The sequence below is a fragment of the Streptomyces sp. NPDC043726 genome, from assembly GCF_056436565.1.
Genome location: NZ_JBWKCI010000022.1, coordinates 1 through 57,671, shown reverse-complemented (window position 1 = coordinate 57,671; position 57,671 = coordinate 1). Strand labels below are relative to the sequence as shown.

38 protein-coding genes, 5 pseudogenes and 3 CRISPR repeat arrays (1 of these 46 running past the window's edge) are annotated in these 57,671 nt (G+C 70.2%); of the genes and pseudogenes, 22 read left to right on the top strand and 21 right to left on the bottom strand.

Annotation, left to right across the window (positions count from 1 at the left end):
* The 4 genes from dcd to AC068Z_RS40080 form a co-directional block, all read right to left on the bottom strand.
* Positions 1–70, bottom strand: the beginning of a protein-coding gene (gene dcd, locus AC068Z_RS40095) for a dCTP deaminase (protein ID WP_478567945.1). Its footprint begins 470 nt before the window's first position; the window shows 70 of its 540 coding nt (coding positions 1–70); its start codon is at positions 68–70; its stop codon lies off the left edge, out of view.
* Positions 67–1,299 (bottom strand): metallophosphoesterase, encoded by a 1,233-nt coding sequence (locus tag AC068Z_RS40090; protein ID WP_478567942.1) that lies wholly within the window; start codon positions 1,297–1,299, stop codon positions 67–69. Before AC068Z_RS40090 ends, dcd begins: the two co-directional genes overlap by 4 nt.
* Positions 1,296–2,612 (bottom strand): UDP-N-acetylglucosamine 1-carboxyvinyltransferase, encoded by a 1,317-nt coding sequence (locus tag AC068Z_RS40085; protein ID WP_478567940.1) that lies wholly within the window; start codon positions 2,610–2,612, stop codon positions 1,296–1,298. The genes AC068Z_RS40090 and AC068Z_RS40085 overlap by 4 nt, the downstream gene beginning before the upstream one ends.
* A 241-nt stretch (positions 2,613–2,853) precedes the next feature.
* Positions 2,854–3,339: an ATP-binding protein gene (locus AC068Z_RS40080; RefSeq protein WP_478567937.1), complete on the bottom strand. Its 486-nt coding sequence runs from the start codon at positions 3,337–3,339 to the stop codon at positions 2,854–2,856.
* 265 nt (positions 3,340–3,604) lie between these two features.
* Between AC068Z_RS40080 and AC068Z_RS40075 the strand changes: the two genes are divergently transcribed.
* Together AC068Z_RS40075 and AC068Z_RS40070 are read left to right on the top strand one after the other, a co-directional pair.
* Positions 3,605–4,477 (top strand): helix-turn-helix domain-containing protein, encoded by an 873-nt coding sequence (locus AC068Z_RS40075; protein WP_478567934.1) that lies wholly within the window; start codon positions 3,605–3,607, stop codon positions 4,475–4,477.
* A complete protein-coding gene (locus AC068Z_RS40070; protein WP_478567931.1) occupies positions 4,478–4,708 on the top strand; it encodes a DUF397 domain-containing protein in 231 nt (76 codons plus the stop codon). It abuts the gene before it with no gap.
* A gap of 705 nt (positions 4,709–5,413) precedes the next feature.
* On the opposite strand, the gene AC068Z_RS40065 is transcribed toward AC068Z_RS40070, so the two are convergent.
* The 9 genes from AC068Z_RS40065 to cas3 form a co-directional block, all read right to left on the bottom strand.
* Positions 5,414–5,947: an NUDIX hydrolase gene (locus tag AC068Z_RS40065; RefSeq protein ID WP_478567928.1), complete on the bottom strand. Its 534-nt coding sequence runs from the start codon at positions 5,945–5,947 to the stop codon at positions 5,414–5,416.
* 240 nt (positions 5,948–6,187) lie between these two features.
* A CRISPR array of direct repeats spans positions 6,188–7,619; the repeat unit is 29 nt; unit sequence GGGACCATCCCCGCGGGTGCGGGGAGCAC.
* Between the two features lie 89 nt (positions 7,620–7,708).
* On the bottom strand, positions 7,709–8,077 hold the full coding sequence (gene cas2e / locus AC068Z_RS40060) for a type I-E CRISPR-associated endoribonuclease Cas2e (protein ID WP_478567925.1): 369 nt from the start codon (positions 8,075–8,077) through the stop codon (positions 7,709–7,711).
* Positions 8,074–9,051, bottom strand: coding sequence for a type I-E CRISPR-associated endonuclease Cas1e (gene cas1e / locus AC068Z_RS40055; RefSeq protein ID WP_478567922.1), 978 nt, complete (start codon positions 9,049–9,051; stop codon positions 8,074–8,076). Before cas1e ends, cas2e begins: the two co-directional genes overlap by 4 nt.
* Positions 9,048–9,818, bottom strand: coding sequence for a type I-E CRISPR-associated protein Cas6/Cse3/CasE (gene cas6e / locus AC068Z_RS40050; protein WP_478567919.1), 771 nt, complete (start codon positions 9,816–9,818; stop codon positions 9,048–9,050). The genes cas1e and cas6e overlap by 4 nt, the downstream gene beginning before the upstream one ends.
* Positions 9,818–10,537, bottom strand: a complete 720-nt coding sequence (cas5e, locus tag AC068Z_RS40045) for a type I-E CRISPR-associated protein Cas5/CasD (RefSeq protein WP_478567916.1) — start codon at positions 10,535–10,537, stop codon at positions 9,818–9,820. Before cas5e ends, cas6e begins: the two co-directional genes overlap by 1 nt.
* On the bottom strand, positions 10,534–11,730 hold the full coding sequence (gene cas7e / locus AC068Z_RS40040) for a type I-E CRISPR-associated protein Cas7/Cse4/CasC (protein WP_478567913.1): 1,197 nt from the start codon (positions 11,728–11,730) through the stop codon (positions 10,534–10,536). Before cas7e ends, cas5e begins: the two co-directional genes overlap by 4 nt.
* Complete coding sequence (gene casB, locus AC068Z_RS40035; protein WP_478567910.1) at positions 11,727–12,449, bottom strand: type I-E CRISPR-associated protein Cse2/CasB; 723 nt, start codon at positions 12,447–12,449, stop codon at positions 11,727–11,729. Before casB ends, cas7e begins: the two co-directional genes overlap by 4 nt.
* Complete coding sequence (casA, locus tag AC068Z_RS40030) at positions 12,446–14,158, bottom strand: type I-E CRISPR-associated protein Cse1/CasA (RefSeq protein ID WP_478567907.1); 1,713 nt, start codon at positions 14,156–14,158, stop codon at positions 12,446–12,448. The genes casB and casA overlap by 4 nt, the downstream gene beginning before the upstream one ends.
* 276 nt (positions 14,159–14,434) lie before the next feature.
* Entirely contained in the window at positions 14,435–17,347 is a 2,913-nt protein-coding gene (gene cas3, locus AC068Z_RS40025) for a CRISPR-associated helicase Cas3' (protein WP_478568078.1), read from the bottom strand.
* 205 nt (positions 17,348–17,552) lie between these two features.
* Positions 17,553–19,229: direct repeats of the CRISPR family, unit length 29 nt; unit sequence CTGCTCCCCGCACCCGCGGGGATGGTCCC.
* Between the two features lie 121 nt (positions 19,230–19,350).
* On the opposite strand from cas3, the gene AC068Z_RS40020 reads away from it, so the two are divergent.
* The gene (locus tag AC068Z_RS40020) at positions 19,351–20,946 is read left to right on the top strand and encodes an ISL3 family transposase (protein ID WP_478567904.1); all 1,596 of its coding nucleotides are present in this window, start codon (positions 19,351–19,353) and stop codon (positions 20,944–20,946) included.
* 358 nt (positions 20,947–21,304) lie between these two features.
* Here the strand turns inward: AC068Z_RS40020 and AC068Z_RS40015 are convergent, their stop codons facing one another.
* From AC068Z_RS40015 to AC068Z_RS39995, 5 genes and pseudogenes are all read right to left on the bottom strand, one after another.
* Positions 21,305–21,742, bottom strand: a complete 438-nt coding sequence (locus AC068Z_RS40015; protein WP_478567901.1) for a DUF4231 domain-containing protein — start codon at positions 21,740–21,742, stop codon at positions 21,305–21,307.
* Between the two features lie 385 nt (positions 21,743–22,127).
* Positions 22,128–22,523: a CRISPR direct-repeat array (repeat unit 29 nt; unit sequence CTGCTCCCCGCACCCGCGGGGATGGTCCC).
* 15 nt (positions 22,524–22,538) lie between these two features.
* Positions 22,539–22,871: pseudogene (locus AC068Z_RS40010) on the bottom strand (lantibiotic dehydratase); the annotation flags it as partial.
* A gap of 134 nt (positions 22,872–23,005) precedes the next feature.
* A pseudogene (gene fxlA, locus AC068Z_RS40005) lies at positions 23,006–23,155 on the bottom strand (FxLD family lanthipeptide); the annotation flags it as partial.
* Positions 23,156–23,300: 145 nt separating this feature from the next.
* Positions 23,301–23,930 carry a hypothetical protein gene (locus AC068Z_RS40000; RefSeq protein ID WP_478567899.1) on the bottom strand — a complete coding sequence of 210 codons (630 nt, stop codon included), beginning with the start codon at positions 23,928–23,930 and terminating at the stop codon, positions 23,301–23,303.
* Between the two features lie 943 nt (positions 23,931–24,873).
* Complete coding sequence (locus AC068Z_RS39995; RefSeq protein WP_478567897.1) at positions 24,874–26,301, bottom strand: hypothetical protein; 1,428 nt, start codon at positions 26,299–26,301, stop codon at positions 24,874–24,876.
* A 958-nt stretch (positions 26,302–27,259) separates the two neighbouring features.
* On the opposite strand from AC068Z_RS39995, the gene AC068Z_RS39990 reads away from it, so the two are divergent.
* The 13 genes from AC068Z_RS39990 (at position 27,260) to AC068Z_RS39930 (ending at position 46,344) form a co-directional block, all read left to right on the top strand.
* On the top strand, positions 27,260–28,201 hold the full coding sequence (locus AC068Z_RS39990; RefSeq protein WP_478567895.1) for a conjugal transfer protein: 942 nt from the start codon (positions 27,260–27,262) through the stop codon (positions 28,199–28,201).
* On the top strand, positions 28,198–28,539 hold the full coding sequence (locus AC068Z_RS39985) for a hypothetical protein (protein WP_478567892.1): 342 nt from the start codon (positions 28,198–28,200) through the stop codon (positions 28,537–28,539). Before AC068Z_RS39990 ends, AC068Z_RS39985 begins: the two co-directional genes overlap by 4 nt.
* Positions 28,536–29,153: a hypothetical protein gene (locus tag AC068Z_RS39980; RefSeq protein WP_478567890.1), complete on the top strand. Its 618-nt coding sequence runs from the start codon at positions 28,536–28,538 to the stop codon at positions 29,151–29,153. Before AC068Z_RS39985 ends, AC068Z_RS39980 begins: the two co-directional genes overlap by 4 nt.
* A complete protein-coding gene (locus tag AC068Z_RS39975; protein ID WP_478567887.1) occupies positions 29,150–31,843 on the top strand; it encodes an ATP-binding protein in 2,694 nt (897 codons plus the stop codon). Before AC068Z_RS39980 ends, AC068Z_RS39975 begins: the two co-directional genes overlap by 4 nt.
* 390 nt (positions 31,844–32,233) lie before the next feature.
* Entirely contained in the window at positions 32,234–34,966 is a 2,733-nt protein-coding gene (locus AC068Z_RS39970) for a hypothetical protein (RefSeq protein ID WP_478567884.1), read from the top strand.
* A 35-nt stretch (positions 34,967–35,001) separates the two neighbouring features.
* Positions 35,002–36,114, top strand: coding sequence for a C40 family peptidase (locus tag AC068Z_RS39965; RefSeq protein ID WP_478567881.1), 1,113 nt, complete (start codon positions 35,002–35,004; stop codon positions 36,112–36,114).
* A gap of 442 nt (positions 36,115–36,556) precedes the next feature.
* Positions 36,557–36,763, top strand: a complete 207-nt coding sequence (locus tag AC068Z_RS39960) for a hypothetical protein (RefSeq protein WP_478567878.1) — start codon at positions 36,557–36,559, stop codon at positions 36,761–36,763.
* On the top strand, positions 36,739–39,369 hold the full coding sequence (locus tag AC068Z_RS39955; RefSeq protein WP_478567875.1) for an ATP/GTP-binding protein: 2,631 nt from the start codon (positions 36,739–36,741) through the stop codon (positions 39,367–39,369). The genes AC068Z_RS39960 and AC068Z_RS39955 overlap by 25 nt, the downstream gene beginning before the upstream one ends.
* Positions 39,366–40,277 carry a replication-relaxation family protein gene (locus AC068Z_RS39950; RefSeq protein WP_478567872.1) on the top strand — a complete coding sequence of 304 codons (912 nt, stop codon included), beginning with the start codon at positions 39,366–39,368 and terminating at the stop codon, positions 40,275–40,277. The genes AC068Z_RS39955 and AC068Z_RS39950 overlap by 4 nt, the downstream gene beginning before the upstream one ends.
* Positions 40,278–40,789: 512 nt before the next feature.
* Entirely contained in the window at positions 40,790–40,942 is a 153-nt protein-coding gene (locus AC068Z_RS39945) for a hypothetical protein (protein WP_478567869.1), read from the top strand.
* 227 nt (positions 40,943–41,169) lie between these two features.
* Entirely contained in the window at positions 41,170–41,691 is a 522-nt protein-coding gene (locus AC068Z_RS39940) for a hypothetical protein (protein ID WP_478567866.1), read from the top strand.
* 5 nt (positions 41,692–41,696) lie between these two features.
* Complete coding sequence (locus AC068Z_RS39935; protein ID WP_478567863.1) at positions 41,697–44,333, top strand: bacterial transcriptional activator domain-containing protein; 2,637 nt, start codon at positions 41,697–41,699, stop codon at positions 44,331–44,333.
* A gap of 163 nt (positions 44,334–44,496) precedes the next feature.
* Positions 44,497–46,344, top strand: a complete 1,848-nt coding sequence (locus AC068Z_RS39930; RefSeq protein WP_478567860.1) for a DUF2637 domain-containing protein — start codon at positions 44,497–44,499, stop codon at positions 46,342–46,344.
* Positions 46,345–46,968: 624 nt separating this feature from the next.
* Here the strand turns inward: AC068Z_RS39930 and AC068Z_RS39925 are convergent.
* Positions 46,969–47,214, bottom strand: a complete 246-nt coding sequence (locus tag AC068Z_RS39925) for a hypothetical protein (protein ID WP_478567857.1) — start codon at positions 47,212–47,214, stop codon at positions 46,969–46,971.
* 257 nt (positions 47,215–47,471) lie between these two features.
* Here AC068Z_RS39925 and AC068Z_RS39920 point away from each other — a divergent pair, with 257 nt between their 5' ends.
* Positions 47,472–51,023, top strand: a complete 3,552-nt coding sequence (locus AC068Z_RS39920; RefSeq protein WP_478567854.1) for a hypothetical protein — start codon at positions 47,472–47,474, stop codon at positions 51,021–51,023.
* A gap of 578 nt (positions 51,024–51,601) precedes the next feature.
* On the opposite strand, the gene AC068Z_RS39915 is transcribed toward AC068Z_RS39920, so the two are convergent.
* Positions 51,602–52,249, bottom strand: coding sequence for a hypothetical protein (locus tag AC068Z_RS39915; RefSeq protein WP_478567851.1), 648 nt, complete (start codon positions 52,247–52,249; stop codon positions 51,602–51,604).
* A gap of 205 nt (positions 52,250–52,454) precedes the next feature.
* Between AC068Z_RS39915 and AC068Z_RS39910 the strand changes: the two genes are divergently transcribed.
* From AC068Z_RS39910 to AC068Z_RS39900, 3 genes and pseudogenes are all read left to right on the top strand, one after another.
* Positions 52,455–52,724 carry a PadR family transcriptional regulator gene (locus AC068Z_RS39910; protein WP_478567848.1) on the top strand — a complete coding sequence of 90 codons (270 nt, stop codon included), beginning with the start codon at positions 52,455–52,457 and terminating at the stop codon, positions 52,722–52,724.
* A gap of 20 nt (positions 52,725–52,744) precedes the next feature.
* A pseudogene (locus tag AC068Z_RS39905) lies at positions 52,745–52,978 on the top strand (hypothetical protein); the annotation flags it as partial.
* Between the two features lie 1,064 nt (positions 52,979–54,042).
* Entirely contained in the window at positions 54,043–54,282 is a 240-nt protein-coding gene (locus AC068Z_RS39900; protein WP_478567845.1) for a hypothetical protein, read from the top strand.
* 580 nt (positions 54,283–54,862) lie between these two features.
* Here AC068Z_RS39900 and AC068Z_RS39895 read toward each other — a convergent pair.
* The gene (locus tag AC068Z_RS39895; RefSeq protein ID WP_478567842.1) at positions 54,863–55,324 is read right to left on the bottom strand and encodes a hypothetical protein; all 462 of its coding nucleotides are present in this window, start codon (positions 55,322–55,324) and stop codon (positions 54,863–54,865) included.
* Between the two features lie 445 nt (positions 55,325–55,769).
* Here AC068Z_RS39895 and AC068Z_RS39890 point away from each other — a divergent pair.
* Positions 55,770–57,228, top strand: a pseudogene (locus AC068Z_RS39890) (NF041680 family putative transposase).
* 90 nt (positions 57,229–57,318) lie between these two features.
* Positions 57,319–57,450: pseudogene (locus AC068Z_RS39885) on the top strand (SAM-dependent methyltransferase); the annotation flags it as partial.
* Positions 57,451–57,671 lie beyond the last annotated feature (221 nt).

Sequence of the window (57,671 nt, the reverse complement as noted above, 5' to 3'; positions counted from 1 at the left end):
GTTCGAACGGGTTGATTGTTAAGCGGCCGTCGTGGGCGGCTTGAGTGATCTCAGGTCCGGTGAGGATCATCGGGCGACTTCCTCCTTCTCAGGGTCTGGCAGTGAGGTGGCGAGGGTGCGGCGGACGGCCTGGGCAAGGCGCAGGCCGGCCTGGTGGGTGCGTCCGCCGAGATAGGTGCCGGCGAGGTAGTCGGTGGTCAGCACCGACTGGATGTCCACCGGCAGCGGCCAAGGGGCGACGGCCAGCGGCCCGACCTGCTCGGTCAGGTGCGTCAGCAGCTGGTCCAGGTCGTTCGCGTACGCGTCGGGGAGGAAGGCGTGGACGAGCTGGTTGTCGAACGGTTCGATGGCCAGCAGGTCCCCGAGCGTGAGCACGTCGCTGAGGCGGGTGGGCCGCAGAGTGGTGTCGTTGAGGATGACAGCGTCGGCGCCGAGGCCCGTGTTGAGCCGGTCCGTGACGTCCTGGAGAAGCCGGTGCCGGTCGAGGTCGGTGTACCGGTAGGGCTCGTTGACAGTGCCGAGGCGGGCGGCGAGCATCCGGCCGGTGAAGGCGATCTTCTCTTTCAGCGCGGCGAGGTCGTCCGGCAACGTGGCGGGGGCAGGGAAGGCGGCGGTGCGGGCGGCCCATCCGGAGCCGACGGGTTCGGCGGCGGCGTATCCGCAGGCGAGTTCGCGGCCCTTGACGACGAGTGTGTCGCCGACGTTGACCGGGCCGTTGGCGTCACTGTGGCAGTGGCCGGCAAAGATGACGTCGACGAACGGGCAGGCAACAGCGAGCTTGAGGTCCTCGTTGAAGCCGGAGTGTGAGAGCACTATCCAGGAATCCGCCTGGTGGTGGTGTTCCAGCATCAGTTTCCGCAGGGCGTTCGCTGGGTCGGTGACGCGGTGTCCGGCCCTTTGGGGGGCGGGGATGGTGTGGAAGGCCTGCTGGCCCATCACAGCGGTGACAGCGACCCGGCTGCCGTGGACGTTGGCGAGGCGCATGCGGCCGAACAGCGGCCGGCCGGTGCCGTCGTCGACGGCGTTGGCGCACACGGTCTTCTCGCGCAGGCCGGGCTCGAAGTAGTGGGACCAGCCGTGGTTGCCGGGGGCCAGGACGTCGTACAGCGTGGTCAGGATCTCCCGCTCGATGGCTCCGTTGCCCAGCCGGTAGTAGCCGGAGCCCTCGAAGAAGTCGCCGCAGTCGGCGATCAGCGAGGTCGACCTGAGTTCGTGTAGGTACGGGAGGAAACTGGCGGCCTGGTCGAGGTTCGAGTGAACGTCGGTGGTGGCCACAATCTGGCCGTAGGCCCTGGTCATCGTGGGGCCTCGGTGAGATCGGCGCCGAGTGTGCGGAGTTTGGCGGGCAGGTCGGCGTGGCCACGACGCAGTTGGTCGAGACCGCTGATGGTGGTGGTGCCGCGGGCGTTCAGGGCGGCGATCAGCAGAGCGGAGCCAGTGCGAATGTCCGTTGCCTTCACGGCGGCACCACAGAGACGCTGGGGGCCGGTCAGGCGGCACTGGGTGGGCGAGAGTTCTTCGATCACGGCACCGAGGGCGGCGAGCTGGGGGATGAGGTTGCCGTGGCGGCCGGGGTTGATGTCGTCGGAGAACAGGTGGGTGCCGGGAAGGGTGAGGGCCAGGGCCATCAGGGCGGGCTCGAAGTCGGCATCCAGTCCTTCCGGGGCGAGCGAGGCGCTCGCCCGTAGTGGGCGGCCTCCGATCGTGCGGGGCTGGTGAATGGTGATCGCGTCGGGAGCGAGTGTGACAGGGATTCCGGCCCGGTCCAGCAGGTTGGCAAGGACCCTGAGGTCCGGACCGTTGACGCCCTCGATGCGGCCCTCGCCGCCGGTCGCTGCGATTGCGCAGGCCAGCGTGCCCGCCTCGGTCTTGTCTCCGGGGACCGTCCAGGCCGCCGTGCCAGCCGGGACGCCTGGCGGCGGGTCCAGTGTGATCTTCTCGCTGCTGGCGTGGGCCGCCCACCCGTCAGCCGCTAAGGCGGCGAGCACGCTCGTGGTCTCCGGGGACAGGTTCGGGTTGCGCAGTTCCAGGCGGCTGCCCGAGGCAACCGCCCGGCACATCGCGGCGATGCTCGCTCCGCGCGAGCGGAACGGCAGCTTCAGGGCGACCTTGTCGCGGGCCCGCGCGGCGGCAAGTACGCGGTATCCGGCGTCGTCGAGCAGGACGGTGTCACCGAACGCCGCATACACGGTGAAGTGCAGGTCCATCCCGCGATCGCCGATCTGGCAGCCGCCCGGCCAGGGCAGTGCGGCCTGCCCGCAGACGGCCAGCAGGGGCGACACGAGGTAGTAGGAGGCCCTGATCCGGGCTGCGTCCGCCAGCTCGGGCACCTCAACAGGGCCGTCGTGGGGCAGCACTAGCACGGCTGCGGGCTCGGCGACCGGATGGGCGATGCGGTATCCGCACCGCTGGAGCAGAGCGAGCATCGTCTGGACGTCGGCGCTGGCCGGGACGCCGGACAGGTGCACTGCGCGGCGAAGGGACGCGGCGGCGGCCAGCAGCGGCAGGGCCGCGTTCTTCGAGCCGTCCACTGTGACCGTGCCGACAAGCGGGCGGCCGGGACGGACGGTGACGGCGTCCGCTCCGATTACACGGATGGGAGCAGTCTCCATCAAGAACCTCCAGGGCGTGAGCGAGTGGGACTGAAGGTGGTGCTGGTCAGGCCAGTGCTTCAGAGGGCGGTCCGGCCGCCGGCATCGGCGTTACAGCAGCGGCCGGACCGCGAACGGCACCGCCCTCAAAGAGGAGGAAGGGGGTGCCCGCCGCACACGCCTCCCCGGGTCGCCGAGGGCGGTCGTGCGGCCCGGGCCCTGCGAGCAGCCCGAGGAAAGCCGCCGCGGGCCGGGAAACCGGTCAGACGCTCAGGACGGCCGGGGCGGACAGGATGCAGGTGATCTGCTTGCCGACGGGCGTCGGTCTCACAGTCCATCCCGGGGCGAGCGCGTCGACAATCCAAAGGCCACGCCCGGCCTCAGCCTCGGCACAGTCCGGGGCCTGAGCACGTCGCTCGGGCAGGGCCGCGGGCTCGGGGTCGTGGACTTGGACCAGCACGTGGCCCTCGTGCGGTAAGACCTGGACAACCACTGGGGCCCACGGGCCGCACAACCGCACGGCGTTCCCGACCAGTTCGCTGGCCACCAATTGGGCCGACTCCGCGATCTCCTCACCTATCCCCGCCCCAGTGACCGTCTTGAACACGACGGCCCGCATCTGGTGCAGATGCTCCTGGCTCGCACTCATGTGCAAGGCGAACCCGGCGCCGTCGTGCACCAGGTAGAAACCGCAGGATGCGCGCGGTGTGACAGTGGTAGGTCCGGTGTGGGCCTGGGCTTCGTGCATGGCGTGCTCCCCAGTCGACAGATCCGGGCAGCCGGCCAAGGAGTTGGGCCGGGCTCGGGCTGTGGGTCGGCACGTCGGCCCCCAGAGCGGCGATTCACCCCGGGAAGTCGGCGCAAGGCAACGGCATATGACACGAAGCGCGATGAGTCATCACGCCTCGCAGCTCTTTGCCAGAGTGCCCCAGGCCAACTCCGTTGGGCAATATGCCCAGTAGAGATTCCCCAGATTGGTTGCCCATGCCTCAGGCAAGGACCACACTGTCGCCATGGCCTGGAAGAGGAATCCCGCCCCCAAGTCCCTCTACCGACGTCAACTCGCTGCCCGGCTGAAGGAATTGCAGGACGACTCCGGCAAGACGCTGGCCGAAGTCGGCGCCATCATCGAGGTCAACCAGGGTTCACTCAGCCGCATCATGAACGGCGACCGCGGCACCTCCCCCGTCCTGGTGAAAGCCCTGCTCGACTGCTACGGCGTCACCGACCCGGGCATCCGGGAAGACATCTTGGACCTGGTCCGCGCAGATCAGGCACAGCGTCAGAAGTGGTGGCGCAAGTACTCCGCAGTCATCAACACCACTCAGTACGGCGGCTACCTGGAGCTGGAGCAGAGTGCGACCGCTCTGCGCTCCTACGAGCCGCAGCTGGTCCCCGGACTGCTACAGACCCCCGAGTACGCCCGCCAGGTGATCACCGCGATGCGTGTCGACCTGGACGCCAAGCAGATCCAGGACCTGGTGGACGTGCGCATGAAGCGTCAGTCCCTGCTGGTCCGCGAAGACGCCCCGAAGCTGTGGGCGGTCATCGACGAGGCCGCCTTCCGCCGCATCGAGTCGAAGCCGGCCGTCCTGAAAGAACAGCTCGACCGTCTGCTGGACGTCGAGCCCCGCACGAACGTCACCCTGCAGCTTCTACCGTTCGACGCCGGGTTCCATCCCGGCTTGTACGGGTCGTTCATGCTCATGGGTTTCCCCGAGCCCAACCCGGACGTGGTCTGGGTGGAGAATCTGACCAACTCGGTGTACTTCGAGGGATCGGACGATGTGGGGCGCTACACCGAAGTCTTCGACCATCTGCGGGCCACGGCCCTCGGCCCGCCCGAGACCCGCAGCCGTATCAAGGACATGCTCAAGGAGCTGTAAGTGAGCAACACCAAGCCCAACCCCGCTGAACTGGACTTCTCCGGCGTCACCTGGGAGAAGAGCCCGTTCAGCGGGGGCAACGACAACTGCGTGGAGTTCGGCGTGCTCGGCGACCTGATCGCCATGCGCGACTCCAAGCGACCCGAGCAGACCCCCCTCGTCTACACGCGAGACGAGATCGCCGCGATGCTCGCCGGAGCCAAGGCCGGCGCCTTCGACCACCTGGCCTGAGCGACACCGGCCGTGATGTGACACGGTCGCGAACGAAAGGCGGCCGACCCCAGCGTTAGTGAGGTCGGCCGCCGCCGTCATCTTCGCAGATCCCAAGGACACAACAGGCGAAGCCCACACACCAGGCTGGATCTCGCCGCCAAGCCGGCTACCCATCAAACACCTTCGTCGTCCCCCTCGCTTCTCCTCTCGCTGCCGCGTTGGGGCAGGGCGGGTACCGACTTCCCTCGGAGGCGTCATGACGGCCAACCCTCTCTCGGCCGCCCAGCAGCACGGCTGGTGTGCCTGGCATCAAACGTTCACACATGGCATGCGGTTGTTGACGGCACAAGACGCAAGTTCCGGTCCGGGCACGTACCTGAACTGGTACGCGCGCCAACCATGTTGCAAGGCGTACGACCTCACCCCTCTGGATGGCCGCCTCTGACGCCCGCAAACGACCGGGAGGATACGGCGGCCCAGCGGTTGCGGACGGCAGAGCCTGCAGGGCGGGCGTGGACCGTCCGCCACGGGCCGCCGACTGATCCCCCTGCCTGTCAGCACCCGCTCTACTCGGCCCCACCCAGACCCTGGCATCTGCACTGGCAGGGCGTCTCCGAACGCGTCACAGGCCATCTGATGGAGTTCTACGACCAGTTGCCACCCACAGGCACGAGCCGGTAGCCCTGGCCTTCGATGCACGACTGCGGGAACTCCTCCCGCTGGTCAGCGGACCGCTTCGTCCATGAGCAGGTAGAGCAGGCCGACGAGCGATCCGCTGCTCAGGATCTCGCGGCGGTCGATCATGCCCCGGATCTCCGAGAGGGGAATCCACTCGATGCGGTCGGACTCGTTCTTCTCGGTGGGCGGTCCGGCGTAGGTGGCGCCGTCGACGCGGAAGACGTGGTGCTGCGAGTCAGTAATGCCGTTGGCCGGCTCGGCATAGATCAGCGGCTTGATAGCACCAGGACGCCAGCCGGTTTCCTCCAGGACTTCGCGGGAGGCAGCCTCCTCGGGAGTCTCGCCTTCCTCGACCAGGCCCATGGGCAACTCCCAGGCCCACGAGTCCGTGATGAAGCGGTGCCGCCACATCATCAGCACCTCTTGACGGTCACTCACCACGGCGGTTACGGCTAGGTGCCGGAGGCGAACGACGTGGTACTCCCACCTGCGCCCGTCAGGCTGCTGGACATCGACCAGACACAGGTTGACCCACCTGTTGGTGTAGATCTGCCGCTCACCGTGGGTCTTCCACTCCACATGCGGGCCCCTCTCGATCGGCCTCCAGGATCGCAGACGCCGCGAAGGCAGGCGGCCATTCAGCACTCCTCGCGTCACATTGACGAAATACTCCATCTGCAACCCGTGCTGCCGTCCAGGAAGCAACGCTGCGCGGTCGATTGGCGTGCACCCTGACCTGAACCTGGACCACGGTGAAGTCGGTGAGCCCTACAAGAGCCCGTTGGACAGCATGATCATTGCGACATGGGGGTACTGGACGGGACCATCCCCGCAGGTGCGGGGAGCACCCGGGCGGCTGTGCGGCATGGTGCGGAGGGTCGGGACCATCCCCGCGGATGCGGGGAGCACGCCGCTTTCGGTGATGGCGACGCCGGCGCGGAGGGACCATCCCCGCGGGTGCGGGGAGCACATCTCCAAGAACATGGACGGCTGGTGCTCCACGGGACCATCCCCGCGGGTGCGGGGAAAACTCGAGGTTCCGCAGCCGCAGCCGGTCGTACTCGGGACCATCCCCGCGGGTGCGGGGAGCACATCTTCAGCACGCTGTCTGCGATGTGGGGGTGGGGACCATCCCCGCGGGTGCGGGGAGCACCACGAACCGCAGGCGCGGCCCGGGCGGTACCGGGGGCCATCCCCGCGGGTGCGGGGAGCACTGCGGGCGGCCGCGCACCACCACGGCAGAGTGGGGACCATCCCCGCGGGTGCGGGGAGCACGTCGTCGACCCGTTCGCCGGTTCCGGCAGCACGGGACCATCCCCGCGGGTGCGGGGAGCACGTCGACGGCCTCGAGCACGTCTCCCCCGACTGGGGACCATCCCCGCGGGTGCGGGGAGCACTTGTAGGCGACGTCGGAGTAGCCCTCGGCGACGGGACCATCCCCGCGGGTGCGGGGAGCACTGGTGGCGTGTCAGCGCGTACCGGCTTGATGGGGGACCATCCCCGCGGGTGCGGGGAGCCCTAGGAGACCGTGCCGGCCTTGCGCTGGATGACGGGACCATCCCCGCGGGTGCGGGGAGCACTTGACCGTGTCGACGTGCAGCTTCATGCGGGCGGGACCATCCCCGCGGGTGCGGGGAGCACCCCAGGGGGGAGAGAGCAGCCGGGTCCGGGGGGGGACCATCCCCGCGGGTGCGGGGAGCACACCGTAGTACGAACTGAAACGAAACCGCCATCGGGACCATCCCCGCGGGTGCGGGGAGCACAACAGGGCCGGGTCCTGCATCGGCAGGAACAGGGGACCATCCCCGCGGGTGCGGGGAGCACTCGACGTCGTGGCCCGTCTGAAGGTGGACGAGGGGACCATCCCCGCGGGTGCGGGGAGCACAGCCACAGCCGCCACGACGTCCCGGACTGCGCGGGACCATCCCCGCGGGTGCGGGGAGCACCTGTCGGTAGTGGGTGAGGAGTTCGGCTCGGAGGGACCATCCCCGCGGGTGCGGGGAGCACCCGATGAGCGGGTACGCCTACGCGCAGGGTGCGGGACCATCCCCGCGGGTGCGGGGAGCACAGGTCGTCGCCCTGGGTGATGCCCTCCGCGCCGGGACCATCCCCGCGGGTGCGGGGAGCACACGCACCAGGGACGACAGGCTGTCGATGCGGCGGGACCATCCCCGCGGGTGCGGGGAGCACCGTCATGGTGGTGGTCCCTCTGTGAGTGCCGGGGGACCATCCCCGCGGGTGCGGGGAGCACTCTTCCTGAACTGCGGCTTTATCAGCGGCTGGTGTGCTTCTCGACTACTTTCACCGTTCTCGACATATTGCCCATTCCACTCTCTGTGGTTATTTCCGTCCGAAGCGTCGGCGTTTGGAGGCGCGGCTCCAGCCCGGCTGCGGGGTCGGGTCGAGGCTTGTTCTGTCTCTTTGGGCGTGGGCTTCGGGATCCGGTCGGCGGATCAGCGTGACGCCTTCGTGGTCGATGGGGTGCCAGGCGTGGTCGTGGGTGCGGAAGGTGTAGCCCTGTTCGTTGTTGGTGGTGTGTGCGAGGAGTGCGCGGCCTTGGCCGGCGTGGCGGCGGACTTCTTCCCAGAGGAGGTCGCGGACGCGGGCGGAGGGGTTGCCGATGAAGACGCCTGCGGAGTTTTCCAGGAGCCATCGGGTGAGGAAGCCGCGCAGGCCGGCGGGGCAGTTGGTGAGGACGATGACGGTCACCAGGTCAACTCCGTGTCCGTGTGGCCGTCAGGTCCGTGGTGGTTGAAGCCGGAGGGCAGGTGCTGTCCGCCGTCGCTCTGCAGGGTCACCACGTCCCGGTCTTCTCCGCTGGTGGTCAGGGCGGCGTGGTCGGGTGGGAGGAGGAGTCGTTTGATGTCGTTGACGCAGCGGTCGAGGAGGGAGGTTTCGTTGATGCGGTCGCGCAGGGCGCGGCGGGTGCGGGGGCCGATGTCCTGGTTGCTTTCGGCGGCGGTGTCGAAGGCGATGGGGATGCCGGTTTCGGTCTTGTAGAGGTCTGCGATGTCCAGGACGAAGGAGAGTTCGTGGCCGGAGTGGACGAAGCCGAGGGCGGGGCTGCAGCCCAGGGAGGTGACGACGGCGTGTGCGATCCCGTACATGCACTGGGCGGCTGCAGTGATGGCCTGGTTGACGGGGTCGCCGCTGGAGTAGTCGCCGGGGGTGTAGCGGCGTCCGCGCCAGGGGACGCCGGTGCGGGCGGACTCGGCGCGGTAGCAGTCCTTCATCCGTTTTCCCTCGCTGCCCAGGAGTTCTCGCCGGGTGAGTCCGGATGAGTCTTCGCCGGGGAAGCGCTGGTGGTACATGGCGCGGGCGACGGCCAGGCGGGTGCGGGGGTTGGCCCATTGGTGGGCCTGGGCTTCCATGAGGGCCGAAGAGCGGGTGAGGGCCCGGCCGGAGGCGTAGTAGCGCACGCCGCGTTCTCCGACCCAGCAGACGGCGGCGCCGGTTTCGCCGAGGACACTCATGGCCTGGTGGGTGATGCGGGTGCCGGGGCCGAGGAGCAGGGTGCCGATGGTGGCTGCGGGGATGTGGGTGGTGCCTTCGGCGTCCTGGGCGGTGATGGCGTTGGCGTCGCGGTGGACGGTGCAGCGTTCGAGGTAGATGAATGACAGGCGTTCCGCGGTGCGGGTCAGGTGTCGTGGGGTGAGTGCGGGCCGGCTGGCCGGGGTCGTCATACGGCGCTGGGGAGGGTGGGGGTGAGGGGGGCGAGGGTGAGCAGGCCGCAGCCGTAGGCGCGGCCGCGGCCGATTCCCTGGGTGAGGGTGCGGCGCATGGCGTCGGCGTCGGTGACTTTGAGGCGTCCTTCGAAGGTGACGGTCAGGAGGGTGACGGGTCCGCCCTGGCGTTTGCTGAAGTTCAGCGACCGGCTGTCGCGGACGGCGAGTTCGTAGCGGTCGCCGTGGTGGGGGTGTTTGTGCTGGGTGGTGCCTGCGGGCAGGACACGCTGTTCGGCCGGTTTCTCCAGGATGCGGAAGCCGAGGCGTGCCAGGCGCTGGTCGTCCAGGAGCCAGTTCATCTGGTGGACGGGGGTGAGGTGGGCGGTGAGTTTGCGGGGTTCGCCTTCCTTGCGGCGGATGGTGTGGACGGGGTTGGCGGTCAGTCTGAATCCCCACGGGGTGCCGGGGGTGAGCCGGTCGAGGAAGGGGGTGTAGGGGCGGGTCTGCCAGCCTGGTTCGTCGGGGGTGGCGAGGGCGGGCCAGCCTGCCTGTTCGACGAGGTGGGTCAGGTCCGGGCGGGTGGGGCTGACGATGAAGAGCATGATCTCGGCAGGCCCGCGCTGGTCCAGGCGCCACAGCACCCGCGGGCTGTCGGGGGCGGGCCGGTCGGAGGGCAGGATGTGCGGGAACGCCGACATGACGGCCGCGTGGAGGGTCTGGGGCGAGGAGAGCAGGCGCCGGGCGCCGGGCCGGGCCGCGTTCACGCGGAAGCGGGAGATGAACATCAGGCGCTCTCTTCCTCGAAAACGTCGAACGGTTCATGCACGCCCGCCTGATGGGCACCGGCGGCGAGGGGTGTGGGGACGGTGGTGGTGAGCACGGGCCGCAGCCGGTGCCGCCGGTGGGCGGCGTCGAAGCTGACGGGCTGGTCCCGCACCGTGTCCGCGTCCGTGACGGCCTGCCCTGGAGCCGCCTCGCACAGCACGGTCAGGGTCTGCGGCGGGTGACGCCTGCGGTACCAGGCGGAAGCCTGCCAGGGCAGGCTCGCCAGCACGTCGTCCAGATGGCCGTCCTCGTGCAGAGCGAGTTCTACCGGCCCTGCGGGCGGGCAGGAGCGGCGGCCGAGGAACGGCGGATACACCGGGTTTTGCAGGGCGGCGTGCAGGGACGCCAGCAGCGCATGGTCACCCTCCAGTGCGGCAACGAAGACGGCATCGGCGAGGTAGAAGCGTTCTGAGAGCGGCATGGACGCGCCCGACACCGGGTGGTGGGCGGTGTGGAAGTCGCGGATGCGGGTGCCGGGCTGGTCGATGCGGACGGCGAAGCGCAAGCCTGCGAGCGGGGCCAGAGCACGGTCGTCGCCGCGCTGGATGCCGGCTGCGGCAGCGAGGAGACCGACCACCGCGCTTTTGGTGGGTGCGGATTCGGTGGTGCGGCGGGTGAAGCGGGAGGAGGCCCCCCAGGACTGCAGGGGGCCTGCCAGGCGGAGGCTGAGCACGCTCATGCGGGCTTCTCCAGACGCTCGGCGACCGCCTGGCCCACAGCATGGACGAGATCGGCGAGGGTGTCGGTCTCGGTGCCCAGAGCGGCAAGCTTCTGCGTGCCGGGGCCGATCCGCAGGATCCAGGCGGGGGTGGTGTCCGCGGCGCCGTACGCGCGTTCGGCGTCCTGAGCGTAGGCGGCGAGCCGGTCGCAGGCGTCGCGCACATGTCCCCCGCCGTCGCTGCGGACGGGGTCCTCGAACGCCCCGACGTAGCTGAGGGGCCGACTGGTACGGAGTTTGACGACGACGGCGTCGGGCTGCGTGTGGTGCCCGAATGTGTTGATCTTTCCCGTCGGCAGGGAGGCGATGAAGCTGTGCACGAACGCCTCGACGGCCCGGCGTACCGGCTGGGTGCGGGATTCGTCCTCGCGCAGGCCCTGCCCGAGGTTCTCGGCGAGCTGGTGCACGCAGAGCGCCGCATAGCGGTAGAGGGTGGCGGAGTTGAACTCGATGGTGCCGATCATGCCGGCGCCGGTTTCCTCGTCGGTGTTCTCGTCGTCGACGGCCGTGTAGTAGTCGGCCTCGTTGTCGACGCGGTGGACGCTGAGGGCGTGAGCGACCTGGACGGCGGCGTCGACGCTGATGTCCGCGGCGTCGGCGACCATGCGGCCGAACAGGGCGATGTCCACGGAGTGGCGGGTGTCCGCGATCTCCTTGGCGCGCGCCTTGTTGTCCTTGTCCTTGAGGTGGGCGGTGATGTCGGCGGCGCCGTCGAGGGCGAGGCGGGCCAGTCCGTCGAGTTGGCGGGAGCTGAGGAAGACGAGGTATTTGCTCTGTGGGGCGGGCTCCGCCTCGCCGTCCTTCTTCGCCTGGTCTGCTTTCCGCTTGGGGATCTCCGTCTTCAGACCGGCGGCTTTCACCGTTTCGTCGGCGAGCTGCAGCGCCCGCTCACGGCTGACCGCATCGTCCAGGCCCTCGATGCGGTCGGCGAGGAGTTCCACGATCTTCTTGGTCCGCACGCCGAGTTCACTCGGCTCGAGGAGGTGCTCGTCACGGAAGTAGGTGCGGATGGCGCGCTTCCATGCCTGGCTGGAGACGCGGGCGCGGGGAACGCCGCCGTAGACGGCCGTCTTCGGTGCGCCGGTGTCGTCGCGGTTAAGGTTGCTGGGCGGGACCGTCTGCAGGGCGTGCAGGTCCAAGAAGATGCGGGTCACGAAGCGTCCTTGTCGGTGTGCGGGGTGCGGGAATGCACGGTGCCGGGGTCCGAGTCCGTGGACTGCGGGAGGCCGGCGGCCGGCTGCGCGGCGGCTGCCGGGGGTGCGGCGTGGAAGGAACGGCCCCACTGGCGACGGACCGCGGCGGGCCCGTCGGGCCACTGCCAGGTGTAGAGCTGCCCGGCGAGCAGCCCGTAGTCGAGTGGGATGTCCTCGCGGCGCAGGAGCGCCACCAGGTCGCGCAGCCGCTGGGTGACGGCGGTGAGGTCGGGTGCGTGGCCGGCGCGGACCAGGCGTTTGCGGACGGGCTCGTCGATTCCGTCCGCCGGCATCAGCCGGCGCACCGCGGCGCCCAGCCCTGCCGGTTGGGACGGGGTGTGGCGGCGGTGCATGCCGGTGCCGCGGGACTGCTGGTGGAACGCCCACAGGGTCAGGGCGGCATAGACCGCGTTCTCCGCGCGGGTCAGTTCCACCTCGCCCAGCGGCCGCACGTCCGGGCCGGCGGTGTGCAGGGGGCCGGTGTCGACCAGGCCCCACAGGTCGGGCATCGCAGCCGCGTCATGGCCTGCGCCGCGGCGCAGGCGGGCCAGGGCGGCGACCGCCGGGGGCCGGTCGCTGAGGTAGCCCTCCTGCCAGGGCCGGATGAGCGATGAGGCAAGGCCGGCAACCCGTTCCCGGACCGGGAACGACGCGACGGCCGCAGAGGCGGGACTGGTCATGAGTGTGCCTTCGCAGGGGGTCGGGAGTGCGGGAGGGGGCTGTCTGCTGCGCCGCGGGGGCCGGGCAGCGGGCTCTCGCCGGTGTCCGGTGCCGGGGGCGGGGCGGTGCTGGAGCCTGCCGCAGGACGCGTCGCGCTGGGCAGGGCTTTGGCCAGACGGCCGTGAAACCAGCGGTCCGCGAGGCCGGCGTTCAGCCACAGGGTGGTGCCCTGGCTGGTGGTGACGGTGCGGCCCTGCCACGCCTGCTCACCTGCGGCGTCGATCAGGCGGCCCCCCAGACCAGCGACGATGCGATACGCCTGCTCCTGCCAGGCCGCACGGTGTACGAAGGGGTCGCCGGCCTGCGCGAGGGCGGCCAGCCACAGACGGTAGGGCTCCTCCAGCGCGTCGAAGCCCGCCGTCCGCGCCGCTTCCTTCGGCCCGTCCTGCGCTCTGCCGCCCGCCCGGGCCAGATCCGCGGCCAGGTCGCCCAGAGCCCGCACCGCCCGGTCGGCGTCCTCGGCCGCGGCCATCGCCTGGGTTGCGCAGGTGCGGTCGTGCCGGTGAAGCAGCACCACCGGCATCGTCAGCCGGTCCGCGACCACTTCGTCGATCACCGACTGCTGCGTTCCGTAGGAGACGCCCACGGTCCGGGCGCGGACCAGGAACGTGCGGCTCACCTGTCCCTCGGTGATCAGGCGGGCCACCCACTCCAGGATCCCGGGCCGCAGATACGGCGCCGCTTCCTCACCGCTGCCGGCCTCCGCACGGTCGGCCACCAGCGAGGCGATGCCCCGCCAGGCAGCGCGGGCAGGATCGTGAGAGCGCGGCAGGTACACCGGCGACTGCCCGAGTTTCTTCTCCTGCACTGTGCTGCGCCGCCACGCGGTCATCGGCTCACGGCGGTGCATGTTCCGGGCAGGAAGAGGGTCGCCGTAGCCGAGGACGACACCGTGCACGCCGTCGGCGTCGTGGTGCAGCAGCACCCGCCGCGACTGCCACGTGTACAGGTCCCGCAGACCCGCGGGAGTCCGCCCCTGCGGGCCCGGACCGCACGGAGAATGCCGCCACGCCGGCAGGTCGCCTGCGGCGAAGTCCAGTTCCTCGGTGTCGGCGGACGGCAGATTCAGCAGCAGCGTCTCGCGCAGCGTGTCCCCCTCGACGAACACACCCCCCAGCCCGCCCGCCCAGCCCGTGCCCAGCGGGTACACCTTGCCGCCCTTGACCCGGTCATCACCGGCCATGCCGGTCTTGATGCCGGAGGTGTCCCAGGCATGGACGTGGACGACCCAGCGGGCGGCCTCGGCGAACGTCAGCCGCCCCACGTCCGGCATCCGGGCGCTGAAGAACGGCTCACCGGCGGGAACGTCCGCGACGATCCGGTTCAGGGAGAACACCTCCCCCTTCGCCGAACGCAGGCCCGCACTCTGCAGGAAGGGCCGCTCGGGATGGCACAGGTCGAAGCGGTCCCGGTGGGCGTCCAGATAGGACAGCACCGGCGCGAAGCACTCCGGGTCCTCCCACAGATCCGCCCAGTCCTCCATCTCCCGCGGACCGTCGAACGCGTCGTGCGCAATGGCCAGCAGCAGACGCAGCAGAGCGAACTCCACCGTCGGCAGCTCACCGGCAAGGCCCCGCAACTCGTGGGCCTTTTCGAAGACTTGCCGCAGCGACAGCTCCAACTCCCGCCCGTCGCCGTGCAGCACACCGATCCAGGGCTCGCTGGTCAAATCGAAGGAGACCTCAGCTAAGCCGGTCCCAGGTTGGTCTGTCACACGTCATCTCCGAGTGAGCGGGGTGAGGGCAGGCATCTGGTCACAGTTGACCGGCGAAGTGCCCGTCATACGAACCGTGCGGGGTGCGGGGTGACGGCCTGGCCCGGGACGAGCTGCACCCGCTGCCCATCGGGGCGGACGGCGAATGCGGGAACAGCGGATCTCCCGGCACAGCGAACCGCTGCCGCCCGCCTCTGCGGGGTACAGCGCGTGCCTGAACTGTCTGCGGATTCACTCAGCGCTCACCTCCAGCCCGTCCAAGGGGCTGTACCGGAGAACAAAGCCTGCCAGCCGGGTCTGACAGTCCTCGTCGAGCGTGAGAATCAGCTGGTCGGACAGCCAGGGGCTGTCCTTGCCCTGCCAGGCCCGCACATAAAGCTGCTCCAGCTCCGCGATGGCACGGTCCATGGTCTGGGGGTTGGAGAACTGCAGGGGAAGGCGCAGCCCGCTGCTTGCCGCAGCGCGGGCTGCGAACCGCGCCGGTGCGGCGTGCTGAGGCAGTTCGATCCCGCCGCGTGGGCGGCCTTTGCTGTCTTCCTTCAGCCAGGGCAGCGTGGCGAGGCTTCCGTCGGCGCGGCGCTGGACGACGACGACTTCCAGGCTCTCCCTGCTGTCGCGGACCTGGGCCCGCCCGGCGCGGGTGTCGTCGGCTTCTCCCACGCCGGCTGCCAGCCAGCCGAACAGCGGCCGTCCCGGCCGTCCGACGGCGCCCAGGCGGAACACGGCGGCACGCTCTTCTTGTTCTGCTCGCTGCCTGTCGAGCTGCTTGCGGGCGTGTGCGAGTGTCTCCTGCCAGTGCTCGGGGCCGACCTGCCCGTCGCCGTAGGCGCCCTGCACGAGGACGTCGATGTCCGCAGGCAGGCGTACCGGCCGGGCAGGGCCGCCCTCCAGGTGTGCGAGCAGCACGGCGGCCGACCTGAGCAGGGTGTAGCGCCCGTACACGGCCAGCGAGCCGCGCACCGGGGCCGGTACGGGCGTGGTCCAGTCGGCGCCGGTGAGCAGGCAGCGCGCCTGCCGCAGCCGTTCAGGCCGCAGGCTCTGGCCGGCACCGCGCTGGTGGCGGTGCAGGCGGCCCATGCGCTGGAGCAGGAGATCGACCGGGCACAGGTCGCTGACCAGCAGGTCGAAGTCGACGTCCAGGGACTGCTCGGCGACCTGACTGGCGACGACGATGTGACGGCCCGGCGGCCGCTGGCTGTGCTCGCCCGGCGGGCCGAAGCGCGTGAGCAGGCTCCTGTCCTTCTCCGCGCGATCGAGGTCGACGAAACAGGAGTGGGCCACGCTGACGTCGGCGTCGCCGAACCTGCGGCGCAGCTCGCGCGCGGTCTCCAGGACGCGTCTGACGGTGTTGCGCACCACCAGGGCGCAGCCCCCGCCGGCGAGTTCGCTCTCCAGCCGGTCGGCGAGCACATCCACGCCGTCGGCCAGTGCTTCGACGTGCACGTTGGTGGCGCGAGCCGAGGCCGGCGGGCAGCGCACGACCGGTTCCCCGCCCGGAGCGACAGCCGTCAGCAGCGGGTACGCACCCGTCTCGGCGATCTCCTCAACCGCCTTCCCCAAAGCGCCCGCATACGCCTCGATCAGCTCCTGCCGACGGGAGGCAGGAAGGGTCGCCGACAGCACCACCACCGGCACTTTGTAGGCGCCGAGCCAGGACAGCACCCGGTCCAGGTACACATTCATGTAGGTGTCGTAGGCGTGCGCCTCGTCGATCACGACGACCTTGCCCGCAACGGCCAGATGACGCAGCGCCAGATGGCGGCTCTTCAAACCAGCGAACAGCAGCTGATCGATCGTGCCCGCCACGAAGGAAGCCAGCATGGCCTTCTTCCGGCCGTGCAGCCACGCATGCACGACCAGCTCCGGCCCCGCCCCGGCACCCGGATCCTTCCCGCCCGCCGCAGCGGCGGCGCCGTCCAGGTCGACGGCGGCGACCCGCCCGCCGTCCGCCATCAGCCCCACGTAACGATCGTTGAGCGCCGCCTTGGAATGAGCCAGATGCACCGAGTACCGCGCACCGTCCGGTGCGGGCAGCCGGTCCAGCCAGTCCAGCAGACGGGGGAACATGGCGTTCCCGGTGGCCATGGTGGGCAGCGCGAAGAACACCCCGCCGGCACCAGCACGCGCGGCGAAGATCTCCGCCACCGCCAGCGCGGCCTCCGTCTTCCCCTCCCCCATCGGCGCTTCCACCACCATCAGACCCGGCGCGTCCATCTCCCGGGCGAGCGCCACCGCCGCTTCCTGCACCGGACGCGGCTTCGCACCATCCGGCAGACCGAACCGACCGCGGAACAGGGCGGCCACGTCCTCGCCCGGCACCCCGGCACGCCATGGTGCAGGAAGGTCGAGGCCCTGCCAGGCGGCGGCCAGGCGCTGTTCGTCGCCGGCACAGGCCGCGTCAGGGAAGTAGGGGAAGAGGTCGGGGTTGCTCGCGACCCAGTCACTGACGATCACCAGAGCGGTGAGGAGCACCTGGACGGGCTGCGGAAGCACCACGCTCCGCCAGCGCGCAAAACGCCGGTCCACATCGAACCGGGCGGCGCACGCGTCGAGGAGTTCCCCCTGGACCCGTAACCACGCACTACTGCTCGGGCCGGGGGTGCGGAGCAACTCCTCATGCTGGTAGAGGGCCTTGATCTGCCCGTGCTCCGGCGGCAGACCATGATGCCCGCCGACCGCGACCGTGAACTGCCCGCACCGGGCGGGCGCCCAGCCGTGGCGGTCCTCCAGCCACTCCCCCAACAGCACCTGCCCGGCAAGTCCGTGCGGCGCAAGCCGCCGGTCCGCACCCAGCGCCTCACAGGACGCCATCGCCAGCCCGTGATCACGCATCGCGTCCGCGAGCAGAGGCACCTGGCAGGCGAAGGCCGGCGTCGCCTTGCCGATGTCGTGCACGCCCGCAAGCCACACCGCCAGAGCCCGCGCGTCCTCCTCACCACCGGGCAACGCCTCAGCGACCAGCCTCCGGACCGACGCGGGCAGCCACCGGTCCCATAACAGCCCGGCCACCGCAGCCGAGTCCTCCATGTGCCGCCACAACGGCAACCAGCCGTCAGCATCCCGGTCATGCTTCGCCCACACAGCCCGAGCAGCCTCCCCCAGCAAACTCACCAGACCGCTCCGGGCACTCCCCCCAAAAGCCATGGAAAACTCATACAGGCGAAACACGCGCTCACACGCCAGAATCAACAAACTGAGCACTCACGCCCACAACACGCACCCACCCGCCCGGCAGACCAGGCTCCCCCAATGCAAAACACGGCCAAGCGCATGAAATGCCCGTTATGCAGCGATCTGCATAAGTGGGTAAAACCAGCAGTCTCCACGGACTGACACGCAGGTCAAGGAGGTGCTCCCCGCACCCGCGGGGATGGTCCCTGCTTGCCAAGTGTGGGGGACGCCGGGCTCGTCTGCTCCCCGCACCCGCGGGGATGGTCCCCATCGATCACTGCGTCGGGCTTCCCCTTGCTCCTGCTCCCCGCACCCGCGGGGATGGTCCCCGGGGCTACTTCGCGAGTGGCCTGCCGCGCCTCTGCTCCCCGCACCCGCGGGGATGGTCCCGGCCGCACCTACCGCGCCGTGCCCGCGAAGAACTGCTCCCCGCACCCGCGGGGATGGTCCCCGCAGCCCGCGATCACCGACGAGCCGTGGGTTCTGCTCCCCGCACCCGCGGGGATGGTCCCGCGGGTGCGCTGTCCGCATCCGCACTTGCAGACTGCTCCCCGCACCCGCGGGGATGGTCCCAACGCGCGGAGGATCTTTCCGGCGCGCACGGTCTGCTCCCCGCACCCGCGGGGATGGTCCCCTGCTGCGGCCCGTGGGGCTTCGAGCGCACCTCTGCTCCCCGCACCCGCGGGGATGGTCCCGACGATGCTGCGGGCGATGAACCCCAGGCCCTCTGCTCCCCGCACCCGCGGGGATGGTCCCGTGAGCAGCTGCGCGGACGCCCACGCGGGGGTCTGCTCCCCGCACCCGCGGGGATGGTCCCTGGACCATGGCGGGCCCGTGCCGGCCCGAGCTCTGCTCCCCGCACCCGCGGGGATGGTCCCCATGCGGGCCTGGGCGACGACGACGTCCTTCGCTGCTCCCCGCACCCGCGGGGATGGTCCCTCCCCGGGGGAGTCGATGTCGACGGTCCCGGCCTGCTCCCCGCACCCGCGGGGATGGTCCCCCACTTCTCCCAGTAGGACTTGCCCGACCCGGCTGCTCCCCGCACCCGCGGGGATGGTCCCCGTCGTCGTGATCTGACCGCCCTGCACGAACAGCTGCTCCCCGCACCCGCGGGGATGGTCCCGACTGCCGCCACCTGCTGGACGTCCTTGGCCTCTGCTCCCCGCACCCGCGGGGATGGTCCCCCGTTTCTCGCCGGGGGCTGGGCGGTGTCATTCTGCTCCCCGCACCCGCGGGGATGGTCCCGCGGTCGCGATCAGCTTGGCCTGACCTCGGTCCTGCTCCCCGCACCCGCGGGGATGGTCCCGCTCCGGGCGGTTCAGTCGGTGGAGTCGGGGGCTGCTCCCCGCACCCGCGGGGATGGTCCCGGCGCCGGGTCGTAGGCGTCCTGCTCGTCAGGCTGCTCCCCGCACCCGCGGGGATGGTCCCTGAGCAAGATGCGGAAGCCGGCACTGTGCGCGCTGCTCCCCGCACCCGCGGGGATGGTCCCGTGAGGTCGACGGCGCTGCCGGGGCCCGAGCCCTGCTCCCCGCACCCGCGGGGATGGTCCCGCCTGCACGGCCGCGGTCAGCTCGGCGGCGTCCTGCTCCCCGCACCCGCTGGGATGGTCCCGGGTCCGGGTCCGGCGTCACGCGCGAGGAAGCCTGCTCCCCGCACCCGCGGGGATGGTCCCGCCACCCGGCACGCCGACGAGGCCCTGCCGATCTGCTCCCCCCACCCGCGGGGATGGTCCCGACACCCACACGGTCGGGGAGGCGTGGCGGGGCTGCTCCCCGCACCCGCGGGGATGGTCCCCACTGCGCGAGGCGCGGGAGATACCCGGCGCCCTGCTCCCCGCACCCGCGGGGATGGTCCCCTGGTCTGGAAAATCTCCACGGGTGACAGCGGCCAGTTAAATTGGTTCTGATCCACTTCCTGTGGGGTGATGACGTGGCGTCACGAGCTGCTGGAAGAATGCCTGTTCGTGTGATTGCAGCATGCTCTCGGTGGCCTTCCCTCATCTGGCGTCGGTGATGGTGGAACAGGTCCTCGTCGACGATGGCGGGGTGGCGCTCACGGCGCGTACGGTGACCCGGGAGGCTGCCTGCCCCGGGTGCGGCACGCTGTCTGGCCGTGTCCACGGCGGGTATCGGCGACGGCTGGCCGACCTGGCGGTGGCTGGGCGGAAGGTCGTGATCGACCTGGCGGTGCGGCGGTTCCTGTGCCAGGCGGCGCCGTGCGCACGCCGTACGTTCGTCGAGCAGATAGACGGGCTCACCGAGCGGTTCGCGCGCCGCACTCCCGTACTCCGTCGGACGTTGGAGCGGATAGCACTGGCACTCGCGGGACGTCCGGCGGCCCGGCTGGCCGCGCACCTGTCGGTCCCCGTCAGTGCGAACTCGCTGATCAGGATGGTGCGCAGGCTCCCGGACAAACAGTCCTCAGTCGCCCCGCGAGTGATGGGCGTGGATGATTTCGCGTTCAAGAAGGGCCACGTGTACGGCACGATCATCTTGGACGTGGAGACCGGTGAGCGTGTGGACGTGTTGCCCGACCGCACCTCGGAGACGCTCACCGCCTGGCTGCGCGCCCATCCCGGGGCCGAGATCGTGTGCAGAGACCGAGCTAGCGCCTACGCCGAAGCCGTCCGCACCATTTGCCCCGACGCCACGCAGGTCGCGGACAGGTACCACCTCTGGAAGAACCTGTGCGAAGCCGTCGAGAAGTGCGTCGCCCAGCACCGCACGTGCCTGACCGAGCCCGCCGGGGACACGAGCACCGATAACCCCGCCGCTGTGAAGGCCGGCCCGGCCGCCGACGACGTACCAGAAGAGCCCGTGGAAGGGCTGCGCGCAATCAAGCGACGCGAGCGCCATGCCGCGGTGCATGCCCTGTACGACAAGGGCGTGCAGATCGAGGTGATCGCCAAGACCCTTGGGCTCGACCGCAAGACCGTGCGCCGCTACGCGCACGCCGCCACCCCCGAGGACGCATCCCTTGGCACCGGCTCCCGCCGCTACGGCCAGATCAACGCCTATTCGTCCTATCTGTACCGGCGGTGGAACGAGGGCTGCACGGACGCGGCACGGCTTCACGCGGAGATCACCGGGCTCGGCTACCTCGGCAGCAAGCGGACTGTCCGCCGTCACCTGGAACAGATCCGCGCCAGCGGCAAGCCCGCACCCGAGAAGCCCAAGGAGCTGACCGTCCGGAAGGCCACCTGGCTGATCACCGCGCACCCCGACAAGATCGACGAGAGCAACGCGCTCAGGCGCAAGCAACTCCTGGCCCGCTGCCCGGAGCTGGATGCTGTCGCCGACTGCGTGCGCGACTTCGCCCGGATGATGACCGAGCGCCGAGGCAGCGAACTCGACGACTGGCTCACCCGCGCCGAGAACACCGGGCTGAAGCCGCTACGGAGTCTGGCCCGTGGCCTGCGGCAGGACTTCGGCGCCGTCACCGCAGGACTCACCCTGGAGTGGAGCTCGGGCAAGGTCGAGGGCAACGTCAACAGGGTGAAGCGGATCAAAAGGGACGGGTACGGCCGGGCCGGATTCGACCTCCTCCGACGCCAAATCCTCCTCGCAGACTGAGCACCGTCACCCTCCGCCACCGCCCCACAGGAAGTGGATCAGAACCGTTAAATTTCCCCGCCTGCGGCCACTTCAGCTCCCCAGCGTGGCCACTTCAATTCCTCGCTGGCGGCCACTTCGTCTACAAAGCGTGACGTCACGCCGGTGGCGTCGGCCTGGGAGCCCTCGGTCATGACGGCTGCCCACCGAACTGCCGGTTGGTACACCTCGATGTCGGCGTACAGGTCCGGGGTCAGGATGGCGCATGCCGTGTCTGGGTCCGGTGCCCGAACGAACGCTGCCCACCGTCGGCCCTGCGGTTGGTCAGATCGACCCTGCACATCCATGGCGGCCCCGCCTGCGTCCGGCAGCGGCTGCCTCAAGCGCCGCGCGACGACACTGGTTCCCGGCGTTGCTCTAGCCACACGCGGCACAAATCATCCCAAATATCCTGATAGCTAAGGAAAATGGCGTTGACTTGATCGTGCGTCAGATTGCCGGGAGCTGTTGATGCCACGAGGTATTCCAAGTCATCGGCCAGACGTCGGAATCGGTACTGCGTCTCCTCCATCAGCACCCATCGGGAACGCCAGTTGAAGAACGGCTCGACGGCCCCCAGCAACGTCCCTAGGGCCACCAGAGCAAAGGCAAGACCGGCCCACGTGTTGAGGCTTTGCAGGCCCAGGATGATGGTAGACGCCGCGGACAGTGCCAGCGTCACCATCTTGATCACTGAAGCGAGCCGGCGGAACTGCTGCTTCCTCCTATCGGCGTAGTCGTCGCCTCGACGAATCTTGCCCAGCAGGAGAGCAGCCACCTCCTCCGGGCTGAGGCCTGCGCTCAATTCGCCAGCTGGCTGCACTCTGTCCGCCCCCAAAGCAACCCGTCGTCACCTTGCGACTCCCTACGTCAGACACTGCCTAGCGACTGCTCGGTTCCACAGAGTCGCCGATCGGCAGCCGAACTATCGAGGACCGGCGAAGCCTCCGCCATGCAAGGTCCACCTGCCCATTGCAGCCCCGGATGGAGAGGCGATCTGCTTCGTGCAAGCTTCGTCGCTACATAGCGGAGGCCGTCTTTTCGCCGATGCCGACGACGAAGGCTGGCCAGGGAGGGACTACCGAGCGTGACTATTGGGTGGGGAATCGAGCTGGCCGTACGCGGGGATCTCCCACTGGCCGCCGACACACGGGCGAGAACGTCTGCTCCCCGCACCCGCGGGGGTGGTCCCGACGCCAGCAATGTCGCCGCGGTCCTTCGCGGCTGCTCCCCGCACCCGCGGGGATGGTCCCCTGGGTCTCAGCACGCTGTGGGGCCGGGTGAACTGCTCCCCGCACCCGCGGGGATGGTCCCGTGCCTCCGTGTTCACCGGCGCGCTCGGCGTCCTGCTCCCCGCACCCGCGGGGATGGTCCCGCCTCCAACCGGCCCTGGCCTGCGGCCTGTTCCTGCTCCCCGCACCCGCGGGGATGGTCCCGGCACGTACACGGTGACCACGGGCGCGGGCGCCTGCTCCCCGCATCCGCGGGGATGGTCCCGGTACCTTGCCCCAGGGCGCGCCCTTCTCGGCGCTGCTCCCCGCACCCGCGGGGATGGTCCAGACGGCCAGGTCCTCCTCGCCCCAGTCGGCACGCGCTTGCGGGCCGAACGCTGCGGTGGCCACACCAGCGAACAGGCCAATAGGGGTGGCCTGATGCTGGGCCCGCAGCAGGTAGCGGATCACGGACGGCGCCGCCCGCCGCACCTGCCACCGGGGAGGACGCTCGGCCGTACACAGGGCCAGGACCTGCGCGGCCAAGACGGGACTGGAGTGGTGCAGTGCCTCGGCAACGTCATGGTTCGCCCAGACGGTACGCAGCCAGGCCGCCCCGGCAGACGGAGCACCAGGCGATCGGTCATCGAGGGCAGGGCACCAAGGCGGCAACGACGGCCGGGCTACGGCGCGCACGAGAGCAGTGGAGGTGGCTCGGAACGCTGCGGGCGGCGGAGCAATCACTGTGAACCTCCGAAGGCGAGGGGCGGGAGCCAGTGCCGCCGTGCCGGGACGCGGCGGCACCAGACCGCAGTGACCTGATGTGCGGTTCAGGCGACGTTGGTGGTGCAGGCGCCGCAGGTGGCCCCGCAGTTGGCGTCGGTCAGGTTGACCAGGCCTGCCAGGTCGGCGATTTCGACCGGAGCGACGTCCAGGTCGAAGCCGTCCGGCATTCCGGTCGCCTGCGGACGCTTTTCGGTATGGCCGCCGGCCGCGCGGCTCCGCCGATAAGGGCGGCGTCGACTCCGCGTGGGATGCGGCGAAGTTCGTGGGACCTGCTGAAGGTTCTCCCGCGGCGGCAGCACGGCAATGAAGACAGTGGAACCCCACCCACGGCACGTGGTGTTAGGGCCGGTCCTGGCCGGCCTCGTCGTCCCCGCCGGTGACCGGGGACAGGTTTTCCTGGGTGCTTGGGTGGGGGTGCGGGCTGAGCGGGGGCAGCAGGTGCTCGCCGGGCCACAGCGGCTGCTCGGTCACCAGGCGGGTGAGGAAGATGTCGATGCGGGCCAGCACCTTGCGGCGGTCGGACGGCCCGTAGACGGTGATCTGGCCGGTCGCGGCGTCGCGGACGGAGACAAGCCGGTGGGGTCCGGTGCACAGCAGGGAGCGTTCGAGAGCGGGCAGGCCCAGGCTGAGGGCGTCGCACGCTCCGTCGCGGACGAGGTGCACGACGTCGGTGATGACGCCTTCCCAGTCACCGACGTGCGGCCACAGGGCGCCGCCGTTGAGTTCGTGGGTGAGGGTGGCGAGCGGGACGATCTCACCGGGCTGGCGCCTGCGGGTGAGGAGGTCGTGGATGCGGGCGCCGTCGGGCTGGCGCACCTGCGGATGAAGCAGTGAGCCCGCGGCCACCACGGTGGTGTTGATCTCCTGGGTTTCGGGGCCGGGGAAGTACGGCTCGTGCGCGAACAGCAGGTAGACGTCCGGGGTGTCGGCGGCATGGCCGGACTCGGGCCGGGGCGGGGGCGGAGTCATGAGGTCAGTTCCCTTCAGGGGTGGTGTGTTGGACGTGCGGCCAGGTGTTGTCTGGCGGAAGCCCACTGGGTACGGGCGCCCTGCGGCCGCCCGGGTTCTGGTGTCTGGTCCGCATCGCGGCACCGTTTTCGGCGGCGGAGCGCTCGATGATCTGTGCGACCTGGTCGGTGAGTTGGAGCATCAGCCGTTCACGGCCGGTGAGGCCGGCAAAGGCCGAGGGGGTGTGGTGGGTCTGGAGCAGGCCGGCGGCGTCCCACAGCAGGTTGTGGCCGACTTCTGCCGAGCGGCGCAGTTCGTAGCGTTCGCTGCCCGCGGCGGCCTGGACGAGCGAGGTGTGCTGGGCGGCGAGGCGCTGCAGGGAGCGGACGGCGCCGTCGCCTTCGACGCGGCGTACGTGCTCGCGGGCCCGGACGTCCAGCCGGCCGGCAGCTGCTCGGCGAGGAGCGGAGCGAGCAGCATCGCCGGCATTGCGACGTCAACGGGTACGCCGTGGCGCAGAGCAACCAGGCCGGCAAGCAGACTGACGAGCGCGACAGCAGCAGGGCGTGCCCGAGGGCACGCCGACTCCGCGGGCGGCCCGGGTGGCAGCGGCGGGCAGCCGCAGGGATCCGGGAACGGTGTGCAGAACGATGCGCTGGGCGGGACGCCTGGTCAGCCAGCGCAGCGCCAAGCGCCGGGGAAGGGTTGCGCCGGGAGTGAGCACTCCGATCTGCTGGGGGCCTCGGGCCGTGTGCCGTCGCCGGGGACGGTCCAGGCGAGGCAGCCCCACGAGGTGCGTTCGTGCACGAGGACCGGCTGGCACGCGGACGGGCAGGCAGGGTCACGGACGTGGCCGGGGCGCAGGGCGTGGTTGCGTTGCCTGTCGCGCCGGCCCGGGGTGCGGGTGGGAAGGGGCGTTGGTGGTGCGCGGCCGGAGCCTGCGGCGGTGTGCGGAGCGTGGATGTCATGAGGTGCTTCCTTCCAGGTGGTCGATGAGCGCGGAGGCGCACGTGGTGCAGCGGCCGTCGCCGTCGGGGTGAGCGCGGCGGGGGGTCGGCCCCGGGCAGGTGCGGCATGGCGGCCAGCCCGCGCAGGCCGGGCACAGGTCCTCGCTGGGGGCGGTTGCGGGCATGCCGCAGCTGGCGCATTCGACGAGGGCCCGGTAGGCCAGGGCCTCGCCCACCGTGCGCGCGGCGGAGGAGGTGGTGGGTGGGCGCGGGGGCGGGTCCTCCCACGCAGGTGTGTCGTGGTGGTCGGCCACGGCGGCGGGTGGTGGGTAGGCCTGGGCGGCGCGGAGCCGGGCGGCGATGATCGCGCCGACGGTGGTGCGGACCGGGCTCGGCAGAGGGCGGCCGGTGATGACGTGCTGTAGCTGCTCGCGCGTCCAGCCGGCGTCGAGCATCGCGGTGACGGTGCGCCCCTGCCCGGCGAGGACCTGGCCGGTCAGCAGCAGCTCGGGGCGCTGTGCGCCGATCGCCAGCAGCAGGCGGACGCCCGGTTCCAGGCCCCCAGGCGCCGGTGCCGGTGCTGGTGCCGTCCGTGGTGCCGGCGGCGCTTCGCCGCGCGGTCGCGTGGCGCGGGGAGGGAGGGGTCTGGTGTTCTGCCGTGTGGTCTTCTTCTGGTTGGTGTTCTTACGGGGCCGGTCAGCCAACGTAGGGTCACCCACGGGTGGAAAACCCGACTCTGGCTGCGACCTGCTGCTTCGCAGAGCGGGCAGGTCGGTGATGACGTACGCGGCCGCGCCGAGGGTTCCGTCCTCGCCGCGCTTGCGTTCCCGCACGAGGAAACCGTGCTTCTCCAGCTCCTTCAGCCCGCTTTTGACGGCTGCCTCACCCTCGCGGCCCCGGCGGGCGACGCCGGTGACGGTCATCCGCCAGCCGGCCCGGTGCGTGCAGAGCAGTCCGAACAGTCCCTTGGCCTTGTAGGACAACTCGGGTTCGCGGAACAGGCCGTTGGCGATCTGGGTGAACTGATCGCCGGCCATCACGCCCCGGCGGATCCCCGCCCCGAAGTCGCCGGCGTGCCCGGGCTGCGGGGCCGCGCTCACCAAGCCGGCTTCGATCAGCGCGATGTCCCAGGTGGCCGGGCGGTCGGTGATGCAGTAGACGATCTCACCCAGGGTGCCGTCCGGCCGGCGCAGGCGCTCACGGATCAGGTAGCCATGCGCCTCCAGCTCCTTCAGCCCGGTGCGCACCGCTTCCCGTCCGTCCGGACCCACGCCGGCAAGGTCGGCGATCGTCACCTGCCAGCCGTCGGCGTGCGTACTGACGTACCCGAAGATCCCCTTGGCTTTGAACGACAACTGGGAGTCACGGAACAGCGCGTTGGCAACCTGGGTGAACTGATCGGCCGCCATCACACCCCGGCGGATCCCCGCCCCGAAGCCGCTCACCGCCGCGCCTCCAGCGCCGGCCGCGCACGGTGGCCACGGCAGCGCCCCCGGCTCACCGGACTGCCGGAGCCGGTGGTGCCGGGCGTGGAAGCGTGCAGGTGTTCCATGCCGCCAGCTCACTCGCCGACCCCGACCAGACAGACGGCCACCAGCCCCGACCAACGGACACGATCCAGCAACACGGCCGTCCAACTGCCGTGGTCGGGCCCATGGCCGGACCCGACCACGCGCCTTCCGGCCGAGGCATGCACGGGGCGCCACCCACACCCGCAAGCCGGCCGGGCGGTTGCGCAAGCGGTCTGTGCAACCGCCCGGAGCCGTGCGCAGTCGGGCCGTGCGCAGGCGTGCGTGTGTTCTATGCCGACGGCTCACACGCCGCCCCTGGCCGGGCATGCGGCCATGAGCCCCGTCCAACGGACACGATCCGGCAACGCAGCCGCCCAACTGCCATGGTCCGGCTCATGGTCGGACCCGACCACGGGTCTCCATCCGAGAGCTGTGCGCAGGGTGTCCGGCCTGATTGCGCAGCGTCGGACGGGTGTTGTTCGCTGAAACTGCGCAACCGGCCGGCGGTCGTGCGCAGTCGGACGGCGCTGAGCGGCTGCGCAATCGGCCGGGTGCTTCCCCGTCTTGTCGTGTGCAGGTTCGGGTGCCGCACTGCGCAGACTCTGCCGAGGCCCATGGCTGCGACCGACTGCGCACTGGTGGAGGAGTGTGGTGGCCGTGCGGTCAGAACGGTCTCCGCTGCGGCCATCGGCGCAGCGGGCTGAGGCGGCCGGGACGCGCCGATGGCCCGCTCGCGGTTGGCCAGTGGCCCGTGGTCGGGCCGACCACAGGCCCGACCATGGCTTTGTGTCCCCATCGTGACCGTGGTCGGGGGTCCGTGGTCGGTGGTCGGGTCGGGGCCCGCGGGTTTCCTCAAGGTCAGAAGCATTCGTTCTGACCTGGGAGTTTGACCATGTCTTCTGGCAAGCAGGCCTCGGATGGCGAGGCCGCTGCTCCGATGGCGGCAGGCGCCCGGCTGGAGGTGATGCGGCGCCGGGTGCGTCTGTCGCGCCTGGCGGTGTGGACCGTCATCGCGGCCGGCCCGATCGCTCTGGGCGTCACCGTCACCTCCCGCCCGGCCACGGTCGAGGCGGCCACCGCGTCCAAGCCCACCGCCGCAGTGCGCACCACGGCGGTGGCCGCCGATCCGGCCGGCTATGCGCAGCTGTTCGTCCACGCGTGGTTGCGCAGCAGCGCGGATGACGCCTTCAGTGCGCAGGCGCGGCTTGCGCAGTCGATGGCCCCGGACGTCGAACTCCCCGACCCGGATACGGATGCGGATGCGCAGTCGGCCCTTGAGTCGGTGACGGCGGTGCGCAGTGCGCAGCGCGCGAACGGCGCGTGGTCGGTGACGGTGGCTGCGCAGGACGCAGACGGGCCGGTGCGGTACTACGCCGTGCCGGTGGCCGCCTACCGGGCGGGAGCCTCGTTCACGGTGACCGGTGCGCCCGCTGTGGTGGCCGGCCTGGCGCGGGCCGAGGTGCCGCAGTCGCCGTACAGCGTGCACGTCCCGGAGGGTGATCTGCCGGCGGCCGTGCGCGAGTTCCTCGCCGCCTACCTGACGGGTGCCGGAGAAGTCGACCGCTACCTCGCCCCCGGTGTGAACCTGCCGCCCCTCTCCCCCGCCCCCTACACGGCGGTGACGGTGCAGCAGGTGTCCGCCGTCGAGGAAGCCGCAGCCGACGGGCAGCGGCCGGCCGACGGCACGACGGTCCGTGTCCTGGCACAGGCGCAAGCCCAGGACAGCGGCGGGCGGTGGCCGCTGGGTTACGAGCTCGCGCTCACGGCCCGCTCGGGCCGCTGGGAAGTCGCCGCGCTTGAGTCCGGGACCGCCCAGGACGGGGGTGCCCGGTGAACACGGTGCACAGCGTGATGCTCGCGGGACAGCTCGATGACCTGGGCGACTCCTGGATCGGCATGTTCGAGGACTGGGGGACCAAAGGCCTCCAGGCCGGCCTGATCATCCTGGTGGTCATCGGCATGATCCAGAAGTTCAGCCTCAAAGCCGGAATCGGCGCCCTGCTCCTGATGATCATCGCGCTGGGGCTGTACGGCTCCCGCGAAGACCTCGCGGACATGTTCGAGGACGAGGTCAACAACCCAGCTAAGGGCGCGCCCGCCGTCCCCGGCCCCGTGCACGGCTCTGACCCCGTCGCACGAGAGCCCTCCACCGGCGTTGGAGGCCGGCTGTGAGCGGCGCAGCGGCCGCGGGCCGCACGGGGCGCTACTACACCGCCGCCCGTCGCCATCCCTGGGTGCTGGGGAAGGTCGCCGACTGGAAAATCCCGCTCGGCCCGTACACACCCGCGCAGATCGCGGTCGCCGTCGGTGGCGGCTTCCTGCTGTTCAAGACGGTCAGCTGGTGGTCGTGGATGGGGCCGGTCCCGGTCGCGGCCTGGCTGCTGGCGATCTGGGCGGTCCGCCGTCCGAAAATCCGCGGCCGAGCCCCGCTGCAAGCGGCGCTGGGCTGGATACTGCTCCTCAGGCAGCCGAAGGGAGGGCGGATCGGCGGGCGTGCCGCCCGCGACCACGCTCCCCACCCACTGACCGGCGGCTTCACCATCGAGGACACACCCGCCCCCGCTCCGGCCGCCGCACCCTCCCCCGCGGTGCGGCCGCGCCCCGGCCGGGGGCCGCACCCGAGCCCGGCCGCCGGCCGCCCGGCCGCGCTCCGCCGCAACGAACCGACCGCTCCGCCCGTACCGGCCGTACCGGCGGGGCCGACGGCACGGGCGATGCCGGTGGGGCCGGTGTCGGGTGTTCAGCAGCTGCTCGCTCTCGCCGGGCAGGGCGGGGGCGTGCGGTGAGAGTTCCGATCCGGCACATCGCCGGGCACCTGGTCTGGTCGACGCACGGCAGCGTGTGGGCGATCTACCGCCTGCACCCCGGGCCGGACGCGCAAGGCAAGCACGAGGAGACCGTTCAAGGCACCTACGTGCCCGCCGCGGTCCGTGACGAACAACTCGCCAAGACCACCCATCTGGTGCGGTCGCTGACCGGGGCGCCGCGGCTGTTCGGGCTGTGTGCACAGGCCGACCCCGCAGAGATCGCCCTCAAGATGATCGAGGGCATCGAGCCGGCCGACACGGCACCAGGTGCAGGCGCGCATCCGTGGGTGGAGAACGTCGAGGCGACCCTGGAGCTGCTGGACGACCAGGAGATGCACCGGCGCACCCTGTGGCTGGCCGTGCCCCTGCAGAGCGGGACAACCAGCCTTCAGGTGTCGGCTTGCCTCGGCGCTGCATGGGCGGAGATGACACCGATGCTCGGCATGCGCCCGGCGCCGGTGACACGGCGAGAGGTGACCGCCTGCCGCGAGCAGGCCTTGCGGGTTCAGGCGGCGCTGGCCGGCGGCATCGCCTTCCGCCCGGCCCGCCCGGCCGAGATCGTGTGGATGATCCAGCACGCCCTGCACCGCGGACTGGCAGAGCCGCTCCTGGCCGAGGCCGAATCCAGCGAGCTGTATGGGGGGCAGCTGCGTGACGGGGTGCTGCGCTCCCCCAGCTACGCCGACCTCGGCCAAGTACGCCTGCAGGAAGGCGGCATCGACCCCGAACTCGACGACGTCGACGAACGGGGAAGCTCCGGGCAGATCACGCGGTCCGGGCGCAACGCGTGGTGGCGGGCAAGCAGCGGCTCGCCGCTCGGGCGGCGCTGGCTGCAGGTCGAGTCCGACGCCGGGGTCGGCTATCAGGCGCAGCTCGCTCTGGCTGAGTGCCCGCCCGCCGTCAGCCAGGACGCCGCCGACCTCTTCGCCCAGCTGGAAGGCCTCGACTTCCCCGTCGACTACACCGTCGACCTCACCCTCGTCCCGGCGGACAAGGCCCGCGACCAGGTGCGGCGCAAGAAGAACGAACTCATCGACCAGGCCGACCAGTACGACGCCCGCCCCACCGGCATGCCCGCCTCCCTCACCGAGGCCGCCCGTGATCTGGGCGAGCTCGACGCCCGCCTGTCGCGCACATCCGTGGAGGTCGAGGTGCAGTCGGTGACCGTGCTGACGGTGTGGGGGCCGACCGCCGCCGTGTGCGACGCCCGGGCCCGCGCCCTGACGGCGCTGCTCGCGGGTGCCGACTACCGTGCGGTGCGCCCGGCCGGCCTGCAAGAGGCCCTGTTCACGCTCGGCCTGCCCGGCACCGTACGGCCGGGTGTGGTGCGGGAGTTCACCCAGCACCAGATCTCCGAGGACTGGGCGCTCGGCGGGGCCTTCACCACCTCCGAGGTCGGCGACCCGAACGGCATGTTCCTCGGCATCGACCTGGACAGCGGCACCACCCGCCCCGTCATGATCAACGTGGCGGATGCGCCCAAGGTCGACGCGTCCGCCTCGATGGGCATCGTCGGGGACCTCGGCGCAGGCAAGTCCGTCCTGCAGAAGCTGATCGCTGAGGCGGTGTGGGCGCGCGGCGGGTGCGCCATCTGCATCGACCGCACCCCCGTCCGCGAGTGGGCGACGTTCGCCCGCACCGCGGCCAAGGGCCGCGTCCAGGTCATCGACGCTGCCCAGGCCGAAGTCTCCATCGACCCCTTAAGGATGTTCCACGGGCCTGAGGGACGCCACTACGCCCTGTCCTACCTCACGCTGCAGCTCGGGATCGGCCCGATGAGCACCCACGGGGAGGTCCTGCACCACGCCGTGGAGCAGGCCGCCGCCGGCGGCACCCCGTCCATGCACCGCGTGCTGCAGGTCCTTGAGGAGACGGCCGCGAGCGAGGCGGGCACACGGCAGGATGCGGCCGCCACCCTCGCCGGTCTCGTCCGCGTGGTCGCCACCAACTCCCTGGCGCGGATGGTGTTCGACCCCACGCTGGCGCCGGTGCACCTGGACGCCTCCAGCACCTCCGACATGATCGTGATCACGACGGCGGGTCTGAAGCTGCCGCCGAAGGCCGCGTTCGACAACCCCCAAGTCCTGCACCAGCAGCCGCTGGAGGCCCTGATCGGGCGTGCGGTGCTGTACCTGATCGCCGCGCTCGCCCGGCAGACCGCGTTCGAGGACCCCGAACGGTTCACCGCCGTTGTGGCGGACGAGCTGTACTGGCTGACGTCGTCGGCTGAGGGCACCGCGCTGGTCCACGAAATCCTCCACGACGGCCGCAAACACGGTGCCGGACTCATCGCCGGATCCCACGACGCCACCGAACTGGGCCCCGACCGCGGCCTGATGGCCTACCGCGCACTCGCCCGCACCGCCGACCGAGAGCGTGCCCGCCGCGGACTGGAGTTCATCGGCCTCGACCCCAACGACGGCGACCTGCTGCGGCTGGTGACCACCGGCCTGTCCCCCGTCGGCCAGAGGGGCCGCGAAGGCGAGTTCCTGCTGACCTGCCCGCGGCAGAACACCGGCCGCATCAAGGTCACCATCCCCCGCATCGAGCGCATCACCACGTCCATCACCACCACACCAGGCCGCCGCGCGAGCACTGCCGCGCCGCCCGCAGGCCAGCCCTCCGCCGGTGAGGCCGTGGAAACCTTCCCCAAGGACGCCTTCCAATGACCGCCACACCCTGCACCCGCTCACGGTGCCGTGCCTCGGCCGGGGCCATGCGTGCCGTCACCCTGCTGGCTGCCGCAGCCGGCGGACGCGCCCTGGCCGGGGTGTTCATGGCGGCCGGCGAGGCCTGTGTTCGAGGACGCCGGGCAGGGTGGACGCACACAGGCCAGGCCGTCACCGCAGACGCCCCACCCGCGGGGCAGGACGGGTGTGTGCCTCTCGCGGGTCCCGCCGAGAATGGCTGCGAGCACGGCACCACGACCAGAGCCTGTGCCTCCCGCAGAGCGCCGGGCAGAGCCGGTACCGCGTGGCTGCCGGTGCCGGCGGGAGCCGGCACGGCTGCCCTCGCGACGCGGCGGCTGCGCAACGCTGCTGGGCAAGGGCGGCGCTGACATGGTCCGTCCAGACCGCGCGACCTTTCGTTCGGCCGGCGTTGTGGTGCTGCTCGCCGGGGTGTTCGTGATGGTGAACAGCCAGGTCGTGTACGCGGCCGGCAGCAGCGGCGAGAGCGGTGACCTCCTCGCCCCGCTGAACATCACCTCCTCCGAAGGCGTGCCGGTCAACGGCTACGAACTCGGCGCCGAGGGCGGCTTGATCGTCAGCTTCAAAACCCAGTCGCTGGCCTTCGCCCTGTCCGGCCTGTTCACCCTGATCCGGCTGCTGGTCGGGCTGGCAGGCTGGGCCATCGAGGTCGCCTTCCGGTTCCCGCTGCTGACCCTGCTCACCGACCCGGCACAAAAGGTGGCGGACGCCTATCAGCGGGTCGTCGTCGACGCGCTCGGCCTCAAAGGGCTGCTGCTGGCCTGGGCGTTCATCTTCGCGGGATTCATGATCGTGCGCGGGCGGGTCGGCCGCGGCCTGGGCGAGATCTTCCTGACGCTGACCATCGCCGCGTTCGCCGCCTCGGTGTTCGTGCGCCCCGACTACCTCCTCGCCCGGGACGGCGTACTCGGGCAGGCCCAGCAGGTCGGTGCGGAAGTCGCCCAGCAGACGGTCACCTCCTACGACTGGGGCGGCGAACTCGCCTCCCTGGGGCCGTGTTCCGGCCTCGCCGGCACCGCCGAGATCCGCTGCCTCGAACGGGAAGCCCAACAGCCCGTGTCCGCAACCGAGGTGGCCCGCCCCTTGCAGGACTCGGTGACCAACGCGCTGGTCGTGAAGCCGTACATGCTGCTGCAGTACGGCCGCATCCTCGACCCGGCCAAGCCTACCGACCGCAAGGCCTATGCCGTACACCTGAAGTGGGTCACCGGCGGCTACGACGCCTCCACACCGGCGAAGGACCGCAAGGAGGCCTGCAGCCTCGTCTACGGTCCGGCCAAGGAGTACTGCGAGAAGGGCAGCAGCGGCGGTGCCGGGGACGGCGAACTGCCCTCTCTGACTCCCGGGGGCGAACTGCTGGACGCGGCCAGCCCGGTGGTCAGCGAGGAGGACCAGGAGTTCGCCGCTTTCCTCGCCGACCTGAACAAGGCCGGGGACGTCGGCAAGGCTAGTGCCGCCTACGCCGAGCAGCCCACCTGGTGGCGGGTCGGCGGCGCCGCACTGCTGCTGATCGCCGCCCTGTTCATCTGCGGCATGCTGCTGTCCAGCGCCATCGTCCTGCTCGGCACCCAAGCCGTGTGCGCCGGCGCGGCGGCTGCCGGAGGCATCGCCTTCATCGCCGGCATGCTCCCGGGCCCTGCCCGCCAGTCGGTGTGGAAGTGGCTGTCGCTGTGGGGCATCGCCCTCCTCGCCATCGTCGGGATCTGCGCGTTCGTGCCGTTCTTCGGGATCGCCGTCGACGCCACCATCGCCGAAGGCCCCGACCTGATGGTGGAACGGATCCTGCTGATCGACGTCCTCGCCATCGCCGGCGCTGCCGGCCACCGCAGACTCCTGACCGGCATCGCCTCCTTCGGGCGGCGCATGGCCCTGCGGATGCGCTACGCCAAGATCGGCGGCACCCACCTGCCCGGCGACACCTCCGAACTCGGCGCCGCACTCGCCATGAACTCCCCCACCGCGCTGGGCGGATACGGCGGCGGCCTGCGCGCCTTCACCGCAAGCGGTGGCGGCAGGTTCGGGATGCTGGGCACCCGCCAGCGGCTGATGGGTGCGCTCGCCTCCCTGACCGACGGCGCGGGCATGCCCGTGGACACCGGACGGGTCCTGGCCGATGCCACGACCGAGGCAGGGCGCGGGCTCGCCCCGCTCACCGCGGCCGCCGCCGTGGGCGGGCTGGGCGCACGGCTCGCGGCGAAGGGCGGACACTGGCTGCTGATCGGACGTCGGCCGGACCAGGAACAGCTGGCCAAATGGCGCAAGCCCACCGCCGACGACGCCCCGGACGCGGGCGGCCCGTCCGGCGGACCAGGAGGCGGGCCGGGCAGTGGAGGGCCCCGTCGTCCCGGCGGTCCGCCCGACCGGTACCGCAACGAACAGGGCCAGGTCGTCGACCGCAGCTCCGGCCAGGTGCTGCACGACCAGAACACCGACCGCACCCTGCTGTCCACCCGCGCCCACAACCGGCTGGTCCGCTTCCGCGGCTACCGCATCCTCAACCGGGGCGGCAGGACCGTGTACGGGGCGACGGCCGGGCTGCCGGCGAACGTCCGCAGAGCCCGGGCCGGGGGCTCGCGCTACTCCCAGGACGCCCGCCAGCAGGTGCGGGTCTGGGGCAACACACTCCGCGAGGACAGCCGGGCCTGGGGCGATACGGGGCGTCACGTGACCGGTGTCCTGCGGGAGCACACAGACGACAGCGGCGGGCCCGCACCGCTCGCCCGCCGCCTACCGGCTGCAGACACACCGCCACCGTTTTCGCGCCCGGCAACGCCTGCACGTCCCGCACCATCCCTCAGCCCCACGGGCCGCAGTCCTGCCCCCGCGCGGCCCGCTGATGCACAGGGCAGTCCCGCGGCCACTGCGCCTTTCCCACCGCTCCCGCGCCGGGACGGCCCCCCACCGCAGCCCCGGCCCGATCACGGCGGGCCCGTTCTCCCCGGCGGCACCAGACCCCGCAACCAGGCACGTGAGCAAGCACGGGCCCGGATGCAGGAGCTGATGCGCCGCACCGGACCCGAGGCCGAACGCCTGCGCCAGGAACGGGCACGGCGGCAACGCGACGAGGACGGTGACGACGAGTGAAGCCGCCGGGACGCCGTATCCGGCGATGGGGATGCATGGTGATGCTGCTGATGTCCGCCGCGGTGTGCTGTGCCGTGCCGGCAGGAAACGCGATCAGCGCGTACGTCGCGCTGACGACGGGTGCACAGGACGACGACGCAATCACCGAAGGCGGCAGCGCCGCAGACATCCCTGCCCGGATGCTGACCGCCTACAAGAAAGCCGTCCAGCAGGTCGGCACGCATGTGCCCAAGTGCCGGGGCATGCGCTGGCCGATCCTCGCCGCCATCGCCAAGGTCGAGTCCAACCACGCCATCGGCCGCAGCATCGCCGCAGGCGGTGACATCCGCCCGAAGATTTACGGGGTGCTCCTCAACGGCTCCGGCGCCGGCGGCAACACCACCGTCTTCCCCGACACAGACGGCGGTAAGTGGGACGGCACGGCGACCGGAGAGCGTGCCGTCGGCCCCTTTCAGTTCCTGCCCTCCACGTGGGAGGGAACTGGCATGGACGCCGGCGGTGACAAGACCGCCGACCCGCACAATGCCGACGACGCAGCCCTCGGCGCCGCGGTCTACCTGTGTGGAAACGGCCGTGACCTGACGAAGCGCTCCCAGCTGAAGGCCGCGTTCTTCCAGTACAACCGGTCGCAGTCGTACGTCGCCAATGTGCTGGGCTGGGTCGACCAGTACACGGCGGCCGCCAACGATCCCGGCCTGGCAAACGTCACAGGAAGGGTCCGCATCGTCCTTGAGGCCGCGCTCTCCCAGCGCGGTGTCCTCTACTCGTGGGGCGGCGGTAACACGGGCGGCAAATCGACCGGCATCTGCTGCTCCCCCAGCGGCAAGAGCGGCGCGGGCATCGTGGGTTTCGACTGCTCCGGCCTTGCCCAGTACGCGTACGCGAAGGCCGGCATCCGCCTGCCGCGCGTCGCGGCCGCCCAGGCCGGCACCGGCAAACGGATCCCCGCCTCACTTGGCACGAACGCGCTCAAGCCCGGTGACCTCGTCTTCTACGCCACCGCTCCCGGACGCGACTCCACGATCTACCACGTCGGGATCTACGTGGGCAGCGGACAGATGATCAACGCTCCCCGCCCGGGGACCGTGGTGCGCCTGGACTCCGTCCACGCGATGCCGGGCTATGCGGGGGGAGCACGGCTGCTGTGACCACCACCGAGCGCTCACCGCGCCTGCTGCTCATGAGCACCGTCCTGCTCACCGTCGCGGGAACCGCCCTGCTGGGCGCGCCACACCGTCAGGAACCGGCGCTCCCAGCGACAGCCTCCCCCGCGCGAGCGGCCACGGAGGGGGCATCGACGGCCGCTCCGCTGCCCGCCAGCGACCCGGCCACCGGCACGGCTTCCTCCGCGAAACCCGCCGCATCGCCCCCGTCAGCCGCCGGGACCGCTCTGCCGCCGCACGGCGAAGGCACAGCTGGCGACCCGGTCATCCAGCGGAACCTGGAGGCCGCCTGGCCCGCCGACCTTCCCGACCGAGACGAGCGGGAGTTGCTCACTGCCGGGGCTGCGCTGCTGCGCGCGGACGCCACCGGAGTGGGCCGTGCGAAGTGGCCCGAGGTGTTCCCCGACTCCGGCCAGGCGGGCCAGCGGTGGCCCCGGCGTTCGCCACCGCCCACTTCCGTATCCAGGCTTCGATCGCCCGCCGTGACGGCGGATCGGACAGGGCGGTGGTTCATCTGGTGTGGGCCGGCATGGACCGCGGCGGCACCTTCACCGACCTGCGCATCACCGACTGGTTCTTCATCCGCACTCTCAAGAAGGGAGCAGCGACGTGGACTTGGCAGCCCCGTACCTGACCAACCGGGCCGATGACAGGGCCATGGGTGAGGTACTCGGCCTGGTCACCGGCTTGGTCGACGCCGCCGGATGGCTCTACGCGCACTGGTACCTGGCCGCCCTGGCGATCGCCGCGACCTGGGGCGCTGGTGAGCTGGTGGTGCGCCGGCTCGCGGCCAGGGCTTCGGCCGAGCGGATGGCCCTGGAGCTCGTCTCCCACCAGCATTTCGACCCGAGCCTGGAGGAAATCTTCCGGCGCGGTGTTCAGCTCGCCCGCGCCTCGACAGCCATGCCCTGGTGGGCGCCTCGGCGCGCCAAGGCCGTACAGATCCGGCTGCGCGCGGACGGAAGTACGCCGTTGCGCTACCGCATCGAGGGCCCGGCCGGCGGTGAACGCCTGCTGTCCATCACCCCGTTCGGGCCGGACGTCACCGTCCACCGCGCCCGCCCCATCACCGACGCCCCACGCAGGCACACGGTGCGGGCCGAGTTCATCCTGCGCGGCAAACCCACCGCCCCGCTGCGCGAGGTGCCGCTCACTCCCGACCCGCTGCAGCCGCTCATCGACGCCGTGGCCGACCTGCGCGCCGAGCTCGGCGACCTCGCCGAGATCCGCCTCGACATCCAGCGCGCCCCCAAATGGGCGCTCAGGGCCCGGCGCCTGCACCTGATGAGCACCGCGCGCCGGCTGGAGCGCCGGCAGTCCCAGCGGGCCGCGCGCTGGCTCCGGCGGGACGCCGGCGGCGTCGAGGACTCCCTCACCTGGCAGCTGCAGCAGCTCCTCAGTGACACACCCGGCCCGGGACCGGGTCGGCGGCTGGTCATGCCGCCTGTGCCCCGCCGGGTGGAGCCGGCCGAGGCGCTGGGCAAGCTCGCCGAGGACGACCACCTGGTGCGGGTTCAGCTGCTGGTGATGTGTGCCTCGAACACGTCAGGCCGTGCCCAGGCACGTCTTGCTCAACTCCAGGCCGCCTTCGACGTGTTCGGCGGCCGCTCGAGGTGGGCGATGCGCGGCTGGCGGCTGGGACCGTGGCGGATCGGCGCCGACCACTGGCCGACCCGGCGCGGATTCCAGCGCCGCTGGAATGTGGGGCACTGCCGGCCGCCCCGCACGAACTGGGTACGGCTGGAGGAGCTGACAGGCCTGCTCAAGCCGCCCACCGTCAACTGCCGCCTGCCCGTGCTCGCCGGTGATCTGCCGACCTACACATTCGGCGATCCCACGCTGCTCCTGCAGGGCATCTACCGCAGCCCGGACGGCCGCGAGCGGATGGTCGCCACCTACGCCGAAGAGACCCTGTTCGAAGTCGGCGTCGGCAAGGCGGGCGGCGGCAAGACCGAGCGGGCCCTGGCACAGGCAATCGGCTGGGCGCACGCGGGCGGCGGGCTGATCTTCATCGACCCGCACCGCGACTCCTGGCCGCGGGCCGCCACCTTCCTCGCACACCAGAACCTCATGCCGCGGATCGCCCTGATCGACCTGGGCGGCCTGGGCCCCCACCCGCGGGTGAGCTCATGGAATCCCCTCGGCATGCACCACGGCCAGACAGCCCACGAGGTCGTCGAAGCGACCGCCGACGCCTACGCCACCGCCTTGGCCTGGGACGACGCGACCGCCCCCCGGGCGCTCACCATCCTGACCGCCGCGCTGACCGTCCTCGTCGCGGTCAACGAGGCCGCCTGCCAGGCCGGCCGGCCCGAGGACCAGGCCACCCTCTTCCACGTCCGGGCGCTGCTCACCGACACCGTATTCCGCAAGGCGGCGCTCGCCGTGGTGGCGGGGCGGCTGGATGAGGAGACCCGCTCGTGGTGGCAGTCGGTGTTCCCGGCCCTGCCGCCGGACGCGTTCGCCGTCGTCCTCAACCCGATCGCCCGGCTGGCCGCCAACCCCCTCACACGTGCCTTCCTCGGGCAGCCGACCGGCGTCTACAACATCCGCGCCGCCATGGACACGAAAATGATCGTGTGGGTGTGCCCGGGCGGCAACGGGCCCACCGACCGCCTCCTGACCGCACTCCTGGCCCGCGACCTGCTGCGCGCCGCCCGCTCCCGCCGCGACACCCCGGAAGACAGGCGGGTGCCGTTCCGCCCGTACTTCGACGAGCTGATCACGCTGACCGGCGCAGCCCCGGAAACCATCGCGAGCATGTTCGAGGATCTTCGCAAGTACCGGTGCCACATCCACGGCATGACCCAACTCCTGGCCCGCCTCCCCGCCGCGGTGCGGCTGTCCCTGGTGCAGAACGCGTCCACGCTGGCCACGACCGCCGGTTCGACATCCGCGATCGCACCCATCACCGCAGAGTGGGGCGACAATCCCAGCCCCGACCGGGTCGCCACCATGGAGCGCTTCCAGCACTACGTGTCCATGAACGTCCACGGCCGCCGCATCGGACCCATCCAGCTGCGCGGACCCCACCTCGACGCGGTCTTCGCCGCCCAGGCCCGCCCCAAAGACGTCCCCGCGCTGGAGCAGGCCGCCCACGCCAACGCCGGGGCGCTCCCCCTCAACCAGCTCACCGACCGCGCCGCCCAACAGCTCAGCCGTGTCGCCGCCTTCCTCACCGCACACACCCCCGCCCACGCCGCCGCGGTCGACCTGTCAAAGGAGAAGGAATTCAAATGACCACCACCCAGCCGACAGACCGCACAACGGAAGGCTTCATCACGCCCAGCCCTGTGGAGCCGCTCGCCCACCAGCTCCTGGCCGCCCTCGCCCAGCACCGCATGGCCACCACCCACCAACTGCACATCCTGCTGCGGCCCGACCGCTCCCGCCAGGCGGTCTCCGAACGCCTCAACGAACTGCTCAGCAAACACCTCGCCGACTTCGTCGTGCTGCCGCAGTCCCACCGCACCCGGGTCTGGTACCTCACCCCCAAAGGCGCCCGCCTCACACGCGACTGGCCCGGCTTACGCGGCCGGCCGCCCTACCCGATCACCTCAGCGACCGCCGCCTCCCTGAAAACCCCCCACACCCTCACCGTCCTGCGCACCCACCTGGCCTTCGTCGCCGATGCCCGCCGCCGCGGCGACGAACACGGCCACCTCGACTGGACCCCTGAGGTGTCCCACTCCATCGGCGACGGCGAAAAAGTCACCGCCGACGCACTCATGCACTACACCCTCACCGACGGCCAACAACGCCAAAAACTACGGGCGTTCGTCGAAGTCGACCGGGCCACCATGAGCAGCGAACGCCTGGCGGCCAAACTGATCGACTACGCGAGACTGCGGACCTACGATCCCCAGCCGGCCGGCCGGCGCCACCATCCCGAACAGCCGGGATGGCTTCGCTGGTACCCGGTCTATCCCCGGGTCCTCATCGTCCTGACCGGCGCCGGCCACCAGGCCATGAACCACCGCATCCACGACCTCAAAGCCATGACCGCCCACCATCCACTCGTGGCTGACCTCGCCCACGAAGTGCCACTGGGAGCAGTCGGCCTGGACGACCTGGAAGAGCACGGCCCCACGGCCGATGTCTGGGCACCTCTCGCTGGCGGCAAGCCCCGCTCATGGACCGAGTTATGACATCAGTCCACCTCACCATCTTGGCGGCATCGCACGCTGGCAACCGCCATCCGGGCACATAGCCGAGGAGTGTCAGGCGGCCCTGGGACGGCTCTGGGCAGGGGCCATTTCACAGCCGGCCGGACCCCGGGGGCCGTGTGTGCAGCCGGCCGGACCCGGTCCCGCTCCATGCTGTCGCGGTACGCGCGAGCCCTGCCTGCGGCTCGGCCGACCAGGTCGGTGTGCGGATGCTCCCCAGGGGCCGGGCAGGCATGCAGGTGCAGATTGCGCGGGACGGCCGGCTTTCGGCCGTGGGCTGTGCGCGGCTGACTCGCCTGACACACCAGCATCTTCTCCGAACCCATTGAACTTTGCTTGAGTTAACCATTAGCGTTGTGCCGAACCGGCCGCCGGGAAGGTGAACTTCCCAGCAAAGAATCTGATTTGGGGGATCAAGAATGGCCTCGGACGCACGGTTAGTTCGCAGCAACAACCCTTTTGATCCGGATGCGTGGCCCGCTGGGACCCTCACGGTGTCCCAGGTCGGCGACGCCTGGGTCGTCCAGGCAGCCGGCGACTTCGACCTGGACGACCTGGACCACGTCCGCAGCCGCTTCCCGCGCCGGTTCGTCACCCTCGACGGCGACGTCATCACCGTCTGGCCGCGCCCCAGGGGGCAGCGGTGAGCCTTGCTTCTCCCCCGCCCGCCGCACCCAACTCCGGCTCCGGCTCCGGCCCGCACCCCACCCGCCACCTGGCAGACGGCCCCGCACCCCGCGCGGACACGAGCACCGGCACCTGGTGTGCAGGCGGCCGCCCGGGCACGCCGTCGCAAGCGGCCCGCACCGACGGCGCAGGCGCGAGGCTGCGCCGTGGCGGCCGGGCACGACAGGCGGTGGCGGCAGGGGCAGGTGTGCTCTGTCTGGCTGTTGCCGCTGCCGCCTGCTTCACCGGGGACCTGACCGCGCACAGCGCCGCCTCCTCAGCCGCCTCCCCCTCCAGCGCGGCCGCGCCGCGGGCATCAGGAAGCAAGCCGGGCAGGGCACTGGCGAACATCAAGGGCACCGACAGCCTCCAGCTGACGATCAGCGCCGTGCAGCGGATGCCGGGCGGGTTCCTCACCCTGCGCGGCACCCTGACCAACACCGGCGACGACACCGCAGTCGTCCCGGCCGCCCTGCGCGGCAGCGAACGCGACATCGTCAAAAACGGCCAGTCCCTGGGCGGCGCCTCCCTGGTGGACTTCGACGGCCGCAAGCGCTACTACGTGCTGCGCGACACCGAGGGACGCCCGCTGACCACCACCGGCCTGGACACCCTCCAACCAGCCGAAAGCGTCGCGGTGTTCATGCAGTTCCCGGCCCCGCCCGCCACCACGCAGCAGGTCGATTTCTACCTGCCCCAGTTCGACACCGCCACCCTCACCCTCCCGTGACCGCCATGGCCCACCCCACCCCCGCCCGCCAACGCCGGCGCAGCACCCGCAGCCGGCGTGCGCTGACCGCCGGGACCGTCCTCCTCCTCGCCGCGGCCCTGCCCTGGGCCCTGACACCACACCCCGACGCCACCGCCGCACCCCACCACACCCCCAGCCCCAGCGCTACGCGGCTGCCGGAATCCCCCGCCCCTGACGACGGCGCGCTCGCCCTGCCTCACGGCGCCACCCTCGCCCCGCGCAAAATCCTCGACCTCGACCTCGGGACCACCACGCTCGCTCTGCGCCAGCTCATCGAAGACCACCCCGGAAGACGGACCAGACACGATGCGTCCCTCGTCCCGTCCGGCACCGCCTCCGCCGGCGCACCCGCCGGGCAGCCCGGCACCGCCTCACCGGCACCCACCCACAGCGCCAGGCCCTCCGCCCCTGCCCGCACCGCAGCTCCCTCCTCCGCCCCCACTGCCGCGCCGGCCCCCGCCACCCCGGCCTTCCACCGTCCGGCGCTGCGCCCGCTGCTGGGCCTGGGCGCACTGCTGGCAGCCGGGCTCACCGCGCTGCTCGCGCTTCGCCTAATCCGCCGTCTGCGCCACACGCCCGGCGCCTCGCCCGCCCCGCCCCCGGCACCCGCCGGCGGTGCGGCACCCGCCCAGGACGGTGCCGGCCTGGCCCGTCTGGACGCCGCCCTGCGCACCCTCGCCCACCACGGCCACGCCCCCGGCCCGCTGCGGGCAGCACGGATCACCGCCACCTCGCTGCAGGTACTGCCCCATGACCGCCGCAAGCCTGTGCCGCCCTTCACCACCGGGCCGCACCACTGGTGGACGCTGCCACAAGACGCGGTACTCCTCGACGCACACACCGCCTCCACCGTCCCGCCCCCCTGCCCCGGCCTCGTCACCCTCGGCACCACCAGCGACGGCGCCCAGCTCCTGACCGACCTCTCCCAACAACCCGCACTGCTCCTTGAGGGAAGCCCCGACCACATCACCGCCGTGTGCACCACCCTCGCCCTCGAAGCAGCCCTGAGCCCCTGGGCCGACGACACCGAGATCTGGACCATCGCCTTCGGCGACGACCTACCCCGCCTGCTCCCGGCCCGCCCCATCACCCACCTGCCCCACGCCGGCCAGGCGCTGCGCGAACTCAACGCCCGCCTCCTGGAAATCCACCAGCAGCCCACAGAAGCGCGTGAGCCCGTACTCCTGCTGTTCGCCCCCACTCTCAGCACCGACGCCGCAACCCAGCTCCCCGACATCATCCGCACAGCCCGGCGCGCCCGCATCACCCTGATCGGCCCCGCCCGCACCCTCGCCGACCACTTCCCCGACGCAGAAACCCTCAACGCCTCCGCAACCAACCCCCAGCCCGTATCCGGCACCCACACCAACGTCACCCTGCAACGCCTCACACCCACCGACTACCAGCACCTCACCCGCACACCGACCAACACACCCCACCCCCCAACAACCCAAACCCCCCTCCACACAGCTCACCCCCCACCGCAACCCCACCAGCAACCCGACCAACCCCAGCCACAACAGACAAGCCAGCCAGAAGACTTGGGCCAGCCCCAAGAGCCCAGCTGGCCGGACGCCTTGGGCCGACAGGGAGAGCCCGGCCGGCCGGACGCCCCCGGCCGGCAGGACACCCCAGACCGGCAGGGAGAACCGGGCCAGGCCCGCGCACCGCACCCGCCGCACGAGCGGGGGCAGCACGCCGGGCCGCAGCAGCCCGCCCCCTCAGCGCCCCACACCGACGACGGCACGATCTACCCCGCCCTGCTCGCCGCCACCAACCCGCGCCCGCAGGCCCCCTCACCCAACATCCCCCGCCAGGCCACCGCACCCGCCCCGCCCCGCACCACACCACCCGCAACCGGCACCCGACCGGCATCAACCCACCCGCCGGCGCCGCAACTGCGCGTCCTCGGCCCCGTCGAGATGGACCGCGTCCCACCCACCGGACACGGCCCCCGCCAAGCCCAACTCGCCGCCCTGCTCTACTTCCGCCCCGGCCGCAGCGCCGAAACCCTCTGCGCCGACATGGACCCCGACCACCCCTGGACCAAAGACACCCTCAACGCCCGCCTCCAAGGCCTACGCCGCAACCTCGGCCACGACCCCGACGGCCACCCCTACGTCCCCCGCCGCCACCACGCGGACGCCCCCTACCAGCTCTCCCCCCACGTGCCCTGCGACTTCGACCACTTCCGCTTGCTCACCGACCACGCCCAAACCCTCGGCCCCGCCGGACTCCCCCACCTCCAGCAAGCCCTCGCACTCGTCCGCGGCCGCCCCTTCGGCGACAAACCCCCACCCTGGGCCGCACCGCTGCAGCAGGAGATGACCACCCGGATCATCGACGTCGCCCACACCATCGCCACCTACCGGACCAAGCCCGGCCCGCACCACAACCTCATGGCAGCCCGCCAGGCCGTCGCAACCGGCCACGACGTCGACGACACCTCCGAGCTGCTCTACCGCGACTGGATGCGCATCGAACACGCAGCCAACAACCGGGCCGGCCTGCACACCGCGATCAGCCGCCTGCAGCAGGTCAACCGGGCACTCGACTGCCCCCTCGAACCCGAGACCGAGCAACTGATCCACCAGCTCCTCACCAACACCCACTCAGCATGATCACGAGAACCGTCCGAGCAATCTGCTCGAGCACCAGCGCTGACGACACTCACGCTGCAGACGTGGAGAGAAGATCAGTTGTGGGGCACACAGGGGGCGGAGCGTGACTGCGAGGACGAGCGAGATACCCCCTCTGACCCGAGCACACCGCGTTCTCATCGGCGTGGTGGCGCTCGGCACGGTGATCATCGCCGGTATCGGCTTCGCCGGTTCGTACACCGCAGTCCGCGACCTGGCCATCAAAAAGGGCTTCGGGGACTTCAGTTACCTCTTCCCGATCGGCATCGACGCAGGGATCTGCGTCCTGCTCGCCCTGGACCTGCTCCTGACCTGGACCCGCATCCCCCTCCCCCTGCTGCGCCAGACGGCATGGCTGCTCACCGCGTCGACCATCGCCTTCAACGGCGCGGCCACCTGGCCCGACCCCCTGGGCATCGCCATGCACACGGTGACCCCGATCCTGTTCGTGGTCGCGGTAGAAGCCGCCCGCCACGCGATCGGCCGCATCGCGGACATCACGGCGGACAAGCACACGGAGGGCGTCCGCCTCACCCGCTGGCTGCTCAGCCCCGTGCCGACGCTCCTGCTGTGGCGCCGGATGAAACTGTGGGAACTGCGCTCCTACGAACAGGCCATCAAACTGGAACAGCAACGCCTCGTCTACCAGGCCCGCCTCCGTTCCCGCTACGGCCGGTCCTGGCGCCGCAAGGCCCCGGTGGAGTCCCTGATACCGCTGCGCCTGGCCAAGTACGGCGTCCCCCTGGCGCAGACCGCGCCTGCTGGCCTCGCCGCGGCCGGTATCAAGGAACCGCCGAGCCAGTTCACCGTCGAACGCGTCCCCGCCGCCACACCGCCGGAAGGCACCGCACTCGACACCGCGGCGCAGCACGAGCAGCCAGCGGCCGAGCTGAAACCCACAGCGGCGGAAGCGGTCCGGGCCCCCTTCCCCACTCCGACTGAGAGGACCGAGCGGACGCACAATCCTCACGAGCCGACCGCACAAGCCGCTGAGCGCTCCGCTGAGGCATACCGGGCTTACCTCACCCGCTTCCAGGCTGAGCCGACCCCGGCGCAGTGGGCCTCCTGGCTCCGCGACACCCACGGCATCTGGACGGGAACCGGTGACCCGGACTTTAAGGGCCAGGTGCAGCCGCTACTCCACGTCCTCCAGGCGCGCCACGGGCCTGATCCACAGGAGTCCGCCATCAGCGAAGAATCCGAGCCGGCCGGGCGGTGGTACGACTACAGCCACCGTGCCCGGCGTACACATCAACAGCATCAGCACAGCGCATACCCGGATCCAGCCAACCCGGCCGAGCACACCAACCAACGAAACTCCGTCACCGCAGACGGCAACCGTCACCCCACCGGCAACGACCCGGCAGCACTCGCCGCAAACTTCCAAAAGCACAACAGCGGCAGCCACCAACCGGCCTTGAACGAGACCGGTGGCCAGCCGTCGCCACGACCTCGCGCCGCTCCCAGCGAGGGTGCCGCTGCACAACCCCTGCCAAAAGAGGGGCGCGAGGCAGCACCCAGCGGCGTCGGCACGCAGGCCGCCGACAAGCAGCACACCCCGCAAGGGAAAGCCGCCATCGACGAGGCATCACCCAACGGGCCCGCCGACCTCACCACCGTCGACCACTACTACCTGGCATGGAAGGAACACCAGACACACAACGAAGGCCGCCCGCAATCCTCAACACAGGAAGCCGAGGAACTCTCCGCCCATCTGGCCAGCAAAGGACTGCGCGGCCGCAGCAACAGACCAGTCAGCCCAGCCACCCTGCGCCGCTACCTCCTGCCCTTTCGCGTCTACAACATCTGGGCCCAACAACGAGAACACAGCAATCCACCCTCGCTCAAGGCCGTTGCCCAGCAATGCGCAGCCCAGAAAATCACCGCGCAATACAACAAACCCCTCACCACCGACTACCTCGCCGACCAGACCGCCGACTTCGAACGACGCTGGCAAACCCTCCTCCATCGCCACGGCGACACACGACGATAACTAGCTCCAATCACTTTGAGTGATCGAGCCGCTGTGCTCTGCACTGTCGTCTGGCGTTGGCATCGCCAGACGGCCAGCTCAGCGCGTGACGCGGTCCTCGATGTCCGCGCAGGTGCGGGGGTCTGGGATCACAGGCTGCCAGGAGCCGCCGAACCTCCGCCACCGTGAACTCGACAGTTCCGACGGCACCATCCCCGTCCGGCTCAAGTTGGTCCTGCAGGTAGTTCGGGGCGTCCTCGATGGCCAGGTGCCGGGCCGTCTCCTCCGCAGTGCAGGTGGGTTCGGGCCATCGGCCCCTGGCGGGTGCGCGTTCGCCGTGGATCGAGGTCCCCGAAGACTTCGTGGTCGGGGCAAGGCCGGCGAAAGAGAGTTCCGTCTCGGCAGGCCCGGGTTGCCGCCGTCGCACCCCTCGGGCGCGTCGTCGTTCTGATCCGCCGGCCTTCCACTGCCCGCGCTTGTCTCTATCAGGTGCCTCCGCCGGTCCGGTCCCGTCCCTCCACGAAGTGATAGATGCTGTCCGGGCAGCTACCCCACGGTGGTGGGCGCATCTCTTCTACGAGCATGGCAGTGCCGTCCTCACCTGCGGGCCGGTCGGCTCAGCTTTCGGCTCGCGCAGCGACGGGCTCAGCGCCGTTGAGGGCCAGGCGGATGATGCGGAAGGCCCGCTCGCTCGTGCCCGTAGATCGCGGTCAGGAGAATGACCAGGACCACGGTGAGCTCGACGGCTCCGACCGCGGTGCCCAGTACCGGGTTGATGAAGGCGAGAGCAGCGGGCAGTGCGACCAGGCCGATGCCGAGGATCGCCTGGCGCGCGCGTGAGACCAGTGTCGGCGGTGCCGATGGGTCATCGCTGTTCCGGTGGTCTGACATAGATACTTCCCCTGGCATCGGCAGGCAGCTTTGCCCTACGTATAGATGGGTGAGCAGCGTCAGGCCCACGCGGATCGGCTTGGTCGTTCCAGGTTCACGGAAGAGGGGCCCGGCGAAGGGCCAGGGAGTCGCCGGGTCGGCAATGCGATTGGAGGGGTGGCTGCCCCGCTCTTCGGCGTCGCAGCGTATGAGCCTTGAGGACCCCGCCGGTCGCAGGCCGTCCTTGACCTGCGACAGGTTGCGTAACATGTGGTGTCGTGAATCTTCCGGCTCGTGTACGGCAGGCACTCAACGAAGCCGTGCACCCTACGGAGTTCGAGCGGTGCGCCTGCGCTCTGCTGCAATCGCGGTACCCGGGGCTCTCGGCGGTTGAGGGCGGCCATGACTTCGGCCGTGACGCCGACATCTACTTTCCCCATGGCAGCAGTTCTCCCGGAGCGCGTGGACGTCTTCTGGTCACCACAGGTGATCCGGTGGCCAACGTGCGCAGAGGCCTGCGCCGTATGGACGAGGAGGGTCTGCGCGTTGACCTGGTCGTCGTGGCCTGCTCGCGTCCGGTCGATGCGCGTACCCGCAGGGTGCTGGATCAGATGTGCACGGCCCGAGGGCTGCCGCCTGCGGAGGTCTATGCCCAGGAATGGTTTGTGCAGCAGCTGGTCCAGGATGCGGCGTGGCGCCGGAGTCTGCTGGGTGTCGAGGGCCGGCTGGGGGCCTTGCTTGAGGTGCCCTTGGAGACCGCGCTGACGGCGTCTTCGCAGATACTGATCGGCAGAGAGTCCGAACTCGAGGTCCTGTCCGGTGCTGTGGCGTCCGGTAAGGACGTGGTGATCGTCGGTGTCCCGGGAGTAGGCAAGACGCGGCTGACCGGGCAGCTCGGCGAGAGCGCCTTCTACCTCGGGCCAGCTTCCCTGCACCACCTTCCAGACGAACTGCTGTTGACGCGGCCCGGCGTGGTGATCGTGGACGATGCGCACGCTCATCCCGAGGGAGTGCGTGCAGTGCGACAGGCCCGCCAGCAGACAGAGCATTCCTTCTCTGTGGTGGCAACCACCTGGCCCGATCGTCTCGAGGACGTCCTCGAGTGGCTGCCCGATGCGACGGTCATCCCCATCGGGCTCCTCGAACGGTCGCAGATGAACGAGCTGGTGACCTCTGTGGGAGTGACGGGCTACCGGGCTCGGGCCGCCGTACTCGACCAGGCGGCCGGCCGCCCCGGATGGGCGGTGACCCTGTGCGCGCTGCTGTCCGGCGGACAGGACGGGGATGTCTTCAGCGGCAGAGCGCACATGGCCCACGTCGAGCGTCATCTGCGCGAGGTCACTTCCTCGCCCACGGTGTTGGACGTGCTGGCATGCGTTGCCGCACTCGGCGGGGCCTCGCCGGAAACCCTGTACGAGCTGGCGCCTGTGGTCGCTGTGGCTCCGGCCGAGTTGTCAGGCGTCATGGAAGACCTTGCGCACAACGGCCTGGTCGAGTTGGCCCGCGGCGCCTGGCAGCTGCAGCCGACACTGTGCGCGCCGCTGGTGACACGCTGGTTCTTCACCAGCCCGGCGCGCCGGCCGTGGGGCACGCTGACGGCGGCGTTCCCCGACCGCGCGCTGGATCTCGCCTCGTCGGTGATGTCGGCCGCCGCAGTGTCTTCCGCCCCTCAGGCCCGGGATCAGGCGGAGATGTGGATCAGGTCACTGTCCGATCCCACCACGTGGAGTGCCGACATCTTCGCGGTCGTAGCGCAGTACGCACACCTGGATCCGCAGGCAGCCGCATTCGCCGTGCGAGGCGCGTTGACCGCGCTCGCCGCCGAGCGCGAGCCGGTGGAGATCTACGGGGTAAGCACCGATCCCGTCGGGCGGGCAGCCGTCCACCAGCTGATCCAGAGCGCGCGCCAGTTTCTGCTGCCGGAGGCGGTCGAAGGGTTGCTGTCGCTGGCCGTGGGCGACACACGGCGCCGTAACTCCACCCCAGAACATCCGCTGCGGGTGCTCAGTGACCTGGCGGTCGTGGTCGATCCGGACTTCGGCACCTCCCTGGAGATTCGCGCGCGTCTGCTACAGGCGGTGCTCAGCTGGATGTGCAGGCACCGCAGTTCGGTCGAGCATTGGAGTGTGGCCACCGAAGCCCTGGCGGGCATCTTCAGCGTCGGGGTGTCTGGCGACTGGACCAACCCAGGGGCGTTGGACACCATCACGTTTGTCCGAGGCATCGACAGTGCCGACAACCTGTCAGGTCTGCTGCATCTGTGGAACCAGGTAGTGCCGGCACTGAACAGTGAGCCGACACAGGGGGGCGATATCTCCTGTCCGCCCGCGGCGCTGGTCGTGCTGCTCGAGACGGCGCTGGGGTGGATCCGTCTGGGCCTGAATACCGCGGCAGGGCAGGACCGGGCCCCTTCTGCTGAGCAGCGGCGGTGCGGTGCCGAGGGTGGAAGTCTCCTCATGGACACCCTCCGACCGCTGCTCCTGCGTCATCCAGGCACAGCGCTGCGCGCCCACCGGGGACTCGCATGGCTGAGGCCGCAGGCAGAAGAGGTCGGACACCTGCTGCCCGACTTCGACATCGACCCCGACCTAGAAGCCTTCTGCGAATGGGCGAGTGCCCGCATCGCCCCAGACTACGAGGAAGCTACCGAGGCGGTATTCACCCGGGCACATGCGCTTGCGGAGAAATTGGTGGCGCTGGGACCTCGTGCAGGTGTCGCACGGTTCGATGAACTGGCCGGGCAGGCAGCAGTCGCAGGTGACAGCGCCGCCGGGCATCTGACCGCCGTCCGTATGGGCGAGTTGATGACCGAGCCGTCCTCCTGGTACCAGACGGCCGCCGCGTCGGGCAACATACTCCTGCTGGGGGCCGCCCTCCGGCAGTGGTTCAGCACGGGGCCCGACTGCGTACCGACCCCTGTGCTGCGATCCGCCCTTGACGATCCCTCCACCCGGTCGATGGTCATCAGCACCGTGCTTGCACGCGACGTCGTGGATGAGACGGGAGAAATGGTGATCTCCTCGCTGACGTCGGCCGACACGGCCCTGCTGGAGATGCTGATCCGCCACGAGCCGGACGATGTCATGCACCGGCTGCTGGTCCATTCCGTGCCCGCCGTCGCTGCCAGTGCGGCGGTCAGCTTCTCTGGCCTCGGCGTACGTCACGGTCCCTGGCTGCCCCCGGCATGGCGCACCGCCTGGCGCACCGCTGTCGAAGGCCTGCGCCTCGATGACTTGTCCCCGCACAACCAGTGGCGGGCGGGCCAAGTTCTTGGCCACCTGGCGCAGCACGACCCCGACACGTTCGAGGCATGGTTCCTCAAACGTCTGCACGAGATGACAGACCGGGGCTGGTATGCCTCACCCCTCCCCCACGACAGCGACCACATTCTGTCCTTCCTCCCGCACTCCCACCGCCTCCGTCTCGCCGTGCGCTGCATCGGCCTGTCCCGCGTGGGCCACAGCGCCCTTGTCCACCTCGTCGGCCCGGACACCGGGCTGGCCAGGCAGTTGCTCGACGAGCATTCGGTCGCTCCAGGCGACTTGGTCCCCGCGCTCATGGGCCAGCGCACCACAGCCACGGAACGACTTGGCCTCCTGCTTCTGCAGCGAAGGGTGGAAGCAGGGCAGATCGCTGCGGCCATGGCCTGGTACGACTTCTGGTCAGGGGACCGCTCCCGCATGCATGCCGAACTACTGGAGTACTTCACGGACCTCGCCAGCCGCGTGCCCGCGCTGCAGGCCGTCGCTGCTGCAGGGTGCCTGCAACAGCAGGACCTGCTCGGGCAGGCCGAGAAGCGGGAACACGCTGCACGGATCCACGGACGATGAACCGGGACGCACCGCCAGGTGCCGGCGGGCGGACGGCTTCGTGTCAGTACCTGCTGCCATGCTGCCCCCATGACTTGCCTTGCGTCCCTGACCCTCAGCCTCCAAGAACTCCTCGATCTTGACGCCGGAAGGAACATTCTCGGTCTGCTGGAAGATGACAGCCCACACCGCTGCGGACTACGCGGGTCCCACCCCGGCCGTCATGTCGCCCTCGTCGACCCCCAGGCGTGGGACGAGGAACCTCCGGTCCTCACCTACTGGTTGTGGTGGGATGCCACCGGCCATAGCCTGACTCACTCCTCATCATGCCCTGACTGCCACCTGCCCGAGGGCCATCCGGAAGGCTCTGACTGCACCCAAGACGCCCGTCGCTGCACCGCTACGACCACCGTCACGGACACCGACCGGGCCATGCTCGAAGACCTCGACGACGCCGTGCACCAGGCCGAGACCGACCACCGATGCCAATACCAAGCCGGCCACGAAGGGCCACACGTCTGCCTCGCCCAGAGCCAGGACCGTCCCGACGGCACAAGCACTGCCTGGTGGGTAACTTGGCCCTCCCCCGCCAACACCGGCTACCGCCTCGCCGTCCTACCCGAGTGCCCCGCCACAGCAGCCCACCTCAACGACGACGGCCTCTGCCTCAATCCAGCAGGACACCCCGGCGACCACCAGTGGTGAACCCCCTCGTGCTCCCACTCGGGCGGGGTGATCAGGTGGACCCCGGCACGACGGCGGTCGTGCGCCAGGCTGGTGGAGTGCTCAAGCCGGCCGAGAGGAAGGTGCGTCTTGAGGTCGAAGAGGTAGGCGCTGTTGATGTCAAGGGCGGTCACCTCATGCCGGCCGGGCGGGAGTTCGTGACGGGTCCACTTGGGGTGGGCCTCCCAGATCTGGTCGGCGCCGCGCGCGGTCTGCTTCTTGAGGATGTCGGGGATCCAGGGGTGCGCGATCACGTCGAAGCGGACGCCCTTGCGGGTCTCGTCCAGCAGCCGCCTGGCGTCCGGGATCGCCCGCTTCACCAGTGCTGCCGTCGCTGCGGCGACGTCGCTCCGGTGCTGGGCAAGCGCACCCTGCACGGCCTCGCGGATCAGGGCGGCCGGGCCGGACCGCTCCTGGAACGCGCGCCGGGCCAGGCCCCTGGGACGCTCCGCCGTTCGCGCCGTGCCCCGAGGCGTCGTCGAGGCCTGCGAGGTAGCCCAGATGACAGCATCCGCCAGCAGCACCCCCGCTTCTGCATGACGCCCGGGTGGCCGTTGACTCCCCGGCAGGTCGCCCCGGCGCCCAAACCCGGCTGGAGCCCGTCTGTCCGCTGCAACGGTAGGCTCCCTGGGACCACCGAATGTCGTACTCGACATATGGTTGATGCGATGATTCACTCGTGACATGGCATCAATTCGTCTAACTCGCCCCACACTTGAAGTCATAAGAGTGCTGCTGACGTCCGCTCCCGACGATCCCGCATGGGGACTGAAGATCTGCGAGGAAGCCGATCTCGGCTCCGGGACCGTTTATCCGATCCTCGATCGCCTGGCCGCCGCGGGGTGGGTCACCCGGTATGCGGAGACAGGTGAGCATCCGGGGCGGCCAAAGCGGTACTACTACGAACTCACGGCTGTCGGCCAGCGTGCAGCCCACCAGGCCAGGGAGCAAAAGCCCCGGTTCTTCGGACGCGCAGCAACCGAAGGGCGTACCGCGTGACCAGCACAGAGGAACCGCGCGCAGAGCCCCCGGGTGCTGGACGGGCGGCTGTCTTTGCAGTACTGATGCCTGTGCTGTTCGGCACAGCAGCAGCGATCTTCCTGCTCGTCGGCTACGCGCTTAAGATGCTCGGCCCCGAGCCAGCCTTCGTCCAGACGCTCCTCACCGCCGGCTGGGCATTTGGTGCGGCAACAGCGTTGGCGATCCTTGTAGCCGCGGTCCACCTGCTGCTCGTTGCGCTGCGCAATCGTCCGCAGGCAGCGGAGGAGGAGTCTCCAGCCGCCAGGCGAACGGCCTCCGCGAGTGGCAGGGCCGCCCGCCGGACTCTGGACCTTGCTTCCTTCGTCGCCGGAGACCGAAGGGCACATCTGCGAGATGAGTGGTCAGCAGTCCTCGCCGGGGATCCCGAGAACGGCATCGACCTCTCCTCGCGCCGCAGGATGAGCTACGCCATTGGCTTCCTTTGCGCGGCGCTCCGAATGCGACTGAGCGATCTCGCGGCTCCGCTGTGGACCCCTGTTGACTGGATGCTGTCGGCCGAGTCGCGCACGCACGGGTTCATCGCACTGGGCGTGGGCGCGCAGGCCGTGTACATCCAACACCACGACGGCTTGCATGCTCTCGTCACCGAGGGCTGGGGCTGGTGTGCCGGTTGCGGAATCGCGCTCCGGTTACTCGTCAGCTGGCTCTGCCAAGTTCGAGGCATCGAGCTCGCCTCAGTGCCAAGCGACTCCAGAGACCAGGGCGGGGACCGCGGGCAGCCGCAGTGACCACAACGTCCACGCAACAAGCCTCGACAGCACGGCCCGCGACCCCTCGCGGGTGCCCTGGGCGAATTGCCCACTGCATCCCGTGACCTGTGCCCGCCTGATTGGCGACTACGCCGTGGTGCCATTCGTTCACGCCCTGGCAGGTCTTGGTGCCGCGGGCGACGGCGCCGGCTTCGTCGACCCGGCCGTAGGGAGTGCCTCCGCTCGCGGTGAGGATGATGCCGCCGTCTTCGTCGATGGTGGCCCAGTGCTCGGTGGAGCGGTACGTGAGCACGATCTGCGTGCCCGCCTCGATGATGTGGGCTGCGACCATTCTGGCGACATCTGTGCGGCGGCGTCCTGCAGCCGCTCTGCGGCGCGCGGCGGCCGGCCGGGGTGGGACAGGCTTTTGGTGGGAGGGGTCTGGCTCGTGAGGCATGGTAACGGGAAGGCCCAGGCGTTGGGGGTTCCAGCTGTGTTCGAACAGGCTCAGGTAGAGGTCCTGGCGGGTCTGGACGATCGAGGTCATTGTTTCCCGGGGTCCGAACGGCCTGAGGACTCGGTCGGCTTTGGTTCTTGATGAACTCGCGCAGCAGCGGGTTCCGCTGGTTGTAGCCGGGGGCGATGATCCCCAGCAGGACGTTGCTGCGGGCGTAGTAGGCGGCCTTTTCGCCGAGGGGCAGGTCGTTGATGCTGGAGTTTTCGCGTCCCATGAGCAGGCCGAGGCCGCCGAGCTGGTTGCGGCGGCTGCGGAAGACGACCGGATCGGGGATCTCTTCCTGAACGCGGTGGTGGTGGTTGGCCCATAGGTGCTCGATGTGGAAGCGGTCCCGGTCGAGGTAGGCGAGCACATCGTGCGGCCGCAGGCATGCCTCTTCCACGTGGGCGGTCGCCCGGGTCAGCAAGTACCGGATCTGATGGGCGTTGTTGCCGCGGAGTCCCAGGGTGACGGCGTCGCGTATCGAGCCCCCGTCTTGCATGACGAGGTCGGCGAGAGCGGAGGCGACGTCGGCCACGGTGCGGCAGCCGCGTAGGAGCGGCATGAGGGTGCCGTGGACGAGGGTGTCGGTGTCGGCGGACTGCACGGGCAGGTCCTGCGGGACCCTGAGTGCGTACCAGCGGTCCATGTAGACGGCGACGAGGCGGCCTTTGTCCTTAGCGTCGGAGGGCCTGGTCGTGGGGGTCTATGGCGGCGAGGATGGCCACCGCCTGGGAGTTGAGGCCGTTGCGTTCGTTGAAGAGCACTGCGTAGGAGCTGGCGAGCAGGATGCCGAGGCGGGCGACGTGGTCGGCTGGTTCGGCGGCGGTGAATGCCAGGCGGAGCCGGTAGTCGATCGCGTAGAGAGGCCGCGATGGCCGTTACCTACGGATGAACTACGGAATGGGCCGTCAGACGTAGGGCATAAATGTTGCTACAAATAGCTCCCCATCCTGATCCCGCGCCGCCTTGTCGAATTCTCCACACACCTTTCCATAGTCCAGGCAGGTGGAATCGTCGTATCTGTGGACCGTCACGCCGTACTTAGGGTGGCGTTTGGGATAGTCTCCGGACAGCAACAGCGAATCAGAACCCCCTTCCTGTGTATCCCAGCCTTCCGACTGGAGCGCCTGGACAATGGATGCCACCGGGCCCTCGCTCGATGGCACATAAATCAGTACGTATGACTGCTCCCAATCATTCCCGGGGTTTGAATCGCTCCCTTCGGCCAGTACGCGCACATCCTTGGACTCGACGGAGCTGATCACGGCCTCCGGCACGCCTGGCAAGTCGCTCCAGTCGTTGACGAGCACCCACCCAGCCACGATGCCGGCCGCCGCCACAGCAGCTCCGACAACGCGGGTCTTGTTCACCCGGAGCATCATCCGCATCCCCTAGCCGGGCTGGTACAGAAGCCGCCAGTGTCCCCGAACTGGGTAGTCGGCAGGGATGACAACCCAAACAGGCTGGACATGGACTGCCCACTTCCGGCTAGATAACTCATGTTTGCGTCGTACCGTGCCGACCTCCTAGAAAAAATGGGGCTGGATTGTATCAATTTATCCCCCGGTGTATGCAGGCGTTCTGCCGTTACGTCGTCGAGCGCGTACCCAAGATACGCCTGCTTCTTGCTGCTGCCTGCACTGGTGTCTAGCTTAAGTTTCAGCACAGCCACTGAGCTTATTACTTAACCTCTGAGCTCGAACAGGGCGTCGTACGACGTCACTCACCTGGGAATTCGCCGGACAGGCGGACGGCCTCGCATGATCCTGCGTTCCGCCACGGAAACAGACTCATACGAAGGCCGCAGAGGTGAGTGTGCTGTACGACGATGCCCGGCGGGACGCGTTCGACTTCGCGTCACACTTCCGGGAGGACTTCTACGCGTGCCTGACCCGGCGCGGTGACACCCTGTTCGAGCTCACGGACGCGATGCTCTGCGAGAACGGGCCGGTGACCTCGCCGGTGGACCTGACGCTGCTGGCCGAACACCGTCGCGGCCACGGCGCGCTCTACGACGCACTGAACTGCGGTCACAGCGACACAGCCGGGCTGCGCCGTGCCTTGGCGGCGTTGCCGCAGCCCAAGGCGGCGGACACCCGGCTCGTGCTTGCGGTCGATGTGACCAACTGGCTGCGCCCGGACGCCCCGTGCAGCCCGGACCGCTTGTTCTGCCACGTCTATGGCCGCAACGGTCGCTCCAGCGATCAGTTCGTCCCGGGCTGGCCGTACTCGTTCGTCGCCGCGTTGGAAACCGGCCGCACCTCCTGGTGCCAGCTGCTGGACGCCGTCCGTCTCGGCCCCGACGACGACGTCGCCGAGGTCACCGCCGCCCAGGTCCGCCGCGTCGTGGCCAACCTGATCGACGGCGGCCAGTGGGAGCCGGAAGACCCCGACATCGTGGTCATCTTCGACGCCGGCTACGACGCCCCGCGCCTGGCTTACCTCTTGGCCGGCCTGCCCGTCGAGGTGCTGGGACGGATGCGCTCCGACCGTGTCATGCGACGGCCCACGCCCACGCTCAAGGAGTGCCCTGGCCTACCCCAAGGGCGGGCGGCCGCCCAAGCACGGCAAGGAGTTCCGCTTCGCCAAACCCGACACCTGGGGTGCCCCCGACGCGGAGACGGTGCAGGTCACCGACCGGTACGGCACCGCCCAGGCCATGGCCTGGGACCGCCTCCACCCGAGGCTCACCACCCGCTCCGCCTGGATCGACCACGACGGCGAACTCCCTGTCCTCGAAGGCACACTGATCCGCCTGCGAGTCGACCGTTTCCCCGGTGGCCAGGACTCGCTGCCTCTTTGGCTGTGGTCCTCGAAGACCGGCATGACCAGCCAGGACGTCGACCTGCGCTGGCAGGCGTTCCTGCGCCGCTTCGACCTGGAACACACCTTCCGCATGATCAAGCAGACGCTCGGCTGGACACGCCCGAAGCTTCGTAGCCCCGAGGCCGCGGACCGCTGGACGTGGCTCGTGATCGCGGCGCACACCCAGCTCAGGCTCACCCGCGAAGCCGCCGCCGATCTCCGACGCCCCTGGGAGAAGCCGGCCGAACCGGCCCGGCTCACCCCCGCCCGCGTTCCCCGCGGGTTCAGAGACCTCCGTCCGCACCTGCACAATCCAGCCCGTGCACCGAAACCTTCAACTCCAGGACCAGGCAGGCCAGTTGGGTCGAAGAACCGCCACCCGGCCACCCACCACGACATGGGCAAAACGACCAGACGGCCCGAGACCATCGCGGAACGTAATCGTCTCAAAGATCGCAAAGTTAAATGACAAGGTCAGCGCCTGTTCCTGATGCCTGCATGACAAGCGCTTTGAAGAACTCGGTGGACATCGCATGGGCCAGCGGCGAGCGTTGGCGGAATGCAGCAGGAGAAGATCTGGGACGCCGATACTGCTCAGCACTATGACACTCCCGGTTCCGGAATGTTCGCGCCCGAGGTCCTGGAACCGGCCGTGGACCGTCTGGCCCAGCTCGCAGGTGGCGGGATCGCGTCCCATGAAGTGGTGTAGCCGGGCAGCGTTCCGGAACGCGCGGGCATCTGCCCGGGGCGTGCATCCGCTGGCGGTGCATGCTCCCTGAACAAGGGCAGGCCATCGCGCAAGTCTCCATGGTGAACGGCCAGTTCAACCGGAGGAGCACGCGATGGCCTTGTCCCAGTCTGAGCTGATGCGGCTGCTTGAGTCACTACGTCGGGCCGATGGAGTTGAAGCAA

What these genes read in the sequence shown, in the direction of transcription:
- AC068Z_RS40090 (WP_478567942.1), bottom strand. Translation starts at nt 1,299, where the DNA reads ATGACCAGGGCCTACGGCCAGATTGTGGCCACCACCGACGTTCACTCG.
- AC068Z_RS40085 (WP_478567940.1), bottom strand. Translation starts at nt 2,612, where the DNA reads ATGGAGACTGCTCCCATCCGTGTAATCGGAGCGGACGCCGTCACCGTC.
- AC068Z_RS40080 (WP_478567937.1), bottom strand. Translation starts at nt 3,339, where the DNA reads ATGCACGAAGCCCAGGCCCACACCGGACCTACCACTGTCACACCGCGC.
- AC068Z_RS40075 (WP_478567934.1), top strand. Translation starts at nt 3,605, where the DNA reads ATGGCCTGGAAGAGGAATCCCGCCCCCAAGTCCCTCTACCGACGTCAA.
- cas1e (WP_478567922.1), bottom strand. Translation starts at nt 9,051, where the DNA reads ATGACGACCCCGGCCAGCCGGCCCGCACTCACCCCACGACACCTGACC.
- cas6e (WP_478567919.1), bottom strand. Translation starts at nt 9,818, where the DNA reads ATGTTCATCTCCCGCTTCCGCGTGAACGCGGCCCGGCCCGGCGCCCGG.
- cas5e (WP_478567916.1), bottom strand. Translation starts at nt 10,537, where the DNA reads ATGAGCGTGCTCAGCCTCCGCCTGGCAGGCCCCCTGCAGTCCTGGGGG.
- casB (WP_478567910.1), bottom strand. Translation starts at nt 12,449, where the DNA reads ATGACCAGTCCCGCCTCTGCGGCCGTCGCGTCGTTCCCGGTCCGGGAA.
- cas3 (WP_478568078.1), bottom strand. Translation starts at nt 17,347, where the DNA reads ATGGCTTTTGGGGGGAGTGCCCGGAGCGGTCTGGTGAGTTTGCTGGGG.
- AC068Z_RS40020 (WP_478567904.1), top strand. Translation starts at nt 19,351, where the DNA reads ATGCTCTCGGTGGCCTTCCCTCATCTGGCGTCGGTGATGGTGGAACAG.
- AC068Z_RS40000 (WP_478567899.1), bottom strand. Translation starts at nt 23,930, where the DNA reads ATGACTCCGCCCCCGCCCCGGCCCGAGTCCGGCCATGCCGCCGACACC.
- AC068Z_RS39990 (WP_478567895.1), top strand. Translation starts at nt 27,260, where the DNA reads ATGTCTTCTGGCAAGCAGGCCTCGGATGGCGAGGCCGCTGCTCCGATG.
- AC068Z_RS39970 (WP_478567884.1), top strand. Translation starts at nt 32,234, where the DNA reads ATGGTCCGTCCAGACCGCGCGACCTTTCGTTCGGCCGGCGTTGTGGTG.
- AC068Z_RS39965 (WP_478567881.1), top strand. Translation starts at nt 35,002, where the DNA reads ATGGTGATGCTGCTGATGTCCGCCGCGGTGTGCTGTGCCGTGCCGGCA.
- AC068Z_RS39950 (WP_478567872.1), top strand. Translation starts at nt 39,366, where the DNA reads ATGACCACCACCCAGCCGACAGACCGCACAACGGAAGGCTTCATCACG.
- AC068Z_RS39935 (WP_478567863.1), top strand. Translation starts at nt 41,697, where the DNA reads ATGGCCCACCCCACCCCCGCCCGCCAACGCCGGCGCAGCACCCGCAGC.
- AC068Z_RS39925 (WP_478567857.1), bottom strand. Translation starts at nt 47,214, where the DNA reads ATGTCAGACCACCGGAACAGCGATGACCCATCGGCACCGCCGACACTG.